The organism is Advenella sp. FME57 (genome assembly GCF_014897675.1).
Lineage (GTDB): Bacteria > Pseudomonadota > Gammaproteobacteria > Burkholderiales > Burkholderiaceae_B > Advenella.
Genome location: NZ_JABUXU010000004.1, coordinates 115,343 through 173,013, shown reverse-complemented (window position 1 = coordinate 173,013; position 57,671 = coordinate 115,343). Strand labels below are relative to the sequence as shown.

44 protein-coding genes and 1 pseudogene (2 of these 45 running past the window's edge) are annotated in these 57,671 nt (G+C 53.1%); 16 read left to right on the top strand and 29 right to left on the bottom strand.

Annotated features, from left to right (window positions below; all coding sequences use genetic code 11):
• The 4 genes from INT32_RS06735 to INT32_RS06720 all read right to left on the bottom strand — a co-directional run.
• Positions 1–35, bottom strand: partial view of a DEAD/DEAH box helicase gene (locus INT32_RS06735; protein WP_193087961.1) — the beginning only. The gene continues 2,011 nt to the left of window position 1, outside the view; the window shows 35 of its 2,046 coding nt (coding positions 1–35); its start codon is at positions 33–35; its stop codon lies beyond the left edge, outside the window.
• Positions 36–37: 2 nt separating this feature from the next.
• Positions 38–2,779, bottom strand: a complete 2,742-nt coding sequence (locus INT32_RS06730; RefSeq protein ID WP_193087960.1) for a DNA methyltransferase — start codon at positions 2,777–2,779, stop codon at positions 38–40.
• A gap of 238 nt (positions 2,780–3,017) precedes the next feature.
• The gene (locus INT32_RS06725; protein ID WP_193087959.1) at positions 3,018–3,515 is read right to left on the bottom strand and encodes a hypothetical protein; all 498 of its coding nucleotides are present in this window, start codon (positions 3,513–3,515) and stop codon (positions 3,018–3,020) included.
• Positions 3,516–3,602: 87 nt separating this feature from the next.
• Positions 3,603–4,562 (bottom strand): hypothetical protein, encoded by a 960-nt coding sequence (locus INT32_RS06720; protein WP_193087958.1) that lies wholly within the window; start codon positions 4,560–4,562, stop codon positions 3,603–3,605.
• Positions 4,563–4,735: 173 nt separating this feature from the next.
• On the opposite strand from INT32_RS06720, the gene INT32_RS06715 reads away from it, so the two are divergent.
• Complete coding sequence (locus INT32_RS06715; RefSeq protein ID WP_193087957.1) at positions 4,736–5,179, top strand: hypothetical protein; 444 nt, start codon at positions 4,736–4,738, stop codon at positions 5,177–5,179.
• A gap of 167 nt (positions 5,180–5,346) precedes the next feature.
• Here INT32_RS06715 and INT32_RS22120 read toward each other — a convergent pair whose 3' ends face one another.
• From INT32_RS22120 to dnaA, 10 genes and pseudogenes are all read right to left on the bottom strand, one after another.
• Positions 5,347–6,459, bottom strand: coding sequence for a helix-turn-helix domain-containing protein (locus INT32_RS22120; RefSeq protein ID WP_226816689.1), 1,113 nt, complete (start codon positions 6,457–6,459; stop codon positions 5,347–5,349).
• A gap of 315 nt (positions 6,460–6,774) precedes the next feature.
• Positions 6,775–7,146, bottom strand: a pseudogene (locus tag INT32_RS22340) (TniQ family protein); the annotation flags it as partial.
• On the bottom strand, positions 7,133–8,572 hold the full coding sequence (locus tag INT32_RS06705; protein ID WP_193087955.1) for a TniQ family protein: 1,440 nt from the start codon (positions 8,570–8,572) through the stop codon (positions 7,133–7,135). The gene INT32_RS06705 and the pseudogene INT32_RS22340, both read right to left, overlap by 14 nt.
• Positions 8,569–9,510 (bottom strand): TniB family NTP-binding protein, encoded by a 942-nt coding sequence (locus INT32_RS06700; protein WP_193087954.1) that lies wholly within the window; start codon positions 9,508–9,510, stop codon positions 8,569–8,571. The genes INT32_RS06705 and INT32_RS06700 overlap by 4 nt, the downstream gene beginning before the upstream one ends.
• Positions 9,507–11,489: a Mu transposase C-terminal domain-containing protein gene (locus INT32_RS06695; protein ID WP_193087953.1), complete on the bottom strand. Its 1,983-nt coding sequence runs from the start codon at positions 11,487–11,489 to the stop codon at positions 9,507–9,509. Before INT32_RS06695 ends, INT32_RS06700 begins: the two co-directional genes overlap by 4 nt.
• Positions 11,452–12,171: a TnsA endonuclease N-terminal domain-containing protein gene (locus INT32_RS06690; protein ID WP_193087952.1), complete on the bottom strand. Its 720-nt coding sequence runs from the start codon at positions 12,169–12,171 to the stop codon at positions 11,452–11,454. Before INT32_RS06690 ends, INT32_RS06695 begins: the two co-directional genes overlap by 38 nt.
• A 252-nt stretch (positions 12,172–12,423) precedes the next feature.
• Positions 12,424–12,663 carry a helix-turn-helix domain-containing protein gene (locus INT32_RS22335; protein WP_193087951.1) on the bottom strand — a complete coding sequence of 80 codons (240 nt, stop codon included), beginning with the start codon at positions 12,661–12,663 and terminating at the stop codon, positions 12,424–12,426.
• A gap of 483 nt (positions 12,664–13,146) precedes the next feature.
• Positions 13,147–15,597 (bottom strand): DNA topoisomerase (ATP-hydrolyzing) subunit B, encoded by a 2,451-nt coding sequence (gene gyrB, locus INT32_RS06680; protein ID WP_193087950.1) that lies wholly within the window; start codon positions 15,595–15,597, stop codon positions 13,147–13,149.
• A gap of 180 nt (positions 15,598–15,777) precedes the next feature.
• Positions 15,778–16,887 (bottom strand): DNA polymerase III subunit beta, encoded by a 1,110-nt coding sequence (dnaN, locus tag INT32_RS06675; RefSeq protein WP_193087949.1) that lies wholly within the window; start codon positions 16,885–16,887, stop codon positions 15,778–15,780.
• A 2-nt stretch (positions 16,888–16,889) separates the two neighbouring features.
• A complete protein-coding gene (dnaA, locus tag INT32_RS06670; protein ID WP_128393357.1) occupies positions 16,890–18,422 on the bottom strand; it encodes a chromosomal replication initiator protein DnaA in 1,533 nt (510 codons plus the stop codon).
• 903 nt (positions 18,423–19,325) lie between these two features.
• On the opposite strand from dnaA, the gene rpmH reads away from it, so the two are divergent.
• The 5 genes from rpmH (at position 19,326) to INT32_RS06645 (ending at position 23,001) form a co-directional block, all read left to right on the top strand.
• The gene (gene rpmH, locus INT32_RS06665) at positions 19,326–19,460 is read left to right on the top strand and encodes a 50S ribosomal protein L34 (RefSeq protein WP_006578231.1); all 135 of its coding nucleotides are present in this window, start codon (positions 19,326–19,328) and stop codon (positions 19,458–19,460) included.
• Positions 19,461–19,522: 62 nt separating this feature from the next.
• Positions 19,523–19,918 (top strand): ribonuclease P protein component, encoded by a 396-nt coding sequence (gene rnpA / locus INT32_RS06660; RefSeq protein WP_193087948.1) that lies wholly within the window; start codon positions 19,523–19,525, stop codon positions 19,916–19,918.
• Positions 19,915–20,172 carry a membrane protein insertion efficiency factor YidD gene (gene yidD / locus INT32_RS06655; protein WP_193087947.1) on the top strand — a complete coding sequence of 86 codons (258 nt, stop codon included), beginning with the start codon at positions 19,915–19,917 and terminating at the stop codon, positions 20,170–20,172. The genes rnpA and yidD overlap by 4 nt, the downstream gene beginning before the upstream one ends.
• A 93-nt stretch (positions 20,173–20,265) precedes the next feature.
• Entirely contained in the window at positions 20,266–21,945 is a 1,680-nt protein-coding gene (gene yidC, locus INT32_RS06650) for a membrane protein insertase YidC (protein ID WP_193087946.1), read from the top strand.
• 171 nt (positions 21,946–22,116) lie between these two features.
• Positions 22,117–23,001: a LysR family transcriptional regulator gene (locus tag INT32_RS06645; RefSeq protein ID WP_193087945.1), complete on the top strand. Its 885-nt coding sequence runs from the start codon at positions 22,117–22,119 to the stop codon at positions 22,999–23,001.
• A 150-nt stretch (positions 23,002–23,151) separates the two neighbouring features.
• Here the strand turns inward: INT32_RS06645 and INT32_RS06640 are convergent, their stop codons facing one another.
• The 6 genes from INT32_RS06640 to INT32_RS06615 all read right to left on the bottom strand — a co-directional run bounded on the left by INT32_RS06640 (position 23,152) and on the right by INT32_RS06615 (position 31,118).
• The gene (locus INT32_RS06640; protein WP_193087944.1) at positions 23,152–24,156 is read right to left on the bottom strand and encodes a D-2-hydroxyacid dehydrogenase; all 1,005 of its coding nucleotides are present in this window, start codon (positions 24,154–24,156) and stop codon (positions 23,152–23,154) included.
• Between the two features lie 104 nt (positions 24,157–24,260).
• A complete protein-coding gene (locus tag INT32_RS06635) occupies positions 24,261–25,247 on the bottom strand; it encodes a tripartite tricarboxylate transporter substrate binding protein (RefSeq protein WP_193087943.1) in 987 nt (328 codons plus the stop codon).
• A gap of 234 nt (positions 25,248–25,481) precedes the next feature.
• The gene (locus INT32_RS06630) at positions 25,482–26,261 is read right to left on the bottom strand and encodes a class II aldolase/adducin family protein (RefSeq protein ID WP_193087942.1); all 780 of its coding nucleotides are present in this window, start codon (positions 26,259–26,261) and stop codon (positions 25,482–25,484) included.
• 125 nt (positions 26,262–26,386) lie between these two features.
• Positions 26,387–27,535, bottom strand: a complete 1,149-nt coding sequence (locus INT32_RS06625; RefSeq protein ID WP_193087941.1) for an acyl-CoA dehydrogenase family protein — start codon at positions 27,533–27,535, stop codon at positions 26,387–26,389.
• Positions 27,536–27,573: 38 nt separating this feature from the next.
• On the bottom strand, positions 27,574–29,718 hold the full coding sequence (locus tag INT32_RS06620) for an acetate--CoA ligase family protein (protein ID WP_370540186.1): 2,145 nt from the start codon (positions 29,716–29,718) through the stop codon (positions 27,574–27,576).
• An 11-nt stretch (positions 29,719–29,729) separates the two neighbouring features.
• The gene (locus tag INT32_RS06615; RefSeq protein ID WP_193087939.1) at positions 29,730–31,118 is read right to left on the bottom strand and encodes an MmgE/PrpD family protein; all 1,389 of its coding nucleotides are present in this window, start codon (positions 31,116–31,118) and stop codon (positions 29,730–29,732) included.
• A 489-nt stretch (positions 31,119–31,607) separates the two neighbouring features.
• Here INT32_RS06615 and INT32_RS06610 point away from each other — a divergent pair, with 489 nt between their 5' ends.
• The 4 genes from INT32_RS06610 (at position 31,608) to INT32_RS06595 (ending at position 35,883) form a co-directional block, all read left to right on the top strand.
• On the top strand, positions 31,608–32,561 hold the full coding sequence (locus INT32_RS06610) for a tripartite tricarboxylate transporter substrate binding protein (protein ID WP_193087938.1): 954 nt from the start codon (positions 31,608–31,610) through the stop codon (positions 32,559–32,561).
• A 122-nt stretch (positions 32,562–32,683) separates the two neighbouring features.
• Positions 32,684–33,673, top strand: a complete 990-nt coding sequence (locus INT32_RS06605) for a LysR substrate-binding domain-containing protein (protein ID WP_226816622.1) — start codon at positions 32,684–32,686, stop codon at positions 33,671–33,673.
• Between the two features lie 87 nt (positions 33,674–33,760).
• On the top strand, positions 33,761–34,690 hold the full coding sequence (locus tag INT32_RS06600) for a hydroxymethylglutaryl-CoA lyase (RefSeq protein ID WP_193087937.1): 930 nt from the start codon (positions 33,761–33,763) through the stop codon (positions 34,688–34,690).
• Positions 34,687–35,883 (top strand): CaiB/BaiF CoA-transferase family protein, encoded by a 1,197-nt coding sequence (locus tag INT32_RS06595; RefSeq protein WP_193087936.1) that lies wholly within the window; start codon positions 34,687–34,689, stop codon positions 35,881–35,883. Before INT32_RS06600 ends, INT32_RS06595 begins: the two co-directional genes overlap by 4 nt.
• Positions 35,884–36,161: 278 nt before the next feature.
• On the opposite strand, the gene INT32_RS22270 is transcribed toward INT32_RS06595, so the two are convergent.
• Positions 36,162–36,899 carry a CerR family C-terminal domain-containing protein gene (locus INT32_RS22270; protein WP_193087935.1) on the bottom strand — a complete coding sequence of 246 codons (738 nt, stop codon included), beginning with the start codon at positions 36,897–36,899 and terminating at the stop codon, positions 36,162–36,164.
• Between the two features lie 113 nt (positions 36,900–37,012).
• Here INT32_RS22270 and INT32_RS06585 point away from each other — a divergent pair, with 113 nt between their 5' ends.
• From INT32_RS06585 to INT32_RS06570, 4 genes are read left to right on the top strand one after another with little or no spacing between them, the layout of a single operon-like run.
• Positions 37,013–38,056 carry an efflux RND transporter periplasmic adaptor subunit gene (locus tag INT32_RS06585; RefSeq protein ID WP_193087934.1) on the top strand — a complete coding sequence of 348 codons (1,044 nt, stop codon included), beginning with the start codon at positions 37,013–37,015 and terminating at the stop codon, positions 38,054–38,056.
• A complete protein-coding gene (locus INT32_RS06580) occupies positions 38,053–40,041 on the top strand; it encodes an ATP-binding cassette domain-containing protein (RefSeq protein WP_193087933.1) in 1,989 nt (662 codons plus the stop codon). Before INT32_RS06585 ends, INT32_RS06580 begins: the two co-directional genes overlap by 4 nt.
• Positions 40,038–41,204 (top strand): ABC transporter permease, encoded by a 1,167-nt coding sequence (locus INT32_RS06575; protein WP_193087932.1) that lies wholly within the window; start codon positions 40,038–40,040, stop codon positions 41,202–41,204. Before INT32_RS06580 ends, INT32_RS06575 begins: the two co-directional genes overlap by 4 nt.
• Before the next feature lie 5 nt (positions 41,205–41,209).
• Positions 41,210–42,328 (top strand): ABC transporter permease, encoded by a 1,119-nt coding sequence (locus INT32_RS06570; RefSeq protein WP_193087931.1) that lies wholly within the window; start codon positions 41,210–41,212, stop codon positions 42,326–42,328.
• A gap of 283 nt (positions 42,329–42,611) precedes the next feature.
• Here INT32_RS06570 and INT32_RS06565 read toward each other — a convergent pair whose 3' ends face one another.
• Positions 42,612–43,094 carry a carboxymuconolactone decarboxylase family protein gene (locus INT32_RS06565; protein ID WP_193087930.1) on the bottom strand — a complete coding sequence of 161 codons (483 nt, stop codon included), beginning with the start codon at positions 43,092–43,094 and terminating at the stop codon, positions 42,612–42,614.
• 509 nt (positions 43,095–43,603) lie between these two features.
• Positions 43,604–45,028, bottom strand: a complete 1,425-nt coding sequence (locus tag INT32_RS06560; protein WP_193087929.1) for a PLP-dependent aminotransferase family protein — start codon at positions 45,026–45,028, stop codon at positions 43,604–43,606.
• Positions 45,029–45,126: 98 nt separating this feature from the next.
• On the opposite strand from INT32_RS06560, the gene INT32_RS06555 reads away from it, so the two are divergent.
• Both INT32_RS06555 and INT32_RS06550 read left to right on the top strand, forming a co-directional pair.
• On the top strand, positions 45,127–45,639 hold the full coding sequence (locus INT32_RS06555) for a GNAT family N-acetyltransferase (RefSeq protein ID WP_193087928.1): 513 nt from the start codon (positions 45,127–45,129) through the stop codon (positions 45,637–45,639).
• A 124-nt stretch (positions 45,640–45,763) separates the two neighbouring features.
• Complete coding sequence (locus tag INT32_RS06550; protein ID WP_193087927.1) at positions 45,764–46,396, top strand: FMN-dependent NADH-azoreductase; 633 nt, start codon at positions 45,764–45,766, stop codon at positions 46,394–46,396.
• Positions 46,397–47,328: 932 nt separating this feature from the next.
• Here INT32_RS06550 and INT32_RS06545 read toward each other — a convergent pair.
• From INT32_RS06545 to hsdR, 6 genes are all read right to left on the bottom strand, one after another.
• Complete coding sequence (locus INT32_RS06545; RefSeq protein ID WP_193087926.1) at positions 47,329–50,370, bottom strand: RNA-directed DNA polymerase; 3,042 nt, start codon at positions 50,368–50,370, stop codon at positions 47,329–47,331.
• Between the two features lie 12 nt (positions 50,371–50,382).
• Complete coding sequence (locus INT32_RS06540; protein WP_193087925.1) at positions 50,383–51,330, bottom strand: COG2958 family protein; 948 nt, start codon at positions 51,328–51,330, stop codon at positions 50,383–50,385.
• A gap of 105 nt (positions 51,331–51,435) precedes the next feature.
• Positions 51,436–53,823, bottom strand: a complete 2,388-nt coding sequence (locus INT32_RS06535) for a restriction endonuclease subunit S (protein WP_193087924.1) — start codon at positions 53,821–53,823, stop codon at positions 51,436–51,438.
• Positions 53,816–54,856, bottom strand: coding sequence for a PDDEXK nuclease domain-containing protein (locus INT32_RS06530; protein WP_193087923.1), 1,041 nt, complete (start codon positions 54,854–54,856; stop codon positions 53,816–53,818). Before INT32_RS06530 ends, INT32_RS06535 begins: the two co-directional genes overlap by 8 nt.
• Complete coding sequence (locus INT32_RS06525) at positions 54,853–56,331, bottom strand: class I SAM-dependent DNA methyltransferase (RefSeq protein ID WP_193087922.1); 1,479 nt, start codon at positions 56,329–56,331, stop codon at positions 54,853–54,855. The genes INT32_RS06530 and INT32_RS06525 overlap by 4 nt, the downstream gene beginning before the upstream one ends.
• 25 nt (positions 56,332–56,356) lie before the next feature.
• Positions 56,357–57,671: the 3' portion of an EcoAI/FtnUII family type I restriction enzme subunit R gene (hsdR, locus tag INT32_RS06520; RefSeq protein ID WP_193087921.1), read on the bottom strand. It continues 1,076 nt past the right edge of the window; only the last 1,315 of its 2,391 coding nucleotides appear in the window; the start codon falls outside the window, past its right edge — the gene reads right to left on this strand; the stop codon is at positions 56,357–56,359.

Genomic DNA, 57,671 nt, shown 5'->3' with positions numbered 1-57,671 from the left:
GTTTGCTTGTAGCTGACGGTCAACAGGTTGGCCATGGTCATTTTCTCCCTTTGGCTTTCTTGGCAGGTGCTTTCGCCTTCTCTTCGGCAATCAGCTTTTCATAGCGAGCGAACAAATGCTCTAGGCGCTCGGAGACGTCACGGAAGGGGCGGTCGCGATAAAGGGCCTCAACGGCACGGTCCAGCGCCTTGTGCGCCTCCAGAAGCGGTATAGGCATTTTGTTCGGGTCGTATAGATCGCCCAGTGACTGATCCGGGTAGTCCTCACGGATCAATAGCACTTCCTCAGCCAGGGATTCGATATGCTTGCGCTTTGTTTCGGAAGCATCCGGCCAGGGAAATGTGTTGTAGACAATTGTTGTCGAGTATCCATAGCGACTTTCCAGGCGGCCGCATACAGTTCTCATCCAGTCCATATGCATTTCAGAGGTAAGAATGCCGAACTCGTAGAGAGTGCCGTTAGGGACGATGTAGTTTTTGTTGTTAGTAATAACATCGACATCCATGAACCCAATAGGAACATAGGATCTACGTTCGGAGGTAAACGCTGGGACGAGGATGTAATGGCCCTCTTTGGGTTGTGCGACTTGGAGAAATGTATGGGGACTTTCAGCGCCTTTCAATGCCGCTGCATGTCCAGCCTTCACTCTAAGCGCTCTAACTTTTTCACACCGCTCTGCTACCTCTGGAACACGTATGGCTTCCGCCAATGGTATGTCAGCAAGCCACAGACACCAGCGCTCTCGACCATTGATATATTCGCTTGCCCCCACAACTCTACGAACCCAGTGTGAGTGCTGCGGATACTTTTCGATGAATAAATCCCGTTCATGATTTGTGAGATAAAGATTTCCACCATCTGTAGGCTGACTCCCTCTAATCATCCCGTTCACGGGGCAGATTGGCCTTGTACGAGGAGTAATCGTCAACCTAGAGCCTGGCACTAAGTAAGGACCAATCATTTCAACCTCTGATATGATGGCCTGGTCCTTAGCGACCTCAAATATCTGAGGCCTGGTTTCTGTGTCGCTCGCGTTCTTCAATCCAATGATGACAACATGAACTGCGGCTTTACCCTTTGCGTTATTACTCCAGGGGAAAGTTTTGTAGCAGAAACCAATCGAAATTCCAAGGTTAAATATGAACGGCCATAGCAATGAGGTTTGGTCACCTTGGCAGATTGAGCTAGTCGATACAAATGCACATCTTGCTCTTCGATCTTTTATGTAATTTGCACCTTTCCAGAACCACGCAGCCACAATGTCCAAATAGCCGATAGACTCGAAGCTGGAGAATACATGCTTCATATCAGCCGATTGCTCGGCGCTTCGCTCTGTCGTACCCAAAAATGGCGGATTCCCGCAGATATAGATTTCATAGAGATTGCCATGCTCATCGGTCGGTGGGCACACCTCTTCCCAATCCAGACGCAGGCTGTTGCCACACACCACGTTGCCGCCGTCCCGCAGCGGAAGAGCGGCTTCTGCATAGCCAAACTGAGCGTTGAAAGCCATATTCATCTGGTGCTCTGCAAGCCAGAGCGAAAGGCTGGCGACCTCGTGGGCAAAGTCATCAATTTCAATGCCGTAAAATTGCGTCAGCTTGATACCCGAGTAGTACATGACTGACTGTGCGCCCGTCGCGTTAAGGGCATTAATGACTTGCATTTCCAATTTGCGCAGCTCTTTGTAGGCAATGATCAGGAAGTTGCCAGATCCGCAGGCTGGGTCGAATATCCGCAGGCTCTGTAGGCGCAGAAGGAGTGCCTTCAGCTTTTTCTCGTTATTACGGGACTTCTCCAACTCGGTATGAAGCGGATCGAGGAACAGCGGCTGAATCACCTTCATGATGTTCGACACGGAGGTGTAATGCTGTCCCAGGTTGCCGCGCTGCCCTTCATCGATCACAGCCTGGAACATCGAACCAAAGATGTCGGGATTGATCTCTGACCAGTTGAGCAAGCCGCAATCCAGCAGAATGCGACGCGCTTTGCGGCCGAATTCAGGGATCGGCTCGTCATCACGGAACAGGCCACCGTTCACATACTTAAACGCCTGAAAGTGGCTGGGCATGCGTTTACGTTCGGGCGTGTCATCACTCAGATTCAGAACGGCGAACAGGTCGGTGAAAAACTGATCCACATCGGAGCCGTCCTCCTTGGTGCAGGCCTGAAGCGTTGATGTCATCTGTCGATCATCAAAAATCCCGGTGTCCTCGGCATAAAAGCAGAATAGTAGACGAGTCAGGAACACATTTAGCGCGTGAATGTCTTTCGGCTTCGTCAATTCGTTGCGCTCACGGATGAGATCGAACAACTGGCCCATCTTCTCAGAGGCTTTCAGGTCGGCGGGATGGTCCGAGTGCATCACAGCTTTTTCATAGCCTGCTAGGGGCAAGAAGAACGAATACTTCTTGTCTAGCTCATCCAGAGTGGTCTCAAGGCGCTCTTCGGCCTTCATATCGAAGGCCACGAGAGTCTCAAAGTCGGTGACGATTATAAACCGAATATCGTTGCGGGAGATCAGATCACTCTCTTTCAGTGAGTCTGCCTCGGCGCTAACGTCCTGACCAGCAGGAACCACGCGAAAATAGAGTTTCTTCTTCAACCCGATGTCATCGCCTTGCGCCACATTCCGGCTGTCGCCACCATTGCGCAGTCGGGTGATCGTGCTTTTAGGAAAACCGTAAGCATCGAGAAAGGAAAAGATAAACTCGTCAGGGTGGAGATTGGAGCAAGCACGCTCCAGCGATTCGATAATCCTTGCTTGGCTGATTGCCATTTTAAAATTGCTCCTTGTGCCGATCGTTCGCTGTTCTTAGTGAATTGAGCCGTATCCCCCAGATTCTACTTAACCTTACAATCAATTACGCTATTTATAATATGAAACTAAATTAATAGTGACATTTGAACAGCAGCCAAAACCGCTGTTACCGGCGGTTAATTTGCGCTACAGGGTATAAGCGTCGCGCATCTGGAATGATTGAATCTAGCAAACCCGCCGATTCAAGCTGAACTACTTAAGCTTTGGCGTCAGGCTGATGGAGCCTATCTCCTAAATAAAATAATCCCCAAAATGTGGCTAAGACCATTTGCCAAAACAACAGCATAAAAGCGAATAAAAATCCCATTGAGCTTGCAAAATGAACGTTATCAGGCAACAACCCCTTTATCGGACTATGTGCAATAAGTGCGAATATTGCCAACACGATCAAGATGAAGCTCTCTGCTGTCAAAAACGCAAACATGGAGCAGAGGAAACGCCGTCTGGTTAACTCAATGGGTACACTTGTCCCGTTAACTATAACGTCAATCTTCGGTGCAGGAGCGGGCATGGTTTTATCAATGTCCAGCTTATTGAACGTCGCAATTGCAGCAAGCGCTGCAATATAAAAACCAGGCAACACTTGAACAAATCCGAGAATCTTCTCAATTAGTCCACTGCTTTCATATATAGGCACTTGCCCCCAATGTTTTAGGATTACTATCGTTCCCGCAGACAAAATTGCGAGAACCATTGGGTACAGCCAATCTACCTTCCACTTAAGTCGATGTTCAATGAACAGGTATGAGAAAGGACGAAGGAGGTGCCTAAACATATTTGGTCAGTCCTCTACAAGAAGTGCTTTCATTTTTTCTAAAATTGCAACTTCAAACTTCTCGTACGAAGATGAAAGATCGGATTGAAAACCATCTAAACGTGCTCGTTTGACATACGCTTTTTCCAGCCCCTCGTCACTATTCATTTCTACAGTACGCTCAAGCCCCTCTGGCGACTTAAATTTAATCCGTGCCTTGTCATAAGTATCACGATTTTTCTTAACTACACCAACTATCCTGCTGTATTTGTCAAGAATTGGATGCTCTTCATCCTTGAGCGTGAGCACGAGCGTTTTGCATTTCTCCTTTATATAGCCGTCCTCATCAAAAGGGGTAAATTTTTGCCGCTCTGTGATAAGTTCAATCGACTGAACCTTTCCTTCATTGAGGTCTTTTTTCAGCTCATTAGACACATGTCCATCAAATCTGGTCTTAAATTTGACATTTATTTTTTTGGGCCTACCTTTACTATCGAGCGCTCCGTCAGGATGATTTTGCTCAAACTCCAGTGGCACAACCTTTGTCGCATCTTGAAGGATTTGATTCAACAGGCGTTGTATGTTGACGAAGCCAAGACCGTTACAATGCTCAATCAGCACCAACGCGGGCTCCAGCTCATCGTCAGCCAAACGTATTATTGCATGGACTGAAAAGTCCTGTCCCTCTTGCTCTACTTTTGCAACTACTCGTCGTTGTTTCGCATTGGGGATAGTGAATACAGGATCAGAGATCTCAGTATCTGATTTATTAATAAGAAAGCTGACCGTGTTCCCATCATGATGATAATCAGAAACATAGAGGCGTTCTCGTCCTTTTGCCTGCTCCTTAATCCACTGCTCCCTATCGACTCGCTCCATTAATTCAATAGCTTTTTTTACTGAAATAGTTTGTGGAGCATCGAACGTACGGCTATACGCCTCTATAACCAGGTCATAAAAGAATACCAATCGTTCCTGTTTCTTCATTCTTCTTGTCTCATCACTTATCTTGTCTCATTATGCCACATAAGTAACACAAACTTACACGAGCAACATATTTCGACATTTATCAATTAGTGCCCTGTATGCTCTGCAATTATTATATTCTAAAGGTAGTTTCTCAAAGCAATTGGAATTGATTGTGAAATGCGAGGTCAAACATGTCCGAATGTATAGATGACACAACTTTATCAAAAATGGTCGAGACTGGCGTTGTTCACGGTGTTCATGTCATTGGTCAGGCTGGCGGCTGGACAGTTATGGTCAACGATGGGGCGCACAAGTACCCGCTTGCCACACGAAACATTAGCGTAGTGCGGGTGTGGCGCCGATTTGAAACTCTGGTATCTTATTTTAAAGACATTGGACTGACTCAATTCGAGGTAGACGCAGCTAATTTTGAGCAGGACAGTACCAGCAGAGCAAAAAGAACAGACCAGATTGAAGCGTTGAAAATGGCACACGAAGCGACTGATCATGACACATGGTTCAGAGAACAAGTTCAGGCGTCAATAGATGACCCGCGCCGTAGCATTGCTCATGAGAAAGTGAAAGCCAAGTTTGCAGCAAAAGCCAAGGAGCTACGTCAGCGTATGAAAGGCTGAGCATGGGCATACAGCAGCTACCACATGGTGAGGAGGGCCAGCGGTGCTTTGATTACGTAGCTGAGGACAACCCTAGTACGGCCTTCAGCGTTTCAGCGGAATCGAAACGGACCGCTGACATACCTTATAGATTCAAGTCATCGTAATTCATTATCAAAATCGCTATGCTAAAACTCTATGTCATGCCCACAGAACGGTAAATCGGCAATCCGGTAAAAATATTGTCGCCCTCCATCCACCGAGGGCCCTGTTACAGGGGAGCACAACATCCTGGTTAACAACGCCTTCGGTGAAGTCTTGTTGTTTCGAGCCAATGCGGCCAGTGAGACGTATTCTTGCCGAAAAGTTTTCAAGTCCACATCGCGTACGCGTAGATCTGCATGGTCTGGCGCTCGATAGCTCCGTAGCAGACCGCTATGCACAAGTTGATACGCCACCTGCTGCTTAACTCCGAGAGCTTTCGCTGCCTCATCGACGGACACGGAGCTGCCCTTACGCGCCCGCAATGTCAGGAGCCAACGTCTTAGATCGATTCGCCTGACTTCCGCTAGCCCGAGGGGTATCGGGTCTTTTGACGCATTGACGACATCAAGGCCTTGTGAAATCAACACCCTTACAAGCTCGATGAATTCAGTCTCGCTTAGCCGCCCATACCTGCATAGCCGGTATAACGACACTCCGACTTCTTTAGGCTGCCCTGTTGGACGAAAAAATAATGCCTGCAACCGTTCTTCCGATATAAACCATGCCGCTGCCGAGAATATTAGCGGCGAGATTTCAGCTTGAAGTACTCCTGCAGTAAGCATCATTCGAACACGTCTTTCTGGAAGGTGCAATATTCGAGCAGCTTGCATTAATGTCGTTCCCTTCAATCGGCTTGACTGGGTTGTTCCAATCGTACGTAACCGACGCCCCGACCGGAACATAATCTCACTTCCCTGTAGTTCCGCGCTCTTGCGCCTCAGTAACGCCGGAGTGGTCTCCATCAGACGTGCCGCTTTTTTGATCGTCATGCGCGGATGACTGTGACGCGTATGTTCGGAAAAAAAACGATTCTTCTTCGTGAGGATGCCTGTCCAGTGGGAATTAACATAGCCTTCAAAGGAATCTCTAAGAAACTGGAACTCCTCCTCTTTCAGAGATCGGTACAAAACCGAATAAAGATTCCCAAAATCATTGCGCACACTATTGGTCGTTGGGTCAGCCTGCTTCAATGCCAATAAAGTAATGAAGCTGTCTGGCCAGTTCTTGACGATGGTAGACGCCGCCTCCATCAGCATGCAATCGTTTTGCACTCTGCGTGACGAAGCTCTCTCCTGTATGCCGCCTCGATGAGCACTGCACGCCAGGACGCCTAGATAGTGCACCAACTTTGCAGCCTGGTGATATCGCAGCTTGAATAAAAATGGATTAGGCTGGCCATTCCTTAGTGCATTGTCTAGCTGGATCTGTAGTTGAATGAGAGGCTTGGGAACCTTATCATTAACGGGCTTGGAAAGGCAAGTTCCGCACGTGTAGCATGTTCGGGTAAATCGCTGTATTTTCTGCAATGAGTGACAATGCGGACATTCATCTCGCATAAACGCCCTATGTTGCGTGCAGACAACCGTAGTGCGGTACAGCCACCGGCCAAGCAAAATCGGAGACTCCTCTACACATTGGGGACACCATCGGATATGAGGCGTCAGAAATAGCTTTCTATCCCCTTTTATTTGTGAAATAGCATAGCCAGGATCGATAAGCCGTTTCCACTCTTCGGTCGATAGACGTAGATGACGGATCAAAAATTCCCGCTTGACATCTATCGAGTCGGATCTCCCATCAACCATGCCGAGCAAGGATTCATGACCATTAGCACGTAACGTCCGGTAGAGATAGGCGACCAACAACTCTTCTTGCACGGGCCTTGGTCTGGATAGAAAGCACCCATCGGGCTGACGTAGCAGTACCGGGTTATGTGAGTTCATCACAAAACCCCTGATGAAGCTGCTGCAGATCCGCTTCGATCTGAGTGTTCCAGTTGCTCAGTTCGTCCAACGGGCGCGTCATGAGATAGGCCGCCAGTCGCTTATGGGCGGTTCTGCGAGACGAACCCGGTAACGAACGGGGCAAGATAAAGCAGGCCCAGAATCGCTTGAGATCATTGGCGGTGAACAGCATGCACGCGCAAAATAGCAAACGATCCAACAGGGTTGTCACGGTAATTTCAATCTGGACCTGCGTGTTTGAATCCTTAACATTACATAGAGTGTGCTTACACGAAACACCAGCATTACCTCGGCACATAAGTCCGAATTTTCGTGCTTCCAAGACGGTTTCTGGCCACCAGCGATTAAATTGGTGTAGCGCCGATAGCCCAATGGAACTCGGAACCTGATCATTCAAATATACGAGTATGCGCCGCAACTGCAATACCCGATGCTCGTATAAAAACTCAATAGTCCTGGATGAAGAGCGACGTTTTTCACGTTTTGACGACTTAGCCTTAGAAGGGGCATCAGCACTAGGCGGCCTTCGTCTGACCACATGATTTAGTAAGGATATAGGAATGGGTACATGCCTGCCCAAAGGGCTCATAATGATGCGCCACAAATAGGCCCAACGAACAAACGCATAGGAGAGCGTGGCAGGGCAGTCGAAGGCGCTCTTCAGACCAGAGAGTGTGGGTCCTTCGGCCTTGGGCTCACCTGGGGCCGATTTGAGCCCCCATTCATCATCGACTCGTCCAGGGCTTAAAACCCAGTAATAAGCGATATAAATCTCATGGATGGTTGCATCCCTGCGGTACTGGTCAAATGATGAAATTACTTTATTTTCAAGACCAAAATGGGTGTGCGTTGCAACAAGTTGATCGCGAGGAATGGAAGGTTTTGTCGCTGGTATTGATTGCGCGTCGTAGATCGTGTGGCCACGAGAACACTTCCAGTCATCTCTCAACGTACTCCATTGCAGCACAGCGTTGCACACACCACAACAAGCCGTCAAGAATAATCCGTGTACGGGACACGTCCTGGCCAGAGGCATGACCCAGTATTCCCGATGAAACGCATGTTCCCTCATACATGCTATACAAAACCATGGGCTATTCGCCCTCAGTTTCGGAAAACTAAGGCTCCGAGGTTTAAGATTCGACTGCAGCAAAAGCGAGCGTTCATCCCAAAACCGATCAGCTTGATATGACGGTTCGTCAATGAATAACGCTAATTCTCGCAAAATCTCTTTGGAATGCGCCAAATCCCATGCATATAAGAGACGGACCTCTCTGTAGTGACCTCCAGCCGAAATGTGATGACCATTTGCGGACATCAGACGGTAGAGGTAGCCCACGAGACTTTCACTTTCGAAACGTCGAGGACGGCACGGGAAATCATGAAGGTTGATCGCTCTTTTCATGCCTGTCTGTCCCCCGCAAAAGGCTCACCTGACCGGTCCAGCCTCCTGTAAACAAACTCTTGACTGAATGGGTTGAGCTTGCTTACGCCGCCCCGCCATATACGCGTAAACGCATCAGCCAACGCGCCTACACCTATCTCACTCTCGCCGTTCTCCCATGCAACCTCTAACGCAGCCGCCAAAAGTCGCTTGAGATATCCCACACGACCGTCAGTTGCGTAGTAGACGCGGCGCGTCAAATCCTCCGCACTCGTTGCTCTGAGCGACAGAGGTAGCGGTAATACCGGTATTAGCGCATTTATTACATCAAAATTGGCATCCAGGAATCCAAGGCTATCAGGACTACCTAGTGACAGCTCGATCGGTGCCGCAAAGCGCCTGCGAAGCTGGACGTTCACTTGCAGAAGGTTTTCGAGTCTTGGGATTCCTAGCAGAACAACGGGGATCTCTATCGCGTTTATAAGGGTTTTGAGCCAATCGGCCGTCGCATACTGAGTTTTACGCTGTCCACGATCATAAACGTGCTGTGCTTCATCGAGGATGATCATTTGGGTTTTGCAACTTCGCAGTAAAACTACAATACGAGCGGTTTGATCTACGACTCGCCCTTTCTCTGGGTAAGGGTCGCCCAGTGCAGACAGTATTGCTCGAGCCAAGGCACCGATTGTGCCAAGTGACGGAACCTCAACAAGAAGTACCGGCGTTATCGTTTGCTCCAAGAGATGCTCTCTGGGATAGCTCATTTGAAATGATCGAGCAAGGCTCGTTTTCCCACAACCACTTTCACCGGTTATTAGAAGATTTCTGACCAACCCGGTCTGTCGATAAAGATCCAGCGCCGTTTCCATTTCCTTGATGATATGGCCGAAAGCAGCAAAATTGACATACTCGGTATCAAAGGCCTGCAGAGCGTTAAAGAACTGTTTTCGATCCATCATACTATCCTCGGTTTGCGCATTTTGAAGGTGGGAAGTGGAGATCGCTCCTGCTGACCAGATAGAGGTTTACCCAGAAAGTGCGATATATTGACTGTTTGCCTGCTATTCTTGTGATGACGCGGCCTGGAGACCTTATTCGCTGTGGCTTCTTTTTGCGCCCCTCGAAGTCGCGCCGCGTAACGCCGCTTAGAATGTTTTTTACTGAGTGAAAGTTCCTGGACTTTGTCTCGAATCTCCTGCTTGATTAGCGACAACGCTATTGAGTCATTTACAGACAGCCCCTGGCGAATCAGCTCGCGTCTGATAAGCCGGTGCTGATCGAGTGTCAACCCGTTGGCGTATTCAAAGTTTTTTGCATACGCAAAATAAGATTTTTCATTTGAATCTGGATCAAAAACGCGAATTGTGCCCAGATCGTTCGGATCGTAAGTGACCGTTACCGGCACACCTGGTCCGAACCGGCGAAGAATGGGGGCCAAGTCGTCATGGCTGTAATGCAATCCTAGCAGCATGATCCCGTCATGTCGCAGTCTCCTTTTGCATGGCATAGCCATCTCAGCAGTGAGTTGACCGAGTGATCTTGGTAGCCTGGGCGTATAGGATTTAGCACTACTATTCCACTTTTCCAACGGTGTAGTATTGAGAGATCGATGAATTGTTTTCGCATACACATCGATAATCCATTTTTCGAAGAGCTCTCGAAACTCTCTGAGTGTCAATACCGCGTGCTCCTGTGGGTCATAGTCTCCACGCTGGTAATACTTAGCATACGATGTCCCTGGAAGCATGTGCACAAATGAATAGTTGATGGTTTTTAGATAGCGCTCAACGACACCTTTAAACTGCGGCTCTTTTTTCGGGCAAAATTGAATCTGAATTCCCAAATTAAATGCCACCTGCTCTAATGCTTTTCCATGAAATTCCAGTCCGTTATCAACCACTATGCTCTCTGGTATTCCGTAGCATGGCCAGTCTCCATGTATCTCTAGCCCAATGGTGGATTTATGCTTTTCCTTTGGAAGAATCGCGTGGCGAAGCGCGGCTAGAACAGCCGCTGTCGACGGAGCGTTAAACCCCAGGTGATAACCTAGGGGCATGCGGCTATTGTGATCTAGAACTATAGTCAGCGTCGGTCTACCAAGTGGTAACGAAGTCTCTTCATCGATGAGAAATAGATCAAGAGGTGTGTGATCAATTTCCACTCGCTCCAGTATGCGTGTCGATACAGCTCCTGCGCCAGCCAATTTGAATTTTCGCATCGCGATTCTTTTTCCTTCACGCAAAACCGTCTGTTCATACTGATCTAACAGCGCAAACATCCGATAACATGTTGCCTGGCTAGGAATCTTGTATCGGCAGGACTCAGGGCGCAATGCATTCTCTTGTGTTACAAGCGTTCTGACCTTGTCGATCACCTTTCCTATAGTTGCTTGCGGACTTTGGGAAAATGCGCTTTGCACTGATTCCTCGAATAACTCAATGATCCGTGGATCTTGACGAGAATGGCGTGGACCTCGACGATCATACCGAGGAATCAACGCCCTAAATTCGCCATATAGCGTGACTTTACTTACCCACTTGTAGAGTGTTGTGAATGACGGAGGCCGTGGATCTCCTATCCTTTGGGCCACAGCATTAACTATCGGTGTAAATGTACCTAGCGTATGTACACTAGGCGCCACTTCCCGTACCGCTGATACGTAAGCTATCCGTCGCTCTAGCTCACTCCGAATATCATCATTCAAATCAGTTATAGGACGTTGATAGTGCGACCCTGATTCACCATTTGAGACTGGATCTAAAAACGTCAAAGTGCCTTCAGTAAACGCTTTAAGTAACTCATCACTAGCCCAGCAGCTGACTTGTCCATCGCTGATGCGCTCTGCAACGATGCTCTTATCAGGATTTATTCTCATCACCAGATAAGCCATGCCATCCCGCTCAAATCGACAATTCTTCTGAAATCCGAAACCATTCATGGTGGTTCTCCTTGTTAATGAAAGTCTGAGTAGATTCCTGTACTGGTTGTGTTAAATCGCAAACAAGATGACCACTCGCAAGTAGGTCAAATACGGAAACACCGTACGGCTTCAACAGCGAGTTAACTTCCTGAATGCTAGCGTTCTTCAGAAACACGGGATGAGATGCAAGATCCGATGCGACGCTGTCCAATTGAACTTGGGTGGGTATTTGTCTTGTTAATTGTCCAAAGACATAGCGCAACGAGCTAAGTCGCGGTTCCTGTCGAATAGTAGTGTCCGTAACAATGCAATACGCCTGAGCTATGCGTTGCATGTGAGCTGAAATTTGACGATATTTGTGGCGTATCTCTGCACGAGCTAGAAACGCCGAATGCTTGATCTCTACAAGTACTATTTCACCAGTCTTGAGCGTCACTTTGAAATCAGGGGTATATCGGCGCAGCCGATCTCCGTCTGCGTACTGGATTTTCAGCGGTTGTTCACGATACACAATGATATTCGGTGACATTTCGAACATGTAGCAGGCCGCCAACTCCAAGAGGCCCTCGTAATGAATCATGCGCTGGTTTTTCCTGCTGGGAAATTTTCCACGCACAATGGCCCCTGATCGCGTGATAACCGTACGCGCACGGTCGACGTGTGGGGTGTTTGCAGATCGATTTGGGTTGTTTTGAACCACGTTAATACTCCTTTTTTAGGCAAAAGAATCCCCTGTACCTATCCCCAGCAAGATGGGTGGAGGCGCGAACGTGCCCACCCGGCTCTTGGGCGCAAGGTAAAAATTGTTACGTTTTAGGGGGAAACGGCTTGACTTAAGCCCTCAAAAGAAGGAATACTATGCTTGCGAAGACGTAATATTCATTCAGTTAAGACAAAAGCCGAGCAGCGTAAAAGTTGTTCGGTTTTTTTATTTCTGTCGCACATTCTCCTTTTATTGAGCTCGATTGTTAATTGGGTGGTGGCTTAACGATTCTTGCCGATAACGACCTGGCCAGAGTACGTCAACGTCAACTCCAACGGCGTCAGCGACACGGGTCGCTACCCGAAAAGCCGATTTGCGGCCATGAACGACATCATTGACGACTCCACGAGTCACACCCAATTCACGTGCCAAGCTCACCTGAGTGTGCCCCGCACGTTTCAATCGATAGTTCAGTTCGATCGCATCCATGTACCCGACCGCCCCATTGAATTTTGTATATTTTTAGTCTAATGAATATAGGCTAGGAGTACAAGTTAGAAACTATCGACAAAAATCAATCAATAGTTAATATGAATTAAATTAACTCATAGCATATATTGAATATTTTATAATTTCTTATTATTAATCATATAGTTAAAGTATAAAATCAACTCTTTTTAATTCGACTAAAATCAAGCTCCATAAGACAGAAAAACACGACGAAATATTTAATTTGATACTTATTATTTCTCGCCATCAAATGAGCCATCATTCATTCCAGTCTCGCAGCGGTCCCAATTAATCGTCTGTCGGTGATTAACCTCCCGAACCTCCGCACAATTAAAACAGGCTCCGATAAAACATCGGAGCCTGTTTGGCAATCTGTATAGCTACAAATTTTTTTCACTAATTATGAGAATGAGTTTTCATTAATTGTGAGAATTTTTCACTAATTATGAGAACCTACAACACCTACACATCCAGATTCCCCGCCATCAACGCATTGCGCTCAATAAACGCACGACGTGGTTCGACCTGATCGCCCATGAGTGTGGTGAACATTTCATCGGCGGCAATCGCGTCTTCAATCTGTACGCGCAGCAGGCGGCGCACATTTGGATCCATCGTCGTTTCCCACAGCTGACCGGGATTCATCTCACCCAGACCTTTATAGCGCTGCTTGCTGACCACGCGATCGGCTTCGGCACGCAGCCATTGGATGGCCTCGCGAAAGTCGCTGACATACTGCTCCTTGCGCTTGTCGCCTTCCCCGCGATAGACGCGCGCGCCTTTGTCGATAAGGCCGTTGAAGGTATGCGCTGCACGTGACATGACGCCGTAATCGGTGCCGTCGACAAAGCGGCTGTCAAATACAGTGACCTTGATATTGCCATGATGCATGCGACGCAGTACAAGGCGGTACTTCTCGGTTTCCTGATCAAACTCTGCAGTGACACTAACCACCTGCGGATGTATTGGATCGTGCAAGGCGGCCTGCATCTGTTCGGCAGACGCCTTGGCAGATGCATCGTCGTCCAGATTGATCACCACCCCTTCAGCAATGGCAGACAGGGCTTCGACATCCATGATTTTGGACAGACGATGAATCACGCTGTCGGAAATCACATACTGGCGAGCCAGTTCTGCCAGAGCGTCGCCCGTAATCACGTCGGCGCCATCCTGAGGCTCCAGCCCGGCGTCCTTGAGCGCCACCTGCATCATGAACTGGGCCTCTTCAGCCTGGTCCTTCAGATAGCGTTCGTCGCGACCCCATTTGACACGGTAAAGTGGTGGCTGCGCAATGTAAACATAGCCACGCTCGACCAGCTCAGGCATCTGACGATACAACAGGGTCAGCAACAGTGTACGAATGTGCGCGCCGTCAACGTCGGCATCGGTCATGATAATGATGCGGTGATAGCGCAGTTTTTCCACATTAAAGTCCGGCCCGATGCTGGTGCCCAATGCAGTAATCAGGGTTGTGATCTGTTCGCTGGCAATCAGTTTGTCAAAGCGCGCTTTTTCCACGTTCAGCACTTTACCGCGCAGTGGCAGAATGGCCTGGAACTTGCGATCGCGCCCCTGTTTGGCAGAACCGCCCGCAGAGTCGCCCTCCACAATATAGATTTCAGATTTGGCGGGGTCTTTTTCCTGGCAATCGGCCAGTTTACCGGGCAGGCCGGCACCCTCGAGTACGCTTTTACGACGCGTCATCTCGCGTGCGCGGCGAGCGGCTTCGCGGGCTCGTGCTGCATCCACGATTTTGGCGCAAATGGCTTTTGCATCGGTGGGGTTTTCTAGCAGAAAGGTTTCCAGCGTGCGGGCCACGGCCTCTTCCACTGCCGGGCGCACTTCACTGGAGACCAGCTTTTCCTTGGTCTGCGAGCTAAATTTTGGCTCGGGCACTTTGACCGAAAGCACGCAGCTTAAGCCTTCGCGCATATCGTCACCAGTGGTATCGACCTTGGCCTTTTTAGCCATTTCGTTATCGCCGATGTACTTGTTAATCACACGTGTCATCGCGGCGCGCAAGCCGGTCAGGTGAGTACCGCCATCGCGTTGTGGAATGTTGTTGGTAAAGCACAAGACACTTTCACCATAGCTGTCATTCCATTGCATGGCCACATCAACGGTAATGGCTGGCTCGTCACCCTGCGACTCTGTAGAGACGGCAAACACATTCGGATGCAGAACCGTTTTTGTGCGGTTGATGTATTCAACAAACCCTTTTACGCCACCAGAGAAAGCAAAATTCTCTTCCTTGCCCTGGCGTTCGTCCACCAGTCGCACTTTGACGCCATTGTTCAGGAAGGACAGTTCGCGCAGTCGCTTGGACAGGATCTCGTAATGGTACTCCATGTTCTCGAAGATCTGACCATCGGCCAGATAGCGCACTTCGGTACCGGTTTTATCGGTCGAGCCAACCACCTTCAGCGGTTCCACGCGCTCGCCACGGCGAAACTCCATGTTATGAACCTGGCCGTTGCGGCGAATGGTCAGGCGCAGCCATTCGGATAGCGCGTTCACGCACGATACACCCACGCCGTGCAGGCCGCCTGACACCTTGTAGGAGTTCTGGTCGAACTTACCGCCGGCATGAAGTTCGGTCATCACGATTTCAGCCGCACTGCGGTGAAATTCGTCGCCCTTGTGTATGTCAGTTGGAATACCACGACCGTTATCGGTGACGGAAATGGAGTTATCGGTGTGAATAGTCACCACGATATCATCGCAATATCCCGCCAGCGCTTCGTCGATCGCGTTGTCCACCACTTCGAAAATCATGTGGTGCAGACCGGTGCCGTCCGATGTATCGCCGATGTACATGCCGGGGCGCTTGCGCACGGCCTCCAGGCCCTTGAGCATTCTGATGGAATCGGCGCCGTATTCGTTTTCCTGAACTGGCTGGGTATTTTCTGACATAGTTTTGGTAACTCTTCGATTAATTAACTGCTTTGGCGGAAGCGACTGCCTGAACGCAGCGGCAATATTTCAATTGAAATTTAAAATCTTTTGCCGGCGCGTGTCGCGGTACGCACCCCGCTGTGAACAATAACCAGCCACCCCTTTGCAGGGCAAAGATATGGCCGGCTGTCACGATTTTTAGATACGCATTGGCATGACAACGTATTTGAAGTGCTTTTCATCTGGCAGTGTAATCAGCGCCGAGGCGTTGACATCGGGCTTGACCGACCAGATTACCTCGTCTGTTTTCGCCATGGAAAGCACATCCTGCAGATAGGTCACATTAAAGCCAACACTGAGGGGCTCAAAGCTGTAATCTATTTCAATTTCGTCCTGGGCATTTTCCTGGTCTGCATTGATATATTTCATTTGCAGCAGATTATTTTCCAGATTCAGCTTGATGCCTTTGAGCTTGTCAGTCATCAGAATGGATGCGATGTGCAAGCTGCTTTGCAGTGCCTCGCGATTCACGTTGAAATGACGGGTGTAATCACTGGGGATAACACGCTTGAAGTCGGGAAACTTGCCTTCGACAAGCTTGGAAATCAATTCGATGTCGCCAAAGGTGAAACGGATCTGGCTGGCCGACACATCAATATTGACAGACTCGTCGCTGTCGTCAAGCAGGCGCTGCACTTCAAGGACGGTTTTGCGTGGCAGGATGACTTCGCTGGAAGACTGAATGCCTTCGATATCTTCAGCGGCATGAGCCAGACGGTGACCGTCGGTAGCCACGGCGCGCACCATACCGGGTTCGAACACCATGAGCGTACCATTCAGGTAATAACGGATGTCCTGCTGCGCCATGGAAAAATGCACCATGCCAAACAGCTTGCGCAAGGCCTTTTGCGGCATCGTGAAAGACACGTTCCAGCTCTCGGGTACCGACACGGTCGGGTACTCGGACCCATTCAGGGTTTGCAGCTCCAGGCGGCTTCTGCCGGACTGAATGCCCAGTTTGCCGTCCTGCAGCTTGAGCTTGACTTCATTGGCCGCTGGCAGTGCGCGGACAAAGTCAAGCAGCTTGCGTGCGGCAACCGTTGTAGACTCCACATCGTCACCCACGCCGAAGTCGGCATGCGTGGTGATCTGGACCTCTAGGTCAGTTGCCACAAACGCAATTTTATTCCCCTCTTTACGCAACAGAATATTTGCCAGGATCGGCATCGTGTGCCGGCGCTCTACAATCCCGGCGACCGTTTGCAGCGGTTTGAGCAGCGCATCGCGATTCGCTTGTAACAGTTGCATGATTATCCTTTTAAGGTTTGTTCCAATACGTGTAACTGGTGATTCAACTCGGCGTTCTTGGCACGCTGTTCCGTAATCTTGCGAACTGCATGCAGCACCGTTGTGTGATCTCTGCCGCCGAACGAATCTCCAATTTCCGGCAGGCTTTTCTGCGTTAATTCCTTGGCCAGGTACATGGCGATCTGTCGGGCCATGGCAATATTAGCCGGCCGACGTTTCGAGTACATCTCCTGGACCTTCAGCTTGTAAAAATCGGCCACTGTCTTCTGGATGTTCTCGATGGTAATCTGGCCGATCGATACCGACAGCAAATCCTTGAGCGCTTCCTTGCAGAATTCGACCGTGATGATTTTCACGCCATGAAAGCCGGCGTAAGCAGACACCCGGGACAGCGCCCCTTCCAGTTCCCTGACATTACTGCGCAAATGCTTCGCTATGAAGAACGCCGCTTCTTCCTTCAGGACGATAGAGGTTTTCTCTTCGGCCTTGCGCAACAGGATGGCAACACGCATTTCCAGCTCGGGCGGCTCGATCTGTACCGTGAGGCCCGAATCGAAGCGCGACGTAAGCCGGCTGTTGATATCCTGCAATTCGCGCGGATAGGTATCGGAAGTAATCACGATTTGCCGGCCGCGCTGCACCATGGTTTCATAGAGCAGAAAGAACTCCTCCTGCGTGCGTTCTTTTTTGCGAAAAAACTGGATGTCATCGATCAGCAACAGATCCAGCGAATGATAATACCGTTTCAGATCGTCAAAAGTATTGGTCTGGAACGATTTGACCATGTCGGAATAATACTGGTCGGCATGAATATAACGAACCCGGCTGACCTTGCCTGCCTTAAATAGTGCGTTACCGATGGCGTGCATCAGGTGCGTCTTGCCCAGGCCCGTGCTGCCATACAGAAAGAACGGGTTATACGAAGAAACGCCGGGATTTTCAACGATTTGTGCAGATGCGGCGTTGGCCAGCTGGTTGGATTTACCAATGACCAGGCTTTCGAACGTCAGGTTCGCATTCATGTGCGAACGTTTGTACACGTGGTCTTCAGGCGCCTGTCCAACCGTCTCGATAATAACCACGGGTTCTTTGCCCGTTGCTGCCGGTTCCACAGCCGTTGTTGTCCGGGTTGCCGTATGCAGCGCTGCGCTGGCGCCATGGCCATTGAGCTGGGTGGCCGCGCCGTTAGTGTATTCACGGGGCGCCGGGGCGCCAGCCGTTGGGCCAGCAGGCATACCCGTCGGCGGCGACATGGCCGGGCCATGCACCTGGGACACATGATGGTCGCGTCGCGCTACCTGGAAGATGACCCGGATACCTGGTCGGTTAAACCAGTTGCTGGCCAGTTCCTGGATGCGCTGTGTATAGTTGGTGCGTGCCCAGTTCTGTTTGATGGCGTTTGGCGCGGACACGCGAACTTCGCCCAGTTCTTCATCAAAACTGAGAAAAGACAGGGGGTGCACCCATGCCTTCATCTGTTCGGGAGGGAGTTCCTGGGCCAGGGAATGCACGCAGGATTGCCAAAACTCTTGCATATCGACGTCAATCTGAAAACGTCCTATTTTACCCTGATTCGGACAAAGTTATCCACAGGCAGCCCGGCTGTTTCAAAGTTTCCACAGCAGTTGACGCTTTGTCGCAAAAAGGATAGAAACATCGGGCAATAAGGGGCTATCTGAGGCAATTTTGCATCATCTTGCCGCGATTGTTCGCAGATCGGGCATACCCATCAGCAGACACTTGACAACAGAAAGGCAAATATTATTGGAAAAGCCACCTAAACCATTGACTATTCACAAAAAATTTGATGAAATATAAGGCTTTACAAAATTGCGATACGTGCCTGATGTTTAGCGGACGGCATAGTTGATGCGTGATTAACGCATTTTTCAGCCGCTGCCTTTTAGTATCTTTTAAGATTTCAGGCACTGCGATACGTAAAAAACGCTGGAAAAGACTCTGGGGCCGGTTTCAAGCAGGTTCGACATTTCCCTTGTTATTCAATGGGTTGTGAGCCTGGGCTTTGCTGTTGTCGGTTCGTTTTTTGTCATGTTGCTCATCTTTGCGCATGCGGGCTGCAACCGGCACCGGGCACACGAAAAGCAGGTCGGTTGCCTGATGGGCGGCCAGAGTCGGGCAGCAAGCTAAGCCCGCTCACCCGGATTGCAAGTGGCAACACCTGGTCCTGGAGCGGCGCAGAACAATGTGATGGGTCGTCAGTGAAGCAGCCAATTAGGGCTGGCATTGCGACACAACACAACAGACAGCCTGCGGTCAGCCTTTGCTGTAACCCGTTATCAGCCCAAACGTCACCCCTGTGAGGTTTGGCTGCGGGCAGAGTCACCGTATCAATGCTTTTGTCTTGACACGCGGCGGCGAACAAACCGTCCGGCAGTAGCCGTATTTAACTTTAGCTCTTTATTTTTGGTGGAATTTCCATGAAACGTACTTACCAACCTTCCGTAACTCGTCGCAAACGCACACACGGCTTTCGTGTCCGCATGAAAACCCGTGGTGGCCGCGCCGTGATCAACGCTCGCCGCGCCAAAGGCCGTAAACGTCTGGCCGTCTGAGTGCGATCCGGACCCCGATCCGATCGCGCCTGACCAGGCAGAAGACGGTTCCTGTCCGTTTCATGCAAAGCGCCACCTATCCCAAAGCGGCGCGACTGCACCGCCCCTCTGAATTCACGAATCTTCTGAGAGGAAGACGTGTGTCCCGGGGGGCGTTGTTCACTCTGAACCACGCGCAGCCCTCGCCCCCTTTGCCCGAGCCCACTGCAAGACTGGGCATGATTATCGCCAAGCGCTTTGCTGTGCGGGCGACCACCCGCAACACCATCAAGCGAGTCATTCGCGAATCCTTTCGTCATCACCGTCTGAACCTGCCGGCCGCCGACTATCTGGTGCGCCTGCATTGCAAGATCGAACCGTGTTCGCTGACGGTACTGCGCCAACGGGTGCGCCAGGAAGTAGATAGCCACTTCGCACGCGCGCTTGCCAGTCGTCCCGACAACAAGGAGCAGCGATGATTCGCCAGATTCTGATTGCACCGATCCGTTTTTACCGGTACTTTATCAGTCCCTGGGTGGGTCAGTCCTGTCGGTTTACGCCCACCTGCTCGGCTTATATGGAACAGGCTATCCATACGCACGGCGCCGGCAAGGGCCTGTGGCTGGGAACCAAACGGCTTTGTCGCTGTCATCCCTTTAGCCCAGGCGGTCATGATCCGGTGCCGCCGGCCAAGGCATCCACAGGCGCCACGACCGCGGCAAATCATGAATAATTTCAGTAGACTGCCTGCAAAACCGCATTCCCGCAATATGCACTGGGTTACACTAGTGCGTTTTTCCAACCGCTCTTACTGTAATCAGGTTACATGGATATCCGACGCACCATACTCTGGATGATATTTGTTTTCTCGGCATTTATGCTGTGGAACAACTGGCAAACCTATACCGGTCATCCCTCTCTTCTTGGCGAACAGCCCACGGTCGCGCAGCAGGATAATACTGCACCGGCTTCGGCGACACCGCAAGCCGATACGCCGTCTGCACCAGCGGTGCCGGGTGCGTCAACCACGCCTGCCCAGGCACAGGCTGCGACAAGCGCGCCATCCGAGATTGTTGACGTCGAAACCGACGAGTTCCGTCTCCAGTTCGATACGATGGGCGCGCAACTGGTTCATGCCGAGTTGCGTAAGCACCGGGATACGGCCGACGAAACCAAGTCTGCCGTTCTGCTGGAAAACAACGAGATCTCGCGCTATACGGTACAAAGCGGTATTGTTGCCCCGGCCGGCCAGAAGAAAAACTATCCTGATCAGTACAAGCCTTTCAAACTGATATCGACCGAGACAACCATGACCGGCGACACACTGCCGGTTGTGTTCGAATCCGAATCGGGCGGCCTGAAAGTGACGCGTACGTACACCTTCAACAAGGGAACGTATCGGGTCGACGTTCAGGACGTTATTACCAATACCAGCCAGGAACCCCAACAGCCATCACAGTATTTGCAGATCACCCGTGACAGCAAGGATCCTCCGGGCGCTTCCAGCTTTTACCATACCTTTACCGGTCCGGCGATCTATACCGAGGAAGGACGCTTCCAGAAATTCTCTTTTTCAGACATAGATAAAAACAGCGCCGAGTACATCAAGCAGTCCAAAGACGGCTGGATCGCCATGATCGAGCATTATTTTGTCACGGCCTGGGTACCGCCAGAAGGCAAAGACCGCCTGTATAACCTGCGCAAGACCCCCGAAGGCCTTTACGCGGTAAGCACTGTCGAGCCGCTGGGCACACTGGCGCCCGGCGCCAGCATCACGACCGGTGCCGAACTGTGGGTCGGCCCGCAGGACCAGGATGCACTGGCATCAGTGGCGCCTGGCCTGGACGTCGTGGTCGATTACGGCTGGCTGACCATCATTGCCAAGCCCATGTTTGCGGTCATGCAATGGATCCACTCGATCGTGGGCAACTGGGGCTGGACCATCGTTCTGCTCACCTGCCTGATCAAACTGGTTTTCTTCCCTCTGTCGGCCGCCAGCTACAAATCCATGGCGAAGATGAAAAACGTCGCGCCACGCATGCAGGCCATGAAAGAGAAATTCGGGGATGACCGTCAGGCGCTCAATGCGGCCATGATGGAAATGTACCGCAATGAAAAAATCAATCCGTTGGGCGGGTGTCTACCCATCCTGGTGCAAATTCCGGTCTTCCTGACCCTGTATCGGGTCCTCTTGGCCAGCGTCGAAATGCGCGGTGCGCCATGGATCGGCTGGATTCACGATCTGTCGGTACACGACCCCTACTTTATCCTGCCGATCTTCATGATGGCCAGTATGTTCCTGCAGATGCGTCTGAATCCGAAACCACCGGATCCGATGCAGGCCAAGATCATGATGTTCATGCCGCTTATCTTCGGCGCCATGATGTTCATGTTCCCAGCCGGCCTGGTGCTGTACTGGTGCGTCAATAACGTGCTGTCCATTGCCCAGCAATGGTTCATCACGCACAATATGAATAAGGCTGCCAACGACGCCAAGATAGGCTAAGTAAGGGACAGACCCCCAGGTCTGTCGGCAGGCTGCCCGCCACGGGCCACGGGCCACGGACCGCTATTGCATACGCAATAGCGGTTTTTTTCTGCCCGACTGTTCATGTTATGATTTTGCAGCACGTCATGGGTCGGCTTGCGACCGCCAGAACACACATAAGAGAGACGCATGAAAAAGCTGGATATCCCTTCGCTGGAAGCCTTTGTCGCTGCCGTAGAGGAAAAAAGCCTGTCCCGGGCGGCGCAGCGCGAAAATCTGGTGACATCAGCGATAAGCAAGCGGATTACCGACCTGGAACAGCATCTGGACAAAACCCTGCTCTCGCGGCACGGTCGCGGCGTTGAACCCACGCCGGCGGGCATGTTGCTGTACCAGCACGCCAAATCCATCCTGCGCAATTTGCGACTGACCGAGAATCTGATTCACGAATTTGCCAATGACGGAAAAGCCCAATTACGACTGCTGGCCAACCCGTCAACCATATTGCAGTTCCTGCCGCAGCAGATGGCGTCCTACCTTAAAAGCCATAGCCGACTGCGGATCGATCTGGTCGAATGCCACAGCTACGACGTGCCACGGCTGATCGCAGAGGATTCGGGCGATATCGGGATTTATCATGCTGACCAGCCTGCCACGGGCGTGGTTTCCTATCCTTATAAACAGGACCGCGTGGGTCTGGTCGTTCCCAACGGGCATCCGCTGGCGCAACGGCAGTCGCTGTTTCTTGAAGAGGCGCTGGAGTACGATTTGCTTGGCTACTTCCCTCGCCATTCGCTGGACTCCTTTCTGGCCTATGTGGAGCCCTCGCTGTCACGCCCCCCCAATGTGAACCTGCAGGTCTCCAATTTCGAAGCGCGCTGCCGGATGATCATGGAAGGCCTGGGTATTGGCGTTGTGCCCGAAAAAATCGCAGCCAACTATTTGCAGCCCATGGGACTGCAGCTGTTGCATTTGGAAGATAGCTGGGCGCAGCGGCAGTTCTATGTCTGTGTCAAGGCCATTGACGCGCAGCAGCCGCTGATCCGTGAGCTGCTGGACGCGCTGATGCAATAATGCGCGGTCCTGGTCAATTGCATTAGTGACACGGCATTAAGAAGACCGCATGAATGGCCTGCATTCACGACACGCATTAACCGTACCCATTCATCGACTTACAGGGGCGTTAACGGCTCCGCCGCGTTCTGGCGCCCATCCGTTCGGGTGTTAACGCGACAGGTTGCGCAATGGCTGCCCTCGCACCCAGTTGTTCAGATTTTCCAGAAAAATATCGGCTACACGCGCCTCGTTACCGATGGAATGGCCGGCCGTGTGCGGCGATACAATAACGCTTGGCATATCCCACAGTGGCGAATCCGATTCAAGCGGCTCTTTTTCCACCACATCCAAGTAAGCGCCGGCGATATGGCCTTTGCGCAATGCGTCGATCAGCGCCGCCTCGTCAATGACCTCGCCGCGCGACACGTTAACAATACAGGCGCCAGGTTTCATCGCATCCAGCGCTTTGCGATCAATCAGTCGACGCGTCGTCTCGGTCAACGGACAGGCCAGGATCATCCAGTCGGTTTCCGGCAGTATCCGATGCATGGCGTCGTACGGGATCATGGGAATGTCTGTCGGAGTGGTAACGGCGCTGTTGCGCAATACGGTCACCCGCATGCCAAGCATGCCCAGATAGCGCTGTATGGTTTGCCCTATGGGCCCCCAGCCGGCCAGCACCACGTGCTGTCCCTGCAGATCTGCCGGCATCAAATCATCCAGCAGCGGCGCCCATATATGATCGCGCTGTGCCTGTTCCAGAAAACGAAAACGCCGGTTCAATGCCAGCACCGCAGCCAGCACGCTTTGGGCGACGATCCCCGACAGCGCACCAGTGGAACTGGTGACTTTGAGCCCCTTGTCACGCAGGCTCACATAGACCGGGCGATCCACACCCGCAGAATGAACATGCACCCACTGCAAATTGGGCGCTTGCTCCATCATCCGGTAAAAGGTGTCCGTTGCAGGATCCAGCACATACTTGGTTGAACGCCCCGTGATATCCCGGGACACAAATGCAATATCAACCTGTGCCAGGGTCTGATCGTCCAGTCGCTGACCGCTATAGGGTATAAAGTGAATCTGATCCAGGCCGTAGCGCGACCTTGCAACCTCGCGCACGTACGCCTGCACCTTTGCCGAAATCAGTACATTCAATGCCTGTGTTGCCATGGTTTTTCAAGTGCAATAGAGAAGAATGAAAGGGGGCAAGCAGGCGTGCCGCCCCCTATGGAAAGATAATGAACCAAGTCTGCCGCAATTGGGCTGGCAACGGCTTATTTTGCAGAAATATTCATTTCAGCGGTAAACGCTTTCCACTTCTCATTCTCAGCTTTCACAAATTGGGTGAAGGATTCGGCGGTGCCGCCCACTGGCTCGGCACCTTCGTTGGATAACTTGGTTTTGACCGTGGGATTCTGCAACACCGTGTTGATATCCTTGTTCAGTTTCTGAATGATATTATCCGGTGTTTTTGCCGGCGCGAAATAACCAAACCAGGATCCCATGGCAAAGTCCTTGTAACCGGCCTCCTGCATGGTTGGTACATCTTTGAGCGCAGGCGAACGTTTCGTGGTGGAAACAGCCAGCGGGATAAGCTTACCGCCCTTGATATTTCCCATGACCGAGGGCAGCGTCGCAAACATGAACTGCACGCGTCCCGACATGACATCATTCAAGGCATCCGCGCCTTTATAGGGGATATGCGTCACGGTCAAATTGCGGGTTTTGGCCATCATTGCGCATGATAAATGCGCGGCCGTCCCCACACCGGTAGACGCACAATTGAATGACCCTGGCTTGGCCTCGATCTGTCTGGTCAGTTCCTGCACCGATTTGACATTCAGCGAGGGTGCCACGACCAGCACGTTTGGCACATCAGCGACCAGTACCACTGCGCGCAGATCAGTCATCGTGTTAAAGGCCCTTTTGGAATAAATGTATGGATTGACAGCGATGGGGCCGATCGAATTCATCAGGATCGTGTAGCCATCGGGTTTGGCACTGACCACTGCGCCCGTACCAATGTTGCCGGCGGCACCTGGCTTGTTTTCTACGACAACGCTTTGGTCCCACATCTTGCCCAGCTCATTGCTTACTTCACGCGCAATAATATCGGTGGTGCCGCCAGCGGTAAAGGCAACCACCGTTTTGACCGGTTTGGTCGGCCATTCCTGTGCCAAGGCTGTCGATGCGGTCGCATGCATGGCCACAATAGTGGCCAAAACAGCGGCCTGCCCGATCTTTGAATTACACTTGTACATGGTCTGTCTCCTCGTATTTGTTAAAGTAATTACATCTGTGAATAGCTATTTTTCCGACACACGGTCGCAGATATACGCACACGGTCATGGCTCACCGCAATGGCGGCCAAGTTGCTTGCGTTGGTGATGCCACAACATGTCTTGCATACGGTCTGCCTGCCCGCCCCGAATGAGCCGCAAGCGCGTTCGCGGACTGATTGCAGTATCCAGACAGCAAGACGCAAAAGCGCCAGCTCAGTCCATAAAGCTGGCATCCAGCCTTTCCATTTTTCTCAACAATGCCGGCCACTCCATCAGCCCATAGGGACGACGCGTGCCAGGCTGGTAATTTTTGTAGGTTTCTTCCAGCACTGGCGCACTCACCTCATTCAGCGGTGTATTGCAGGACATGGCGGCAATCTGGGCACGGCAGGCCAGCTCCAGGCGATGCATCCAGTTGAACGCCTCGCCTATCGTATTGCCCGCTGTAAGCAAGCCGTGATTGCGCAAGATCATGGCTTCGGACGTACCCAGGTCCCTGACCAGAGATTCCTGTTCACTCAGATCCAGCACAACGCCCTGGTAGTCGTGATACGCAATGCGCAGAAAACGCATGGCTGTCTGATTCAGTGGCAGCAACCCGCATTTGAGCGAGGAGACCGCCATCCCGGCCCAGGTATGCGTGTGAATCACACAGGCAACTTCCCTGCGGGCTTCGTGGATCGCACTGTGAATCACAAAGCCTGCCTTATTTACGCCGTAATTGAGATCCCCAAAATCCGGCGAACTCAATAGATTGCCTTTGTGGTCAATTTTGAGCAGGCTCGAGGCCGTAATCTCTTCGTACAGCAGTCCATAGGCATTGATCAGGAAAGCATCTTCTTCATCGGGCACTCGCAGCGAAATGTGATTGGCGATCATATCGGACATGCCGTAGTGCGCCATCAGGCGGTAGCAGGCAGCCAGGTCTACGCGCGCCTGCCACTCCGTCTCGCTGCATGTCTGTTTTGCACTTGCTATGTGAATCTGGCTCATCATTTGGTCCTTTTTGAAATATGAATTCTTTTGCATTCATAATAAAAAACAGCAGCACCAACCGTTCACTGCTGCTAACCCTATATAGCAATTGAAATAAATATTCTTTGATTGCAATGGGCTGCTTACGATGCCCGCTGCGAGAAGGTGCGTTCGAAAACGCCTTCGGCAATGCGGTTTTTAAGAATCTCGATGGAGCCGCCCGCGATCATCCAGCCGCGACAACGACGCACACAATACTCCACCAGCGACTCACGGCTATAACCCATGCCGCCCATCACCTGCAATGCCTCGTTGGCCACATCAAAACCGATCTGGTTGCAGTACGCCTTGGCGATGGCCGTCTCGGTAGGTGAAGGAAAGCCGCTGTCTGCGCCAGAGGCGGCCTTGTACAACAGCAACTGCGCGGCATCAAGTTTGATACGCATATCGGCAAACTTCCATTGGATGCCCTGAAACTCGCACAGCAGCTTGCCGAACTGTCGTCGTTGCAGCGCCCACTGCCGGGCCTCTTCGTAGGCGTATCGCCCCAGCGCCAATGACCGCGAGGTATTGCCAAGTCGCTCCACATTAAAGCCAGCGATCTGCTTTTTGAAGCCGCCTTCGCCCAACACCACCTGCTCATCGGGTATATACACGTTGTCCATAAAAATCTCGACCCATTCCTCGTCGGACATAAAGGCGGAACGTTTACCCAGTCGCATGCCCTCTGCCTGGGTCTCGATCATGACCGAGCCAATACCCTTGGTACCCGGCCCGAAACGCACGTAGGCAAGAATGAAATCGGCATGCGGCCCGTGTGTCGTGAAAATTTTTGTTCCGTTGATACGCCATCCCTTGCCATCGCGGGTGGCCGTGGTCTTAAGTTCTGTCACGGCTGAGCCGGCATCCGGTTCGGTCATTCCCACTGCAATCAACGCTTTGCCTGCCAGCAGCGGCTTCAGATATTTCTCTTTCTGCAAGTCCGATCCATACTCGGCCAGCACACGGATCGCTCCGAAATTGCCGGCCTGAACCACATCGGCACTGCGCGGACAGACCGATGCCACAGTCTGTATGGCAATCACTGCGTCCATCAGCGTGCCACCCAGTCCACCGTCTGCTTCAGCAATAGTGATGCCAAGCAATCCCTGAGCTGCCATACGGCCGGATATATCCCATGGATAGTCCTGGCTATGTGCTCGCGCAACGGCGCCATCGCGCAGTTCGTTTTCGGCAAAGCGGCGCACCGCCGATTCAAAGCCCTTTTGTTCTGTATTCAGTTCGAAATTCATGCCTTTTATTCTCCTGCTTCAAATTTATTTGATAGTAATTACAACTGTGATATCTCGCGCAGACGGACAACTGCATCAACTGCGACAACGCCGTCTTTTCGAACAAACAGCGGATTGATCTCTGCTTCGGTCACCGGTTGAGCATCGATCAGCGCCAGCCTGGACAGCGCGACAATGGCGCGGGCCAGCGCGTTGCAATCGCCTTCGGGCAACTGCCGGTAACCACGAATCAATTGTGTGTGTTTCACTTCATGGATCATCTGCCAGGCCACTTGCTCGGACACCGGCGCCAGCCGCAGGGAAAAGTCCGGTTTGAGCTCTGCAGTGATGCCGCCTGCGCCAAGCATCACGGTCGGGCCAACCAGCGGGTCGTGCCGATAGCCCAGCATCAGTTCGATCAGGCGGCCTTCCATTTTCTGCACCATATAGCCGTCAATCACAGCTAGCGGGCAATGAGTCTTGACTTGATCGGCCATCGTGCTCAGCGCGGTAGCCAGAGCTTGCTCAGAGTCAATGCCAACCTTCACGCCACCGGCTTCTGTTTTATGAAGAATGTCCCGCGAGACAACCTTCAGGACCACCGGATAATCAATTGAATGGTCTGGCGCATGCGGTTGCACCATGGCGGACGAAACGACATCAATGCCCAGCGTGCCAAAGACCGACATGGCTTCAGGCTCGCTCAAATTGCCGCTAGCCGGGCAACCATCGGGCAACGTCACAGTCGGCAATTGCGCTGGCTGGCGCTGCCCTAGCGGCACGAAAAATGCGGCCAATGCATCTGCGCATGATTCGGGGGTACGAAAGGCTGCAATTGCATTTTTTTGCAGCAACTGCAATGATGCCTGCGCTTCGGGCGACAAAAATGCCACCAGTGGTTTGCTGCTGCCGTGCGCGGTTGCAACTGCATTCAGTATGGGCTGGACCACATATTGCGGATGAAATTGCGCCGAAGAGCCGGCGATGCATAGCACAGCGTCACACCAGTCGCTCTGCATGATCTCGGTCAGCAGGTCCTGATACTGTTCACTGCTGGCCGCCAGGGTCAGATCGATGACCGGCGTCTGGCGTATGTTCAGACCGCGCGAGGCCATATGCGAAATGAATTGTGCAGGCGGTGCAACCGCAACGAACCCGCGCAAGCCCAGGTTATCGACAACGGTTGCCGCACCCCCGCCGGTGGTCGTAATGACGGCCACGCGCGCCGGCGTATCTGTCCAGATCTGTGGCCGCATATGCGCATAGCGCGCAGCCAGCGGTGCGATCTCAAAAAGGGTCTCCAGCATGTTGACGCGTATGACGCTATGGGCGCGGAAATAGGCATCCATGGCGGCATCATTGCCGGCAATGGCGCCGGTGTGCGATTGCGACAGGGCGTCTCCCTGCTCCGAGCGCCCCAGCTTATATGCGATCACCGGCTTGCCGGCGCTGCGCGCCCGTTCCAGGGCGCCACTTAATGTATGCACATCCCGCAAGGTTTCCAGGAACAGCAGTATCACGCGGGTCGCGTCATCATCCACCATGGCGTCCAGTATTTCGCCAACTGAAATATCGCTTTCGTTGCCAACGGACACCAGATGGGAGAAACCAAAACCGCGCGCAGCCGCCCGAGACATGAGCGAGCCCATCATCGAGCCGCTTTGCGAAATAATACCGATATCGCCGGCAGTCAGATTGTCCATTTCAAATGCCGCATTGACGGAGATAACGCCACCGCTGTGAACATTGGCTAGACCAATACTATTGGGCCCCAGCACCCGTACGCCCAGGCGCCTTGCGGTCGCGCGCAGTTCCTGTTGCCTTTGCATGCCCTCTTCACCCGCTTCCGCAAAGCCGTCGGAGTAGATGGTGACCATGCCGATGCCCTTGCGTGCACATTGCTCGACCACGTCGGTGACACCGGCACTGTCGATCATCACGAACGCATGATCCACGTTATCGGGAAGCTGATCAATGCTGCCCCAGGCTTTGACACCATTGATCTGCGGGGCCGAAGGATTGACTGGATAAATATTGCCGGCAAAACCGTGTTTCTGCATGAATCGCAAGGGCCTGGCGGTATTTTTTTTCTGATTGCTCGAGGCGCCAATCAGTGCGACCGACCCGGGGTTGAGCAATGCCTTGTTAAAGGCCCGACGCTGCGAAGAGCATTCGCTGCGCTGGTTTGAATCGTCATGTGTCATTGTCATTACCACTACTTCAATATGAAATTTTTATTGTGTTCAGCGTCAGCTAAGCGACAGCTAAGCGACAGCTGCCGTACCTGCAAGGCTTCGAGCATCCAGACCTGTGATTTGAGTGCAGCTGCAGCCTGGGCGCCCAGCACAGGCGTGACCAGCTCATCATATTTGTCATTGAGTTCGTCATCATCTAGCGGACATTCCGGATCGCCTTTGCGATCCTGCGCGTAGTGCTCATGAGTCTGCCCACTGTTCATCACAATTGTCACGCGCGAAGAACGATGCCGCGGGAACGCGGCGGTCAACGCCTCATCTGCAGTCAAAGAGATTTTTTTCATCAAGGCACGTGTATCCGTATCCGTGAGTCGCTCCGTATCGAAGGCGTCCAGCCTGACCGACCCATGGCGCAGTGCATGGGCAACCACATAGGGCAAACTGAATTTGCCTTCAAATGCCGTCAGCGGATCGGCATTGCCGGTCACATTGATCGCAGTTTGATAGGTCGCAACGTGGATCGACGCGATATCATCCGGCCTGATGCCATGTTCCTGCTGCAGCGCAAGTACTGCATCGATGGAAGCAAAGGTATGGCCGCAACAGCCATGATTTTTCTGGGTAATACGGGTGATGTTGTAGTCCACGCCAAGACCGGCAGTGACTACGGGAAGATTCAGCGATCCGCCCAGTGCAGCAGCAAAACCGGCCTCGCCTTCCAGAATGTCGGCCACGCCGGTGACGCCGGCCGCGGCGGCAGTGCCCGCCCGTATGCCCACTGCGGCAGCGTGCCCGGCATGCAGCGCCTTGGTCATGGCGTCGGAACGGAACGCCTGTTGCAAGCCGGCAGCAAATGTCGCTGCGGTGGCAATGGCGTGCTGCATCACGGTCTGATCGCCAGGCGCATACAGCGCTGCCACGGCAGCGGCAGCGCCAATACTCCCAACCGTTCCCGTCGTATGAAAATAGCGGTAATGTGCTGGCTGAATGGCAGCAGCCAGTCGGGTGGAGATTTCATAGCCCACCACAATCGCCGTCATGAACGCCAGCCCGTCAGCGTCTCGCGTATCGGCGGCCGCCAGCGCTGCCGATACGACAGGACAGCCCGGATGATAGACACCATCACGGAAAATATCATCGAACTCCACCGTATGCGACACACTGCCGTTGATCCAGGCGGCGGTGGCCGGAAAGGTCGTGGTGCCAAATCCCGGCAGGCGGGCAAAGCCGACACCGGTTTCATCCGCATGGGCCCGAACCAGTTCTACACCCGGGGACATCCGTGTACCAGGATAGAGTGCGGCCAGCCAGTCAAGCACCGCGCGTTTCGTATGATGAAGTACCGGGTCGGTCAGTGTGCGTTCACCGCTTTCCCGGGCACCGTAATGAGCAAGTTCATGTATGAGCATAGATCGCTTTGTATGTGAAGGCCGCCTGCAGCAGCAGGCAAATGTAAGCATTTATTCTAGGCAACCGACGCCGCCGGGCTTTGAAAGTTTTAGAACGCTGCTATCTCGTACCGTGCAAGCAACCGCCCGGCTTCAAGCCAATAGGCAAAAATCCTGCGTTGTCGGCGGTCTGTAATCCTGCGTTTTCAGTTGTGATTCGAATCGGCTGGGGCCGCCGACGGCATCGCTGGCTATGAGTGTCTCATCTGCACGGGCCAGCCGTCGGGCGCGGCGCGACCGGCGGCAAGCGCCCTGCCATCACCAAAGGTGATGTTGTCCATGACTTTTGGTAGCTTACGCAGACGCAAAATCCGGCTTAGACTTCAACCGAAGCTGTTACGGGCTGCCATGGCGTTACAATCGGCGCCTTTCCTGTACGGCAACAGGACTCATTTACAAAATAAACACAATGGTGATTGCGCCTTGATCACCCACACGGAGACAAACTTTATGCGTCTGAGCCCCTTTTTTTTCCTGCTGACCTGTGCAGTAGCGCTCGGGCTTGCGCCTGCTGCCCATGCCGAAGTCAGTTTTTCTGAACGCCCCATTCGACTGATTGTGCCTAGCTCGCCCGGCTCGGGACTGGATAATCTGGCCCGCACCTTTGCGCCCCGTATGGGACAGACCCTAAAGCAATCTGTCGTGGTGGAAAATCTGGCCGGCGCATCCAACATTTCTGGTACTCGGGAACTGGTTCGCGCCAAGCCCGATGGCTACACCCTGGAGCTGATCTCCTCGAACCATGCAGTCAATCCAAGCCTGCACAAAAACCTGCCCTATGATTCGGTGACGGATATTACAACTGTATCCAATCTGGTGACCTCGCCGTTGGTGGTTGCTGTACCCAATAGCTCGCCCTACAAAACCCTGGGCGAGTTGATTGCCGCGGCCAAAAAAGAGCCCAAGCGGCTCAATTACGGGTCGGCCGGTGTCGGCACAGCCCTGCATCTGGCCGGCGTCCTCTTTGAAAAGCGCGCCGGTGTGCAAATGACCCATATTCCCTATAAGGGCGGCAACACCATTGTGAATGATCTGGTCTCGAACCAGATCCAGGTCGCCTTTCTGGCCGTTGCCAGCGTCTCGGAACAGATCAAGGGAGGCATGTTGCGCGGACTGGCGGTCACTTCTTCCAAACGCAGCCAGATCCTGCCCGATTTGCCGACATTAACCGAAGCCGGGGTTGCAGATTATGTTTACGAACCGTGGCTTGGCATGATCGCGCCTGCAAATCTGCCCGATGACATTCGCGATAAGCTGCAGGCCACAGTCAAGGATGTGTTTGCCACCTCAGAGGTGAAAGACAAACTCGAACGCCTTGGCTTCAATATCGTTGTATCCGATCCTCAGACCTTTGGCAAAACCATTCAGAATGATATCGACGAGAGCGCAGCGCTGCTCAAATAAGGATGTTGATACTGGGAGCAGGCCGGGTCAGCAGAATGGCACTGCTGCGCTCCTGATGGCTGTGCGAGGGTAGCCAGGCTGGTGGCTGGTGGTTCCTAAATGGTTTTTCACTATTTACTTACATGGCTACCGGTGCTCTAATCCCGATCAAACCTGATTTTCGCGAGTTTGATTTGTGGTCCATTGATCCTACTTCCCTGTATCTGTTCATCGCCGTGTGTGAAACCGGCAGCATTGCGCGTGCCGGCGAGCGCGAGCTGCTGTCTGCTGCTGCCGTGAGCAAGCGCATGGTTGAAATAGAAAGAAAAATTGGTGCGCCACTGTTGTTGCGCAGCCAGCGTGGCGTTACGCCCACGTCGGCCGGCCAGGTGCTGCTAAAGCACGCCCGCAGCATCATGGTGGATTACCGTAAGCTGCAAAGCGAGCTGAGTGAGCACGCCCAGGGCGTCAAGGGCCATGTGCGGCTGCTATCCAACGTCTCGGCCATCATGGAGTTTTTGCCGGCTGATCTGACCTCGTTCCTGGAAACTCACCCGAACATCCAGGTTGATCTCGAAGAGCATTTCAGTAGTGATATTCCCAGAAAAATTGAAGAAGGCAATGCTGATATCGGCATTTGTCGCGATTTCGTCCCCACCGGCAACACCTGCGTGACGCCCTACCGCTACGATCATTTCGCGATCGTGGTCAACAAGGCGCACCCGCTGGCCGGCAAAAAATCGCTTATGTTCGAGCAAACGCTGGACTATCCGCAAATCGGCTTTTCCATGCAAACCTCCATGAACACACTGATGTCGCATATAGCGGGTCGGCAGGGCAAGATCCTGACCTATCGCACGCATGTCAGCTCTTTTGATGCGGCCTATCGGCTGATTGAAGCCAATCTGGGCATTGCGGCACTACCGCGCGAAGCCGTCGAACGGTATGTCAGGCTTTATGATCTGGAACTGATTCCGCTAAACGATCCATGGGCGCGGCGCAACTTCGTACTGTGTACCCGCGCCAACGAAGCGCTGTCGGGGTCGGCCCAGAAACTCTTTGACCATCTGCAGGCCCAGGCCAGCCACGCCTTGCCCGCCCACAGCGCAAGCCAGCAACGCCCCCGACCATAACAAAACCTGATGGTTACCATGACCATCCGGGCATTACCGTAAACCGCAATTCATCGTAGACTGTTCTCATCAAGTAAAGGAACCGTCATGACAGATCATGTTCATATTCAGGAGGTCGGCTTGCGCGATGGCCTGCAAAGCATCGCTACCACCATGCCGACCGAAGCCAAGAAGCGCTGGATCAGCGCCGCATACGACGCCGGATTGCGCCATATAGAAGTGACCTCATTCGTCCCGCCAAAGCTACTGCCCCAGTTGGCCGACGCCGCGCAAATCGTGGACTATGCCCTGCAGTTTGATGGCCTGACCGTCACTGCGCTAGTACCCAACCTGAAGGGCGCCGAAAACGCCCTGAAGGCTGGTGTACATCGCATCATAGCCCCAATCTCTGTCAGCACGCAGCATAGCCTGGCCAATGTCCGCCGCAAACCCATGCAAATGGTGCAGGAGTTCGGACGTATCCGTGAACTGATCGATGCCCACGGTGGGCGCACGACGCTGATAGCGGGCCTGTCTACCGTGTTCGGTTGTACGCTGCAGGGTGAAGTGCCTGTCGATGACGTATGCGATGTCGTGCGCGGCAGTATCGCAGCCGGCGCCGATACCGTGGCGCTTGCCGATACGACGGGACACGCAACGCCTGCGCAGGTGCAGGATGTGATTACGGCGGTGCGCGCCGTGGCGGGCGAGCGTTTGCGTAGCATGCATTTTCATGACACCCGTGGTATGGGCCTGGCCAATACGGTTATCGCATTGCAGAACGGCATCAGAGAATTTGATGCCTCACTGGCCGGTATAGGCGGCTGTCCGCATGCGCCCGGCGCTACCGGCAACGTGGTCACCGAAGATCTGGTTTTCATGCTCGAATCCATGGGCTATCACACTGGTATTTCAGTTGAACGCCTGCTGGCCTGCCGGCAGATCCTGTCGCAGGCCCTGCCGCAGGAACCCCTGTACGGCTTTATCAATCTGGCAGGTCTGCCCAACACATTCACGCAGCAAAGAGCAACACAATGAATTCTGTCTCATCACAAGCATTGCCCCTGGCGGGTATCCGTGTCGTTGAAATGTCCCATATGGTTATGGGACCGACCTGCGGAATGATTCTGGCCGATCTGGGCGCTGAAGTCATCAAGGTCGAACCGCTTACCGGCGACAAGACCCGCGAACTGCTGGGTGCCGGCGCCGGTTTTTTCCGCACATTCAACCGCAACAAGAAAAGTATTTCGGTTGACATAAAAGACAAGCAGGCCATTGATGCCGTCCTCAAGCTGGTGGATTCGGCAGACGTTTTCGTCGAAAACTTCAAGCCCGGCCGCATGGCTTCACTGGGCCTTGATTATGACAGCCTGAAGGCGCGCAATCCGGGGCTTATTTATGTGTCGCACAAGGGATTTTTGCAAGGGCCCTACGAGAAACGCCTGGCCCTGGATGAAGTGGTGCAGATGATGGCCGGCCTGGCCTATATGACGGGTCCCGTTGGCCGGCCATTGCGTGCCGGCACCTCTGTCAACGACATCATGGGCGGCATGTTCGGTGCGCTGGGTGTCCTGGCTGCGCTATTTCAGCGCAACAGCACAGGCCAGGGCAAGGAAATCCAGAGCGCATTATTCGAAAACTGCGTGCTACTCTCAGCGCAACACATGCAGCAGTATGCGGTCACGGGCGTGGCCGCCAACCCCATGCCGGAACGCATTAGCGCCTGGGGTATTTATGATACTTTCGAATTGGCCGGTGGCCGCCTCATGTTCATCGCAGCAACGGGCGATGCGCCGTGGAAGGAACTGTGCGAGATTCTGCAACGCCCTGATCTGTATCTCGATCCGCGCCTGAAAACCAATAACGATCGTGTGCTCGCGCGCGACTGGCTGATTCCTGAACTGGGCGCAACGCTAAAAAGTATGGAAGCCGAATCGCTGGCGCCCATTTTTGAGGCACGGCAAATTCCGTTTGCCTATATCACCAAGCCAGAAGAGCTGTTCGATGACCCGCACCTGCAGCAAAGCGGCGGCCTGGGCCGTCAGGTACTGGAAGACGGCTCGGAAACGCCCATGCCCCTGTTGCCGATCAGCATGGACGGCCAGCGTCTGCAGCCGCGGCAACCCATTGCGCGTATTGGTGAACATACTGAGAGCGTATTGCGTGATCTGGGTTACGAGGCAGCCGAGATCGCCCGCCTGGCAGCAGCCGGCGTGCTGAAGGTAGTGTAATCGACGTTGTAACTGCTGAGATTGGGTGGTGCCTGATAGATTATCCTCATACATCAGGACGGGCGTTTTCCCAGCGTTTCTCCTTGGATTACGTATCATTTCCCCGCTGTCCCCGTTCTCTTGCCGCGTTGCCCGACGGGGCCTGGGTCGCAATGACTTAAACACCGTCATTTTCACCAACAGTGGGCCGTGCTGATTTCGCCGTAGACGGGACACCAGGGCGAGATCGGCCATAAAGCGCGGGCTTTCTGGCCGATGCGAAGAGGCATTGCGCCAACTTATCCCTTGCCTGCTTTGTCCTTCGTGTCTGCGGCATAGCCCCCCTGTTGCGCTATCGCCTGCAGTCCGGCAATCGTGAACGTGTGCATGTGACGAGCCATATCCTCTACGTTATGCGAATACAGCGGCTGTATCGGGGTCGCGATGCGCCGATCCAGAATCAGCAGCATGATGACCGGCCCGATGACACTCAACACGCAGCGCAGCAACTGCGGATCAGCCACCGGCATACCGGTCAGCTCCATGATGACGTCGCGCAATACCTCAAACTTGGGCAGCGTATCTTCTTCCATAATTTGCGACAACAGGGGCGATGGCGCCAGCAACTCTCGTGCCCACAAGCGGATATGCCAGCTTTTGGCATCATAGGTTGCGCGCAACAGCCCTTCTATCAGCAGGTAGAGTTTGTCCGAAGGCGGCGCCGCGCTATGGCCGATCTGCCGCACAAAATCCAGGCTCATGACTTCGCGATGCACTTCCTTGAGCAGGACCAGATACAGGCCATCACGACTGCCGAAATGATAGTTCACAGCTGCCATATTGACGCCAGCGGCCTCGCAGATCGCCTTGCTGGTCGTATCGGCATAGCCGCGCTCGGCAAACAGGGAGCCTGCCTGCGTAATAATATGCCGCACAGTCGCATCGCCGTCACTACGGCTGGCGCGACCACTGCGGACAACGGGGCTGACAGAGGCCGCCTGGGGGCTTTTGCTGCGGGAGCTGTTTTTAGCAATCATGATATCTGGAATCAATATAACAAATGGGTGCTTTACATATAATTCAAATTTGAATTAGAATTATAGCTCATTTGCTCATGCCCGACACACGAAGTGAACGGATTATTTCAATCATGAATAAGAAAATTGCAGTTGTAGTAGTTCTTGCCGTCATCGCCATCGCGGCCGGCACATGGTGGTTTTATGGACGGCCTGCCCCGACAGCCGATCATCTGACGCTATATGGCAATGTCGATATCCGGCAGATCTCACTGGCTTTTGAAAACAGCGACCGGGTACGTGAAATGCGGGTAGAAGAAGGCGACAGCGTGAAGGCTGGTCAGGTACTGGCCACGCTGGATACCCGCAGCCTGGCACTGCAAGCCGATCAGGCAAAGGCACAGGTAGGTGCACAGGAGCAGGCGTTATTGCGATTGAAAAACGGCACCCGCCCCGAAGAAGTGGAGCAGTTGCAGGCCCAGGTCAGGGCGGCGCAGGCCCAAGCCCGGCAGGCTCAGATCCGCCACAAAAGGCTAAAAGACATAGCGACACGCTCCGGCGGTCAGGCGATCAGCAAACAGGAAGTGGACGATACACTGGCCTCGGCTCAAGTGGCCGACGCCCAGCTTGAGAACCAGCGCAAAGCCCTCAAACTGGCTCAGATCGGACCGCGTGACGAGGATATTGCCCAGGCGCAGGCCGAGTTGGCCGCAGCAAAAGCGAATCTGGCGCTGCTGGAACATCAATTGACCCTGTCGGTTCTTAAATCACCCACCAATGCGGTTGTCCGCGCACGGCTGCTGGAACCCGGAGATATGGCTTCCCCTGTCAAACCTGCCTATACCCTGGCCCTGACCTCGCCCAAATGGGTCCGGGCCTATGTGAACGAAGTCCAGCTTGGCCACGTCAGGCCCGATATGCCTGCCGAAATAATTACCGACAGTCATCCTGACGAGAAAATCTCCGGGCGTGTCGGCTATATTTCACCCGTGGCAGAATTTACACCAAAAAATGTACAGACTGAAGAGCTGCGTACTAGCCTGGTCTATGAAGTGCGTATTCTGGTTGACGACCCGCAGAACCGGCTGCGCCTTGGCATGCCGGCTACCGTCAATATTGCACTTGACAAGGCAGTGCCTGATACCGATAGTCGGCTCTCTTCCGGAGCAAACAAATGACCAGCCGCAACCCTGCAGCTGACAGCAGCGCTGTCGCAGCAACGGGTCGTCGCTTTGCCGGGAACACAGAGAATCTGGCAGACAGCGGCAAGGTGGCCGTTGGCGCCAGCGGAGTCAGCAAGCGTTTCAAGGTAAAGGAAACAGGTTCAACGGTACTGGCTTTGGATAACGTGGACGTGCAGGTAGCCATGGGCCAGCTCACGGCAATTGTCGGTCCCGACGGCGCCGGCAAAACGACGTTTCTCAGGCTCGTATCCGGGCTGATGCGCCCTGACTCAGGCACATTGCATGTACTGGGTATTGACGTTATTCGCAATCCGCAGGCGGTGCAGGATCGTATCAGCTATATGCCGCAAAAATTCGGGTTGTATGAAGACCTGAGTGTGCAGGAAAACCTTGATCTGTATGCCGATTTGCATGGCGTTGCGCAGGACGTGCGCCGGGAGCGCTTTGCCAACCTGCTGGAAATGACGGATCTGAAGCGGTTTACCGCGCGCCTGGCCGGCAAACTGTCGGGCGGCATGAAACAAAAACTGGGCCTGGCCTGCACGCTGGTTCGCTCTCCCCAGTTGTTGCTATTGGACGAGCCAACCGTTGGCGTGGACCCTCTTTCACGAAGTGAATTATGGGAAATCGTGCAGCACTTGCGGGAACAGGAGCAGTTGTCGGTCCTTCTGACCACCGCGTATCTGGACGAAGCGGAACGCTGCGCCAGTGTATATGTGCTGCATGAAGGCAGACTGCTTTCCAGCGGTCCACCGGAGACAACCAGTGAACATGCTCGTGACCTGTGCTATCTGATAACGCCAACCAGCAATGAACACCCTCGCGATCTACAAGCGCAACTGCTGGATAACACCGCCGCGGTCATCGATGCAGTACCGGAAGCGGGAGATGTTCGCGTCATTCGGCGCCCCGAAACGGACCTATCACAATTGCAATTGAACGGGCGGCTTCTGGAGCCGGCACAGGCGCGCCTTGAGGATGGGTTCATGGTGTTGCTGCGCAGTGGAAGCGAGAACGATAGTGACATCAGTATCGGCGCTACCACCGACCAGGGTTCCCGGAACATAAATAAAGCGGCCTCGAGCCTTACAGGCACCGGGCGTGCGGCCCAGTTGCAGCAGTCAAGCCGGGAGAACGCCCCAAGTGACATAGACCAGCCACGCTTGCAGGATGCCCCGCACACAGCTTCCGGAAACGGCGATAACGGTAACGGTATCGTGATTGATGTCCGGGACCTGGTCAGAAGGTTCGGCGAATTTACAGCCGTGGACAGCACAACCTTCAATGTCAAGCGCGGTGAGATTTTTGGTTTGCTTGGCCCCAACGGTGCCGGCAAAACCACGACCTTTCGCATGCTTTGCGGGCTGCTGCCTGCCACGAGTGGTCACGCCGAAGTGGCCGGCATGGATATGCGCAAGGCCCGCGCCGAAGCCCGTCAGCGTATTGGCTACGTCTCGCAGAAGTTCGCCCTGTATGGCAACCTGTCAGTGATGGAGAATCTGCGCTTTTTTGGTCGCGCCTATGGGCTGATGAGCAAGCGGCTGGCCCAACGCATTACCGCAGTTACCACGCAGTTCGAGCTGCAACGCTATGAGAAGATGCCGGCCGGACAGTTACCGGGTGGTGTCAAACAACGCCTGGCCATGGCTGTCGGGCTGCTGCACGAGCCCGATGTGCTGTTTCTGGACGAACCCACCAGTGGTACTGATCCCCTGGCCCGGCGCGGCTTCTGGCAGCGCATTACCCGGCTTGCCGGTGGTGGCACCACGGTTGTGATTACAACGCATTTTATGGAAGAGGCCGAATATTGCGATCGTATTGTCATTCAGGATGCCGGCAAACTTGTGGCCTATGGCACACCGGATGAAGTACGTGCGCAGGCGGGCGGGACCGACAGGATGACCATGGAAACGGCCTTCATTCGTATTGTGGAGCAGGGACGCAGCGAACGCGGCAATAGCCAAAAGGTGGCGGCATGAGCACAGAGTCGCAATCTGCATCGACAGCGCGTCCAGATCGTAGCGGCGGCTTCTGGCTGCGATTGGTATCGTTAACGCGCAAGGAATTTCGCCAACTGTGGCGTGACGCCAGTAATCTGATGATTGGTATCGGCCTGCCAATAGCGCTGATTCTCATTTTCGGCTATGCGCTTACCTTTGACGTACGCGATGCGCGTGTTGCCGTCGTGCTGGAAGATTCCTCGCCCGTGGCGCAAAGCCTGGTTTCCAGCCTGGAGTTGTCCGACTATTTTGTACCGGTCAAGGTGACATCCATGCATGAAGCCACCGAGATGATGAAGGCGCATGAATCAGATGCCATTCTTAGAATTCCGTCTGATTTCGCAAGACGTCTGTCTGTAGGGGATGCCCAGGTACAAACGCTGCTGCTCGGGTCTGATCCAACGCGCGCCAGCGCTATCAGAAGCTATCTGGAGGGTGCGGTAGCCATATGGGGGCAAAAGCAGGCCTCGCGCAGCCACAGCCCTGCTGCGATGGGCTCTGTGGTCATCGTCGATCGCATGTGGTTTAACGCCGCCAATAACAGCACCTGGTATCTGGTGCCAGGGCTTATTGCACTTATCATGACGCTGGTAGGAACCTTTCTGACTGCGCTGGTCATGGCACGCGAGTGGGAGCGCGGCACGATCGAAGCCCTGTTTGTCACGCCGGTGCGTCCTGTCGAAATTCTGATTGCAAAAATCATCCCCTATTTCTTTATCGGGCTGCTGGGACTGGTCATGTGCGTGGTCACCGCGCGCGTGCTGTTCGATGTGCCCATTTACGGGTCGATGTGGGTTCTGGTGCTGGCATCCATGCTGTACATGTTTGTCTCGTTGGGCATCGGCCTGCTGATCTCTGCCATGACCAAAAACCAGTTTCTGGCCAGCCAGGTTGCACTGCTGGCAAGCTTTCTGCCGGCCATGATGCTGACCGGATTTATCTTCGATCTGCGCAATGTACCCACCGCTGTGTATGTCATTGGCCAACTGGTTCCGGCAACCTATTTTCTTGAACTGGTCAAATCGCTTTTCCTTGCCGGTAATTACTGGCCCCTGATCATCAAAAACTGCAGTGTACTGGCTGTCTATGCCGTCGTTCTGCTGGGGCTGGCGCGTTTTGTCACCCGCAAGAAACTGGATTAAACCCTATGCTGGCCTTTTTCAACTATCTGCTGCGCCTGGCCAATCTTTGCCAGAAGGAATTTATTGCAGTGCTCAAAGATCCGGCCAATCGGGTCATTCTGATCGTGCCGCCGATCCTGCAAAGCCTGCTGTTTGGCTACGCCGCCAATTTCGATCTGACCAACGTTCCCTACGCTGTACTGGATGAAAGTCGCGGCGGCGCATCCACCGAACTCATTGCGCGCTTTGACGGCACCGGGGTTTTTCATCGGGTCGCAACACTCGATTCAGCGAGTCAGATTTCAGAGGTGATCGATACCGGCTCGGCCCTGCTGGTGGTGCATTTCAGTCCCGATTTCGAACGCCTGCTGTCGGCAGGTCATACCACACCTTTGCAGGTCATTCTGGATGGCCGTAACTCAACGACGGCGGGGTCTGCTGTCGGGCAGCTGCAGGCCATCATATCGGCCTATAACCAGCGCGATGGCCACGAGGCTGCCAAGCCGGCCGTGACCGTCATGTCACGCGCCTGGTACAACCCTAATCTGGAGTCGCGCTGGAATATTGTGCCAGCACTGATCGCCTCGCTCAGTATGATACAAACCATCATGCTGGCGGCACTTTCAGTGGCACGCGAGCGCGAACAGGGCACCTTCGACCAATTGCTGGTAACACCGTATACACCGCTACAGATCATGATCGGCAAGGCCATTCCGTCTATTGCGATCGGGCTATCGCAAGCAATGCTTGTGCTGACGATATCACTTTACTGGTTTGATATTCCGATGACTGGCAGCTTTTGGGCGCTGTTGCTGGCCATGCTGATGTTCATGATCACCATTGTCGGGATCGGCCTGTCGATCTCCGCCCTGTCGGCAAATATGCAGCAGGCCATGCTCTACACGTTTGTGCTGATCATGCCGCTAACACTGCTCTCGGGCCTGGCGACACCGGTAAGCAACATGCCCCATTTCATGCAGATGGCCACTTACGCCAACCCCTTGCGCTTTGCGATTGACCTGGTGCGCAGAATTTATCTGGAAGGCGCGCCGCTGACACTGTTGTGGCATGACTTTATCCCGTTTGTGGGGATCACACTTGTGACCATGCCGCTTGCCGCCTGGCTATTTCGCAACAAGCTATAGCGATGACAAGCAATGCGAGACAGCGCAAGACAGCAGCCGGGCTATCCGGTAATAGCGCTTGCTCGCGCGCTGATCACCTGAAAAACTGTACTTTGAAGCGGGCATCCTGCACCTGGCCGGCACCACTTTCCACCCGAGCGCAGCATGCCAATCATTCCCCGGACGCCGATTGGAAAAAATAATGGCGTGGCCGGCAAACGCTGGTCGACGCCATTAACATCCTACTACCCCGTCCTGCTGTATCATCCTGCTACTCATTAATATCAATGTAGCTGGTTCGGAATCAGGCCACTGCTACAGCCGCAGGTACTGTTGCAGAAGCATCCACCGGATGTACGGTTCTGGCGGTCAGAACGAGGCGATTCCAGCCATTGATGGCGACGGCCGCGAGGGTATAGCCGGCAATCTGCGCCTCGCTAAAAAATTGCCGCATGGCGTTGTAATCCTCATCAGGGGCGCCGGTTTGCGAGACAAGCGTAATCGCTTCGGCCCAGCCAATCACCGCACGTTCCCTGGCGCTGAACACCTGCGCTTCACGCCAGACGCAAAGCAAGTCCAGTTGTTGTGCATTCAAACCATCGGCGCGAGCCTCCTGTAAATGCATATTCACGCAGAATGTACAGCCATTGATCTGGGAAGCACGAATCTTGATCAAATGAATAAGTGATTTTTCCAAATCAGGATTCTGCATGACGGCGCCTTCCAGCGCGCACATGGCTTTGTAGACGGCAGGAGCCGTTGTGGGAAAATCGTAGCGAGCTTGCATAATGAACTCCGAAATTATTTATGACAGTTGAAATATATCGGCTCGGCAAATAGGTACCACCCAGCCGTTTAATCTATACATGGCACATTCAGCGTGCACGGCTTGCTGCTCGTGCCGTTGTATGCTGCTCATGCCAGTTGAAATCTATGACTGCATAGTAAAGCAGCAAGCGGCCAGACGAAAGAGCCAAGAGTGATGATTAGCGATAGGCCATGATTGGGGCCAAGCCATGTCGCATGTGCATATGCCCTACCGGGCGCTTATATTTCATATTTTCCCGCACTGCCCCCTGATTTCTGCCAAGTGTTCTGCCAGGAAGTCAGCACGGCACGCATGTCCTTGCTTGCAGAAAAATGAAGATGCGCGCCAGGAGAGCTATTTCGGCCCGGCAAACCGGTTTGCCCTGAAACCATAGCAGGTAGCAATGTCAGTGGCCCCAAATTGTTTGGGCAGTAATGCTGTGGCTATCTGTATGGTTAGCGTCGATTCTCAATGGCTCGTATGCCCATCTACAACAACGGCAGGATGCGTTCACCCAACTGGCGCGCCGCGTCGCGCGAAGCGACATTAGTAAAGCTCATCAGCAGGCCATGCGTGACCGGCGGCTTCAGATACCATCCGGAAAGGCCATGTGCAAACATGCCTTGGGCGCACATTCTGTGCGCAATCGCCACATCATCCATGCCCACACCATTCCGGGGACGCAAGATCAGGTGCATGCCACCCGGCTGCAGCTCCACACGCAAGCGATCTCCCAGTACATCCATCAAACCAGCAGCAACCACTTCCCGTCGCTCTGCGTACAAGCGCCGCATCCGCTGGATATGGCGGCTGAAATGGCCTTCCTTCATGAAGGCAGTCACAATTGCCTGCACTAATGCCGGCGCGCCACTACCATGTACCTGAACCGCATCGTCGAACCGCGTCACCAGCCCTTGCGGAACAACACAGTAAGCCAGTCGAAGCCCTGGAAACATGACCTTGCTGAATGTGCCTGAATAAATTACCCTGCCCTCGCCGTCCAGGCTTTTGAGCGCGGGCAATGGGCGACCCAGATAACGGTATTCTCCGTCGTAATCATCTTCGATAATCCACGCATCACTTTGCGCAGCCCAGTCCAGCAACGCCAGGCGTCGCGCTAGCGATAAAGACACACTCAAGGGGCTCTGATGCGCAGGTGTGACGACCGCCAGACGGGCATCCCCTGCAAGCTGTTTACCCTGCTCAACGCAAATACCTTCGTTATCAACCGACACTGGGACCAGCGACATTCCCACGCTTCTGAGCACATCTTTGGTCGGTTCATAGCCAGGATCTTCCACCCACGCCTTGTCGTCCCCCATCAGCAATGTGCGTGCCACCAAATCAATGGTGCTCCGATAGCCCGATGTAATAAACACCTGTTGCGGTACACAATCGATGCCGCGCGACACCCGCAGATAACCGGCCACGGCCTCACGCAATATCGTTGCGCCGCCAAAGGGTGGATAAACCATATCCTGGACCTGAGTGCTGCGTGCACAGCGGGCGGCCAGACGAGCCCAGATTTTGCGTGGAAAGGCGTCTAATGCGGGCAATCCCATCTGGAACGGCGCAACTGGCGAATGCTGCGGCAGCGCAGTCAGGGGCGCAGAAACAGGTTCTGCTGGCAACGGCGTGCCGCCCAGATGTTCGAGCCCGGGCATGACCACCGTTCCTGCCTGCCCTCGCGCCTGCACATACCCTTCAGAGGCCAGCAAACTATAGGCAGACTCAATCGTGCCACGCGCCAGACCCAGCTCCTTAGCCAGCGCACGCGCTGCAGGAATTCGCTGGCCCGGCGATATCAAGCCGTCTGTGATGGCATTGCGCAGGCGCAGATAAATCTGTTGATACAAAGGCATGCTGGCCTGAGGATCCAGAGACGATAAACCATAGCGCTGTGTCTGATTCATGGACTAGTCCGTATCTTAGTTCTTGGCTCTTCAGATTATGGCATAACGGCTTTACATTGCTTCCTGTAGACCTATCACATTTGAAAAGGAAACCGTAAATGACACAAGTAGCTCAAGTCGCCGGGGCCACCGATGAATCAGATAGCAACGAGATACCGGAGAAAACAGATACCATCATATTGGCGCACCTGGACAATGAAACCCAGATCCGCGCCGCCTTTGCCGTCATGCAACAATTGCGTCCGCATCTGGCAAATGCGCACGATTTGCTTGAACGTGTGCAGCGCATGCAGCAGAATGACGGCTATCGCATGCTTGCCATCTGGAACAACACAGACGTGATTGCAGTCGCAGGTTATCGCCTCCAGGAAAATCTCATCTACGGACCGTTTCTGTATGTCGACGATCTGGTTACACTGGACACAGTCAGAGGCCAGCGCTGCGGCGCAAAGCTACTACAAGCGCTGCAAACCATAGGCATAGATGCCGGATGTGCACGCCTTGTTCTGGATACCGGCCTGGCCAATTCGCTTGCCCAGCGCTTTTATTTTCGCCAAGGCCTGCTAAGCACAGGGCTGCATTTTGGCATGACGTTACCGATTACTAACTAATGCACCCCGAGCAATATGATGTATGAAAGATCAGACTCATAATCAAATAATCACAATTGCAATACTGAATTTAGCACTACTAATTTTTCCATTCGGATAAGCAAGCATCGAACACGGAACACCAATGAAATTATTGCATTTAACATTCAGCCCACGGGGCGAAGAATCAGAAAGCACGCAGCTTTCCCAGGCCATTGTGGATCAGCTTTGTAGCCAGCACTCGGTTAGCCGCATCATCAGGCGCGACTGGCGTTTACATGCTACTTCTGCCATTGATGCCGACTATGCCAAAGCACTTGCCAATGCCGCCCGCAACGGCGTTGATAAACTGTCGTATGAGGGTTCGCTGCAAGAATCAGAAAGACTGATATGCGAACTTGAAGAAGCTGATGTGGTTGTCATTGGCACACCAATGCACAACTTCACCGTGCCCGCTTCGCTCAAGACCTGGATAGACCTTGTGGTACGCGTCAATCGCAGTTTCAATATCACGCCTGCAGGAAAAGTGGGTACGCTGAACAGCAAACCGGTTTATATCGCGATTGCTTCCGGAGGCTTCTTCGGCAGTGAACACAGCCGCCAGCCAGATTTTCTCACGCCCTATCTGAAAGCCATTCTGGCAACGATTGGATTGAATGATCTGCGATTTTTTTCGGCTCAGGGGATGGCGCTGGATATAAATAAAGTTAAAGTGCAGCGGCAGGATGCGCTCGATCAGGTAGCGAATATTGGCGCTGTCATAACGCAGGTTGGATAATATTGCAGCGATAGAGATCTGGTCCAGATTCGATAATAGGCGTGGCAATCTTCGTTATGATAAGGGGTGTATCAGGCTTTGTTGAAGTAAGGTCGGGTAAAGCGACTAGCGAAACGTAATACCATTTCGTTCATCTGTTGCTGCCAGTTGCCACCTCACTTCCCAAAGCTGATGCGATGCTTTCTCAGCATGAAATTGATTTATTGGAGTCCATCAATGTGCTAGACTTATTCTTGGCCCCAAAGTTCAAGTATATCTCTTAGCAGAATTGCATGGATCATCTTGAGCAATCATAGCTCTATTAGTTTCGGTGAGATACGCTGATTGATATTGCGCAGCTACCGCTAACTTACCGTCGCTGTTCGATTACCCCGTTACCTTTTGCTCCGTAACGCCTAGAAGGAACCTGATCTGCAACACCCAGACCAAATTGGCAGCGCGTAGTTCGGATTACTAACGCCGAGAAATATGATCCTAAAGTGACATGACGGCTCCTTTTGGCCATGTGGAGTCGTGCCATGTCACATCAACCTTCAGACATTATCACTTCGAAAACCCTATTGCTCAATGAGCGGTGGGAGCCATAAAAGTGCAACGCCTGACTGATCTTCCGTTCACCGTCCACCAGCGACGGCAATGTGGTTGTTAGCTACCACGAGCTGCGAGGGTCTTTGCCCAGCACACCGAGCAGCAAGCGTGCTTTCCTTTAAACTGTGCCTAGGGCCGTGTTGTATCTGCGGCTGTCCACATAGATAACCGCGGTCAAGTACCACCGTAATCCCGTGGCGGGACTCTCTGTGATCAGCTGGTATACCTTACGGAATCAACCCCCGGTAGTAGTCGAGGCCAGCTTGGAAGACGATGGCTACTTTCCATTGCTCAAACGCGCGCTTAGCCATACCAGCGCTGCGTATCTAAACCAGTGTTCACGATCACACGCCATCGCCGCCGGTCGGCAATAATTTGCGCTGGTGGTCCATCACGTCGTTAAATCCATCCGGCACGGGCTTGAAGATTTTCCCAGGTGAACGATGGCTACTTTGGAATTGACGCAAGGCTCGCACGTCAATATCACCAATCACACAGTAGTCAGTAACACCTCCTTTGACCCGTAGTACATCACGTTTCCAACTATCCTTGTAGGGTGCGCGAATGCGACTGTCTCCGTACTGTCTGTCATTGCATTGAATAATGTAAGCATGGATATCCAAAGCGGCGGACACAAGCAGTGCATTGAAGGTTTCAGTATCTGGGTTCCATTCCAGCACAAACAACGCATCCACCTTACCCCGCAGATCAGCGCGATAGCGGATGTTAGTCAATTCGCTGCAGATCAACATGGCAAACCGAAAGTCACCGTGCTGAATGATAGGCGGTGTTTTCCATACCTTGTCCGGCTTGACTTCCAACCGGGCCAAACGCTGCAATTCCTGCTCTTCATGCAGCGCGGGCCGCTGTTTGTCCTGACGATAGATCATTCGCGATGGAAAACCCAGACCATCGTGAGATAACGCCGCCCAGACCTGATTGCGGACCCTCGACTTGCTGGCGTGCAAATATTCAATGCCGGTAATCAGCGAAATGCCTCGACCTTGCAGCTTGCGAGCGATACGGATGAACCAGTGCGCGGGCAGAGCCAGCTCCGGCAAGATCAGGTAACGGCTATCCCTGGGCTGGGCGATTACGCCATCCAGTAAACGGCACAGGCGAACATAACGTTCGACATCGGGATCAGGCATGCGCATCACACTGGCCGTCCAGCTTTCCAGGTTTGTTTGCCAACTGGACACAGCAATGCCGTATTTGCGGGGACCGGCACCGTCTGGTATTTGCAATACGTTGTTTTTATCGAAGTGAGGTGCTTTCTCACCCAGTTCAAAGCCTCTCACAGACAAGACTACAGCCTGCATGCTGCCCTGTACCGCTTCTGAATATGCATGACGATTCAGGATGAACAGCTCGGGTAGGTTGAAAGGCCGAGTAGCGAACGGCAGTCCTTGCGGCAAATATTCAAAGCCAATCCATTGGGCGAGTGTCTGCGCGCCCACGAGTACGGAGTCCGGCAACAACTCTGCAGCATTGTCGAAACCTACAACGGTTTTTTTGGCTGAAATACCGCGCTGCGCCACCATTTCCTTTGGTAGGCCGATGAAGCGGAACGGCATATGGGCAAGGTCAAACGAGAATAGGCGGGCCTGCTGTTTTTGAAAGCTTTTGGCGTATAGCGGCCCAAACAAGAGGACATCAGAGTCGAAGTCCAGATGACAGTCAGCCATATAGGTTTGCCATGCTTGCTTGCCTGTTTTGGACAAGTTGGGAGGGAAAGCGGCGGTGATGCTTTCCCGGATGCTGGTAAAGAGCTGTGTTTTCCAGCGACCCAGCATCTCCGTGGCATTCGGCTTATCCTCCCTTTCTGGCCACGCTTTAATCTGGATATCACATTGCGCCTGCACCTGCTGGCAAAGTCTTTGCATCGCTTCGACGATCCGGCGCAGATCAGCAAAGTCTTCACAGGCCGTAGCCAAACGGATGACACGGGGCAAATAAACAGCCAGGTCGAAAAACTGCGGTAACACTAGTACATGTTGGATGAAGGCACGGAAGAAAGCACGACGATGCGCGGTCCAGGCTTCTGGCAACAGATCGCGTTCATAGGCTTCGAAGTCACGCAATTTGATCGCGAAACTAGCACGACGCATGGTCAGCGCATCGGCTTTGCGCAGGTTGTCGGCGGCTTCGCCGTCGCTTTGCGTTGCGGCCAACAGGTCGGTCCCAACATGTGAGGCTGACCGAGGCAGCCTTGGCATGGCACGCCATTCGCTGGCACGTTCGTGAATTTGGTGTGCAATTGCATCCACCAAGGTCTTGCCCGGTTCCCCCGCCAAAATGAACACCTTGTTTTTGCCATTGGCGAAATGCACCTGGCTTTTGCCCTCACCTTCGCTGAGGTAAGCCGGCTTGAAGCCAACTAGCTTCTGGCCTTGATCCACCCAGCCCAGCGTCCCATTCGACCGGTCAAACAGCCATTCCCACAGCACGACCGTCGACCTAAAATCTGCGCCGTTCTCCATGACCAGCAGAATGTCATCAACGTAGCGCCCGTAATAAATGGGTGCTACCTGTTGCTCGATACAACGATCCAGTTCGATCAGCGCTATGTTGGCCACAATGGCCGATGCTGGCAGCCCGACGGGTAAACCTTTCTTCAGCGGTGTTGCCGCTGCCCATGCCTGCAAGGCGCGAATGAACAAACGATGGAGTTTGGTCTGGAATGCCGTCAGCTCCAGTTTCAGCAGACCGTTAACAAAGGCCGGGTTCAGCATGAAACCCGGATTCAGTTCGTGATAGAACGAACTGACATCGGCAGTCAACGCGACAATCTTTTTTTCTGCATCGAGCGCGGTCTGCATGGCAGTAATGCCTTTGTCACGCCAGTCGCGAAATGGTTTCAGATAAGACTTGAATGATCCGAGCGATAGCTTGTTGATGCCTTTTCCATTTTGCGTGCGGCGCAAGCGATTGCCGTAGGCGCACTCACTTAACTTGTCATCGAACAACTGCCCAACTTCCAGCATCCACAAGGTGGACAGCACATGAAAGTCCAGACTGCATCGGGCCATGACCCGGAATTCGGCCTTTGGCTTTTCTGACAGCCCGTTGTCGCTCAAGGCTTTTAGTGTGTGGTCCCATGCGTCGATGGGTGATGAAAAAATAAGGCTACTGCCATTGTCTTTTTTGTGCTTCGCCCAGCAGCCCATCTCGACGGACTTTGTCACCAGCATCCAAGTGCCGATGAATTCAGGTGACGTCACCCAAACTTCATCCTCGCCATTGATTTTTTCCTGCAACAATGAAAGGTTGGAATACAAATTTTCTTCATAACTCGCAATTGCATCCAAAGAGGCATGGGACGAGTAGTAAAGATCAACTTTCGCTTTGCGATAGGCAAGGCCCAGATATTGTAGGTTGGTCATGTAGTCATCTCATTACTGGGTTGAATCTTCTGTGGGCACATCCCAATCCCTCAGACGTGCCTCACCCGTCTGGTAGAACTGTTTGACCAACTTGATGTACTCCAGGAAATCGCGATTTTCCGTGGCCAACCGGTTGGCCATGTCCCAATCGATTTCGTCGCGTTCACGCGCTGGAATCAGCACTTGGCTGTCAGCGGGATTATCTACATCCAGCTTGATGAAACCAATGCCATGGGCCGCGAATAGCATTCGCAATTCTTTCAGTGTCTCTTGCCCACTGATTTCCGCTGCGACCAAATAGCCAAAGTTACTCCACGACGAATTCGATACAGCCTGAAAGAAACACTCGCGGACGTTCGAGCGGTTGATCAACAGCTTGACCTCGAACGACCAGAGTTTGGTACGTTTATCGGAATACTGCTTGACGCAGTCTCGCACCTCGCGGTGCCAGTCCGCGCCCAGATCGTCCATGCCGACCATGTCGGGGTACAGCCATCGATTTCCATTCGGTCCGCGCTTGTTCGATGATCGCTTCTCGTCGATGCGTTTGGAAAAGACGTCGAACTCTTCCCATAGGTACTGTGAGAGTAACGGGTACAACCCATGTTCATTGAGCACTGAGGTGCTGACATCTGCTGCTGCCCCCTTGTGCTCTGCCGCGTCCACCTCGGCACTGTCTGATTTCTCCGAGTAGTAATACTTACGCGGCCGCCCTTCGGTGGTTTTCAACGCTGGATTCTTCGTTTGCATGCCGGGCCGGTGCGAACTGATTTCCGCAACAAGCTGCTGCACCAGATCCGCATCCGACTTGATGTAGTTGCCTCGGCTATTAGCGCGTTTTTCCTGACATTCCACGGGGAAGGTGGCGAACACCCACTCGGCGATCTGCCTCGCAGTAAATTTTTCCTCAGGCCGCGCCCGCAAATAGTCTAGTACCGCTTTTGAGAGATTGAGCGCCACGTTATTTCTCCAATTATTTCCTGTCATGATGTCATTTGTGAAGACTCAAATTGACATGCATGACATCGATTTTTACCCTACTCCCGATTCCATTCAAAACCATCGTTAATCGAAGCCTAATCTTGATTGCTGTACTGTTCTCGGCGGCAATCCTTGAGGAACGATGTTTTCTCTGCGTAACCAAGCCAGCCACTGGCTAAGCTCGGTTGGGGTGAAGCGTGCTTTCCGCTCATGCCAGTTTTCGCGAACATCGAAGATGATCTGCTCATCCGTCGGTTGAGCGCCATCAATCAGAAAATCGTTCCAGACTGCGAACAGCGTGGCAATGATCTCGACTTCCTCAGTCGTTTTGTCTGCCAGGGCATAGATCAAACGGTCAAATTCAGACTTCTGACTAGGCGACATCAGAGCTTCAGCTTGCGCCGCAGGCTCCGACAACGCTGACAAGCAACGATACTCTGTCTTTTTCTTGCCATTGGCCAAGGTCTTTTCATTGACCTCGAACCAGCGTTTGCCCCGACCGTACCTCTCGAAATCATAAATCCAGGTATCCAGTGGTCCGGCAGCTTCACGCTCAGGTTTCAGATCCAACTCCAACCCAATGTGCGCTTGCGCTAGGTACATCACCTTGGCGGCAGCAGTTCGACCGAAGTATCGAGCGTTAGCTAGTTTGGTTAACGCATAGCAGCCGATACTGGCACGGTAAGTAGCTAGATCAATGACTTGGGCAGGCGAAAGCGATTCTTGCCGGTGTTTTTCCTTTACGAGGCCTTTTGATTGTTCATGAATCAGAACATTCAATAATTCGGCCTGCTTGCTGGTTGCAGCATCGATCTGCTGATCCAGTGATTCGCATAAGACCATTAGTTCTTTAATTTTTGCAACGATTCGGCTTTGCTCAGAAACTGGCGGCAAAGGAACCGGGAGTTTTTGAAGTTGAGTCTTGTTAATGGATGCAAGATTTGTCGTCTGCTTCGATGCAGCGGCGAAATATGCACGAGCAGGCCCAGAGTTCAAATATTTCTCAAGCCAAACCTCAGATTGAGATGTGATATAACGCCTTGCTCGGAAAACATGGTTCTGATGCACACAAACAGAAATCTCGCCTCGCCAGATACAAGTACGTCCCACCTTGTCCCAATCACCACCCTCAGTAATCAGCAAATCATCCGTGACCAGAGAATACTTTTCCAATTCGCTCCTCGGAATGACTATGTCTTTGATGACAGACAAGTCGAGGTAGCTGCGTTGCACGTTAGCAACCCGCAGATAAGGAATGTTGACGATTTCTCGGCCAACCAAGTTTCTACCTTTTGTTACGCCGCTACCAATGTTCACAATTGCATCAAACCTTACCCATATCCAGCCCTTCGGCAAAGGATAAGGCTTTTCTTCTTCCGTTACCGGCGGCAATGGCTTAGGCGTCTTGATCTTGCCTTCCTTCACCAACCGCTGTTTCTCGGCCTCGATCTCCATGAGCAGTTCGCTGGCTGGCTGATCATCCGGGTTTTGTGAAACAAGCTTGCCCATGACGGCCAGTTGCAGGATAGCTTTGCGCAGTTCGGCGACGTTTTCCTTGACGGTGTAGAGCTCCCCGAAGTTTTCAGCGAGGAAGGCCTGGGCGCGCTGCTGCTGCTCAGGTTCGGCTATATTCAGCAATTGCTTGATCACGGTTCTATGGACAGTCAAGCGCGCGCGCTGATGGGTAGTTCGAAGTTCTTCCAGTGCATCACAACGCGCCATCAATTCGTCGATTTTGGCGACAATGCGTTGTTGCTCTGAAGAAGGAGGGAGGGGGATTAAAAGATCACCAATAGATTCTGAATTTAAAGTTTTCCCCTTAATTGCCTTTTTTGATTTTCCAGAATTCGACACTGGGTATAACACCCAAAAAAGCCATAATTTGAGCCTCTGCTCCAAGCCAACAAAAGAAATAATTGCTTCATTGTGATATGCATCAATCTCTGTAATCGCTGTCTTTCCGATAGAAAGTTTGAAGCTCATCAACAGTGAGCCCGCGGGTGTAGGCGTATGTTTAAAAACATTGGAAACAGCTTCAGGTGATACGGTTTTAGCTGTTTTGGTAAGATAACCACGAATAGGTAGGTCTGAAATCGAAATCCAAGGAAAACCACCGTTACTCATCCAATACATTGGATTCTTTGATGGAGGGGTTTTCCCATATTTATAGCTTGCCAGAGTACCTAGCCTTACCCATTCCCACCCCTGCGGCAATGCATAAAGCTTTTCCTCTTCCGTTACTGGCGGCAAGGAATTAAGCTTCCTGATCTTGCCTTCCTGCACCAGCCGCAGCTTCTCTACCGCGATTTCTTTCAGCAGTTCGCTCGCAGGCGTATCGTTCGGATCTTGCTGCACCAGCTTGCCCTGCATGGCCAGTGTCAGGATCAGTTCGCGAAGTTTCTTGATACCATCGGGCGCGGCGAAGGCGGTGTCGAAATGCTTTTCCAGCAGTTCGGCGGTGTGCTTATTCATGCTCGCCCCCCAGTTCGCGCTCGATCTGTTCGATGCTGGGCAGGCTGGTTTGCAGTTCTTCAGGCAGGGATTCGATCAATTGGTATTCCGCCACGCCGATGGGTTGAGTCTTGTCACGCAATGCGTATTCAGCCACCACAGTGTTTTTGCTCTTGCACAGCAACAGGCCGATGGTGGGGTTGTCCTGCTGTGCTTTGACCTGCATGTCCACAGCGGTGAGGTAGAAACTCAATTGGCCGAGATGCTCCGGTTTGAACTTCTCAGCTTTCAACTCGATCACTACGTAGCAACGCAGCTTCAGGTGGTAGAACAACAGATCGATAAAAAAATCTTCACCGCCAACCTCCAAATGAACTTGGCGACCAACGAAGGCAAAGCCCGCGCCCAATTCCAAGAGGAACTGGGTAATGTGTTTGACCAGCGCCGCTTCGATTTCCCGCTCGTTGGCTTCCTGCCCGACATCCAGGAAGTCGAACAAGTAGGGATCCTTGAGGGATTGCCGGGCCAGATCGGTCCCCGGCGCGGGGAGACGGTCGGCGAAGTTGGTGATCGCCTGGCCTTCTCGTTCCAGCAGGCGGGATTCGATATGGATTTCCAGCGTGGCGCGTGACCAGCCCTGTTCCACGGCGCGCTGGGCGTAAGCCAGGCGTTGTTCTGGCTGCTTCAGTCTGGCCAGCAACACCAAGTTGTGACCCCAGGGCAATTGTCCAACAACCTGTTGGACAATTGCCGCATCCGGCCAGGCGTCGGCGAACGCACGCATATACATCAGGTTCGCGCGGGAAAAACCCTTCATTTCGGGAAAGGCCGTTCTGAGGTCATGGGCCAACCGCTCAATGACCTTGGCCCCCCAGCCTTGTTCAGCCTGCCGTTGCAGGATGTCACGACCAATCTGCCAGTAGAGCAGTACCAGTTCTCGATTGACAGCCAATGCAGCCCGTTGTTGAGCACTATGAATGCGGTTCTTCAGCTCGCCCAGCCAGTTGGCATAGCCTTCCGGGGCAGGAACGAGGGATATGGGCTTGTCGGTCACACTGCCCTCCCACTGGTGGCCTTGAGCGCGGCCAGCAGTTCGGTTTTCAGCGCCTGCTGGGCAGCGTGCAACTGGCGGGTGATGTCCTGATATTCGGCCATCAGTTCGTCCGGATCACCCAGTTCGATAGTCACCTCGTGCGGGTTCTTGCTGTCCAGGTTGTAGTTACGAGCGGCAAGATCCTTGGCCGAAATTTTCCATGCATGCTCAGTAGTCTTGCGTCCCTTGCGTTGCGGACCGCCCCACCAGGCTTTCTCGCGGTCGAATTCCCCAACGGTCAATGGCTTGGAGCGGGAATAGCTCTTGTAGCCTTCCGGGTAGGGATGCTCGAAGAACCATACATCCTTTGTGGGACCACCCTTCTCAAAGAACAAAATATTAGTGGCGATGCTGGTGTAAGGAGCGAACACGCCTTTAGGCAGACGCAAGATGGTATGCAGGTTGAACTCTTCCAGCAGTTCGCGCTTGAGTGTGGTCTTCACACCCTCGCCAAACAGGAAGCCGTCTGGCAGCACAACAGCGGCACGGCCCGTGTCATGCTTGAGCAGGTGCATAATCAACGCCATGAACAGGTCGGCGGTTTCGCGGGTCTGGTGCCTGGCGAGAAAATTCTTCTCGATGCCATCCTCTTCCATTCCGCCAAACGGCGGGTTGGTGATGATGATATCCACCCTGTCGCGCGGGCCGTAGTCCTTGAAGGGGCGAGCCAGCGTGTTGTCGTGGCGGATACGGCTGGGCACGTCGATGCCATGCAGCATCATGTTGGTCAAGGCAAGCATGTGCGGCAGAGGTTTCTTTTCTACTCCATAGATATTCTCCTGCAGCAGCCGGTTGTCTTCCGGCGTCTTGACCTGCTTCTTAAGCTGCTCAATGGCGCAAGTCAGGAAGCCGCCCGTGCCGCAGGCTGGATCAAGGATGCTCTCACCGAGTTTTGGGTCGAGAATATCGACCATAAATTTCGTGACTGCGCGTGGAGTGTAGTACTCACCAGCGTTGCCCGCCGATTGCAGATCGGCAAGGATTTTTTCGTAGATATCATTGAACAGGTGACGATCACTGGACGAGTTGAAATCCACGTTCTCTTCAATAGTGTTGATCACCTGGCGCAGCAGCGTGCCGGACTTCATGTAGTTGTAGGCATCCTCGAACACCGAGCCGATCACTCGGGCTTGCTCAGATACGCCCGCCTTTGTGGCAAGTTGCTTCAAAGAAGGAAAGAGATCGTTGTTGACGAAGTCGATCAGCTCGTCGCCTGTCGTGCCTTCAGGATTTTTGGCCCAGTTGCTCCAGCGAAAGCGGCTTTGCAGCGGCGAGCGGTAGCTGGACTGGGTCAGTTCCCATTCCTGTTCCTTGTCGTCGAAGATTTTCAAGAACAGCAGCCAGCAAATCTGGCTGATACGCTGTGCATCGCCGTCGACGCCGACATCCTTGCGCATGATGTCCTGGATGGACTTGATAAGAGTTGTTAGTGACATGGATACTTCCTGGGTTTAATTTTTGTCAAGCGCGATAGAGCTCTTGTTCGAGCTCGCTGACGGCCTGTTGATATTGAGTCTTGCCACCAAAGGCACGGACCAGTTCGATCGGAGTGCCCAGGCGGCTGAAGGGAGCAATAGCGAGGATTTGCGTTTCCTCGATGGCGGCCACACCTTCGTCGGCATACTTGTCGAGCAGGGCTTCAAGCACCTTCTGCGCTTGCTCTCCGTACTTGGCAAAATAGTGCCGTTTCTTAACCTGTTCGGCCCGCTCCTTGCGCGTGAGCGGGGGTTGATCCCAGGCCACATGACATAGTAAATCGAAGGGATCGAAATCCTTGCCGGACTCCTTGTCCACCTCGTCAGCTAATGCCTCGAAAAAGATCCCTTGATGGGCTAGTTCGTCGATGATGGCCTGCTTCTTCTCGGCCTTGCTCCAATGGCGCAGGAAATCGTCGAGCGACGCGAACTCCTTGGCCACTGTGTTGCGGGTGTAGTCCTTCAGGGACTCGGTTATCAGCTTGCCATTGACATCGAAGTACTGCACCCGTTCGGCCACCACCTTGACCTCGACATTGGCGACAACGTAACGACGTACGCTACTGCCTTCCTCACCCGGCAACGGCTCGGCTACGCCTCCTGGAGGCCTGGAACCGTCATCCGGCGTTGAGTAGGTGCCGTCATCGTCAAGTGCCCCTTCCCCGCCCTCTTCTTCTGGTGGAAGCGGTGGCTCATCGGGACCAGGCTCATAAATCTGCACGGGATCCCCATCAAAAGCCGGGTCGGCAAACAGCTCGGTCGCTTTCTTGAAATCAAGGATAGTGAACCAATACTTGTTGAAATCCTCATTGATACGTGTCCCCCGTCCGATGATCTGCTTGAACTCAGTCATGGATTGAATACGCTGGTCCAACACGATGAGTTTGCAGGTCTGGGCATCGATGCCTGTAGTCATCAACTTGGAGGTAGTCGCGATGACAGGATACTTGCTTTCCGGGAAGATGAAGTTATCCAGCTCCATCTTGCCTTCTTCATTGTCTCCGGTAATACGTACGACATAGCGGTGGTTCTGCACCACCAGGTCAGCATTTTCATTGACCAAGGCCTGGCGCATGCGTTCGGCATGGTCAATGTTGTCGCAGAATACGATGGTCTTGTCGAAGCGGTTGCTGGCTTTCAAGTATTCGCTGATCTTGCGCGCGACTAGTTGCGTACGTTGTTCCAGCACCATGGTGCGGTCGAAATCACGTTGATTGTAGATTCGATCTTCGATCTCGCTGCCATTCTTGTCTAGCATGCCCTTGTCCGGACGCCAACCGGTCAGATCCTTGTCAAGATCA

Bases quoted from the DNA above. Each gene is read 5' to 3' on its own strand.
- INT32_RS22270 (WP_193087935.1), bottom strand. From the start codon at position 36,899: ATGATTGCTAAAAACAGCTCCCGCAGCAAAAGCCCCCAGGCGGCCTCT.
- yidC (WP_193087946.1), top strand. From the start codon at position 20,266: ATGGATATCCGACGCACCATACTCTGGATGATATTTGTTTTCTCGGCA.
- INT32_RS22335 (WP_193087951.1), bottom strand. From the start codon at position 12,663: ATGGATGCGATCGAACTGAACTATCGATTGAAACGTGCGGGGCACACT.
- INT32_RS06700 (WP_193087954.1), bottom strand. From the start codon at position 9,510: ATGATGGATCGAAAACAGTTCTTTAACGCTCTGCAGGCCTTTGATACC.
- INT32_RS06620 (WP_370540186.1), bottom strand. From the start codon at position 29,718: ATGACACATGACGATTCAAACCAGCGCAGCGAATGCTCTTCGCAGCGT.
- INT32_RS06535 (WP_193087924.1), bottom strand. From the start codon at position 53,823: ATGAATAAGCACACCGCCGAACTGCTGGAAAAGCATTTCGACACCGCC.
- INT32_RS06575 (WP_193087932.1), top strand. From the start codon at position 40,038: ATGAGCACAGAGTCGCAATCTGCATCGACAGCGCGTCCAGATCGTAGC.
- INT32_RS06555 (WP_193087928.1), top strand. From the start codon at position 45,127: ATGACACAAGTAGCTCAAGTCGCCGGGGCCACCGATGAATCAGATAGC.
- INT32_RS06585 (WP_193087934.1), top strand. From the start codon at position 37,013: ATGAATAAGAAAATTGCAGTTGTAGTAGTTCTTGCCGTCATCGCCATC.
- INT32_RS06635 (WP_193087943.1), bottom strand. From the start codon at position 25,247: ATGTACAAGTGTAATTCAAAGATCGGGCAGGCCGCTGTTTTGGCCACT.
- INT32_RS06560 (WP_193087929.1), bottom strand. From the start codon at position 45,028: ATGAATCAGACACAGCGCTATGGTTTATCGTCTCTGGATCCTCAGGCC.
- INT32_RS22120 (WP_226816689.1), bottom strand. From the start codon at position 6,459: ATGCTGATGGAGGCGGCGTCTACCATCGTCAAGAACTGGCCAGACAGC.
- dnaN (WP_193087949.1), bottom strand. From the start codon at position 16,887: ATGCAACTGTTACAAGCGAATCGCGATGCGCTGCTCAAACCGCTGCAA.
- rnpA (WP_193087948.1), top strand. From the start codon at position 19,523: ATGCAAAGCGCCACCTATCCCAAAGCGGCGCGACTGCACCGCCCCTCT.
- INT32_RS06605 (WP_226816622.1), top strand. From the start codon at position 32,684: ATGGCTACCGGTGCTCTAATCCCGATCAAACCTGATTTTCGCGAGTTT.
- INT32_RS06570 (WP_193087931.1), top strand. From the start codon at position 41,210: ATGCTGGCCTTTTTCAACTATCTGCTGCGCCTGGCCAATCTTTGCCAG.
- INT32_RS06640 (WP_193087944.1), bottom strand. From the start codon at position 24,156: ATGGCAACACAGGCATTGAATGTACTGATTTCGGCAAAGGTGCAGGCG.
- INT32_RS06705 (WP_193087955.1), bottom strand. From the start codon at position 8,572: ATGAAAAGAGCGATCAACCTTCATGATTTCCCGTGCCGTCCTCGACGT.
- dnaA (WP_128393357.1), bottom strand. From the start codon at position 18,422: ATGCAAGAGTTTTGGCAATCCTGCGTGCATTCCCTGGCCCAGGAACTC.
- INT32_RS06615 (WP_193087939.1), bottom strand. From the start codon at position 31,118: ATGCTCATACATGAACTTGCTCATTACGGTGCCCGGGAAAGCGGTGAA.
- INT32_RS06695 (WP_193087953.1), bottom strand. From the start codon at position 11,489: ATGAATGGTTTCGGATTTCAGAAGAATTGTCGATTTGAGCGGGATGGC.
- INT32_RS06720 (WP_193087958.1), bottom strand. From the start codon at position 4,562: ATGAAGAAACAGGAACGATTGGTATTCTTTTATGACCTGGTTATAGAG.
- gyrB (WP_193087950.1), bottom strand. From the start codon at position 15,597: ATGTCAGAAAATACCCAGCCAGTTCAGGAAAACGAATACGGCGCCGAT.
- INT32_RS06725 (WP_193087959.1), bottom strand. From the start codon at position 3,515: ATGGTTCTCGCAATTTTGTCTGCGGGAACGATAGTAATCCTAAAACAT.
- yidD (WP_193087947.1), top strand. From the start codon at position 19,915: ATGATTCGCCAGATTCTGATTGCACCGATCCGTTTTTACCGGTACTTT.
- INT32_RS06625 (WP_193087941.1), bottom strand. From the start codon at position 27,535: ATGAATTTCGAACTGAATACAGAACAAAAGGGCTTTGAATCGGCGGTG.
- INT32_RS06565 (WP_193087930.1), bottom strand. From the start codon at position 43,094: ATGCAAGCTCGCTACGATTTTCCCACAACGGCTCCTGCCGTCTACAAA.
- INT32_RS06545 (WP_193087926.1), bottom strand. From the start codon at position 50,370: ATGACCAACCTACAATATCTGGGCCTTGCCTATCGCAAAGCGAAAGTT.
- INT32_RS06580 (WP_193087933.1), top strand. From the start codon at position 38,053: ATGACCAGCCGCAACCCTGCAGCTGACAGCAGCGCTGTCGCAGCAACG.
- INT32_RS06610 (WP_193087938.1), top strand. From the start codon at position 31,608: ATGCGTCTGAGCCCCTTTTTTTTCCTGCTGACCTGTGCAGTAGCGCTC.
- INT32_RS06550 (WP_193087927.1), top strand. From the start codon at position 45,764: ATGAAATTATTGCATTTAACATTCAGCCCACGGGGCGAAGAATCAGAA.
- INT32_RS06595 (WP_193087936.1), top strand. From the start codon at position 34,687: ATGAATTCTGTCTCATCACAAGCATTGCCCCTGGCGGGTATCCGTGTC.
- INT32_RS06630 (WP_193087942.1), bottom strand. From the start codon at position 26,261: ATGAGCCAGATTCACATAGCAAGTGCAAAACAGACATGCAGCGAGACG.
- INT32_RS06645 (WP_193087945.1), top strand. From the start codon at position 22,117: ATGAAAAAGCTGGATATCCCTTCGCTGGAAGCCTTTGTCGCTGCCGTA.
- INT32_RS06730 (WP_193087960.1), bottom strand. From the start codon at position 2,779: ATGGCAATCAGCCAAGCAAGGATTATCGAATCGCTGGAGCGTGCTTGC.
- rpmH (WP_006578231.1), top strand. From the start codon at position 19,326: ATGAAACGTACTTACCAACCTTCCGTAACTCGTCGCAAACGCACACAC.
- INT32_RS06715 (WP_193087957.1), top strand. From the start codon at position 4,736: ATGTCCGAATGTATAGATGACACAACTTTATCAAAAATGGTCGAGACT.
- INT32_RS06525 (WP_193087922.1), bottom strand. From the start codon at position 56,331: ATGTCACTAACAACTCTTATCAAGTCCATCCAGGACATCATGCGCAAG.
- INT32_RS06600 (WP_193087937.1), top strand. From the start codon at position 33,761: ATGACAGATCATGTTCATATTCAGGAGGTCGGCTTGCGCGATGGCCTG.